Genomic DNA, 57,671 nt, shown 5'->3' with positions numbered 1-57,671 from the left:
CGTACCCCCGGGAACCCGCAGGCGCGGTGGGATCGGGGCATGGGCCCGGCGGCTGACCGGAGGACGTGGCGAGCAGGCGGCGGAACCAGCAGGGGCATACGAGGACGAGCCCGCCGAGGTCGCCACGGAGCACCCGGTCGTCGCACCGGCCGCCCCGGAGACCTGGCCGGATCCGGCCACGCTGCTGCTCACGGCCCTCGGGCCCGGCCCGCGGCTGTGGGAGCGCGGCCCCGGTCACCCGGAGGCGCTGGCCGTGCGCCTCGGCACGGCCGACCGGGCGGCACCGGACGGCTCGGGCCTGCTGCCCGCCGTGCCCGTGACCACCGGGCTGCGCGAGGTCGGCGCCCTGGGCCTCGCCGGGCCGCGGGCGCGGCTGTCCGGGCTGGCCCGTGCGGTCCTGGCCCAGCTCACCACGCTGCACTCCCCCGACTCGCTGGAGATCGTGCTGATCGCCGCGGACCGCTCCCGCTCCTTGGAGGAGCGCACCGCCGAGTGGTCCTGGCTGGGCTGGCTGCCGCACGTCCGGCCGGGGCACGGGCAGGACTGCCGGCTGCTCCTCGCGTACGACCGCGAACAGGCGGCGGCCCGCACCGACGAACTCACCCGCCGTCTGGAGGACCAGCTGGCGGACCTGGCCCCGGGCACCGGCCCGGCGGGCACCCCGGCGGGCGGCGGCCCGCAGCCTCTCGGCACCACCCCCGCCACGGATCCGTCCCTCCCCTCCCCCCGCCGCCCCTCCTGGGCCCGGGACGACGACGCCGGGGCGGCCGGTTTCCCCGGCCCGTTCACGGTCGTGATCGTCGACGGCGACCCCGGCGGCGCCGACCTGCGCGGAGCCGTCGCGCGGCTGGCGCTGGAGGGCCCCCGGGCCGGGATACACGTGGTCTGTCTGGCCGAGACGGCCGCCGCCTCCCCGGCGTCGCCGGTGACGGAGACGTACGAGGCGGCCTGCGCGGTGGCCCCGACCTTCCGGCAGTGCGGCGCGGTCGCGCTGCTCAGTGGGGACGTGGCGACGGCCCTGCGGCTGCTGCGCGTGGCCCGCACCGGCGGTGACGACTCTCCGGCCGGACCGGTCGGGCACGGCACCGTCGCCACCGTCGACGCCGTCTCCGCGGCCTGGGCCGAGCGGTTCGCGCGGGCGCTGGCGCCGCTGCGGACGGACGGCCCGGCGAGCGAGGGCCAGCCGCGCGTCTCCGCACCGCTGCCGCAGGCCGCCCGTCTGCTGGACGAGCTGGGTCTGGCCCGGGCCACCCCGGCGTCCCTGATGGCCCGCTGGGCGGACGCGGCCGACGACGCCGACGCGCTGGGCGGCCGGGTGCGCGCGGTGCTGGGCGCCGGGCCGCGCGGCCCGGTCTGCGCGGACCTCGCCGCCCAGGGCCCGCATCTGCTGATCGAGGGCCCGCCGGGCAGCGGCCGTACGGAGTTGCTGCGGGCGGTCGTCGCGTCGCTGGCCGCCGCCGAGCGGCCGGACCGGCTCGGCATCGTGCTGGTCGACGGCCGGGGCGGCCCGGGCGCGGGCGGCGGGCACGGCGAGGGCCTGCGGGTGTGTACGGACGTACCGCATGTGACGACGCTGCTGATGGCCCATGACCCGGTCCGGATGCGGGAGTTCGCGCAGTCCCTGAGCGCCGAGCTGAAGCGGCGCGCCGAGCTGCTGGGGCGGTCCGACTTCGCCGAGTGGCACACCGGGCGGGAGCTGTCGGGCCGTATGGTCGCCCAGCGCACGGCGACGGCGCGGGGCGGCGACCGGGCCGAGACCGCGGACCGGGCGGGAGCCGGGGACCGGGCAGGGGCAGGGGCCGGGGACCGGGCGGGGGCCGGGGACATCGACTCCCCGTCGAGCTCGACGATGCGGCTGCGGCCGGGTGCGGCCCGGCGGCGGGCGGAGGCGGCCGCGCCGCCGCTCCCCCGGCTGGTCGTGGTCGTCGACGACCTGGACGCGCTGGTCTCCCCGGCGCTCGGCTCGACCGGGCGGCCCGCGGCCGGGTCGGTGATGCGCGCGCTGGAGGCCGTGGCCCGGGAGGGCGAGCGGCTCGGCGTCCATCTGGTGGCCGCCACCGGCCCGTGCACCCGTACGGCGGAGACGGAACCGGCGCGCCGGGCCACCCTGCGTGTCACCCTCGACGCGCCCGCTCCGGGCCCCGAAGAGCCCGCACCCGGCCGGGGGCGGCTGACCGGCCCGGACGGGCGGATCACCCCGTTCCAGGGCGGCCGGGTCACCGGCCGGATCCCCCGCACGGCGACGCTGCGCCCCACGGTCGTGCCCCTGGAATGGCACCGCATGGGTGACCCTCCGGCCCGCCGTCCGGTGCGGGAGCTCGGAAACGGCCCCACCGACCTGGCACTGTTGGCCAGCGCGCTGGAAAGGGCGGCGCGGGAGGTCGAGGCGGCGAAGGTGCCGTCACTTCTGTGACCGAGGACGGCCGTCGGCCCCACCTGGCGTCATGGGGCCGAGTCCCTGGTCACGAGGGAGTCACGATCCCCCGCTTGACAGCCGACGCCATCTTGCCGCCCCCGCACACCCGGGCGTAGACCAGATCGCACGGGAGCGCGCTCGACGTTCGACGAGGAACGAAGAACGGGGCAGTCATGCGCATGACGAGCAGCACCATCCGGACACGCTGGTCGCCCAGGCCGGACACGGCGACCCCCCAGCACCGCAGAGCCGCCAAGGCGGCCGCCGCACTCGCCGCGGGAGCCCTCGCGCTCTCGCTGTCCGCCTGCGGAAGCAGCGACGAGGGCAGCGGTGGGAGCACGGGCGACACCGACGACACCACCAGCAACGTCACCCTTCCGAAGCTGGACGGGACGAGCCTTGAGGTCGCCGCCGTATGGACCGGCACCGAACAGGCCAACTTCAAGAAGGTCCTGCAAGAGTTCGAGAAGCGCACGGGCGCCAAGGTCACGTTCGTGCCCGCACAGGACCCGATCATCAACTTCATCGGCTCGAAGGTGGCCGGCGGGCAGCCGCCGGACATCGCGATGCTGCCGCAGCCCGGCGCCATCAAGCAGGCCGTCGACAAGGGCTGGGCCAAGCCGCTGGGCTCCGAGGCCGTCAAGGAGCTCGGCGAGAACTACTCGCAGGGCTGGCAAGACATCGGCAAGGTGGGCGGCAAGCCCTACGGCGTCTACTACAAGGCCGCCAACAAGTCCCTGATCTGGTACAACAACCAGGTCTTCGAGAACGCCGGGGCGAGTGAGCCCGAGACCTGGCCGGATCTGCTCAACACCGCGCAGACGGTCTTCGACTCCGGCGTCACCCCGTTCTCCGTCGGCGGCGCCGAGGGCTGGACGCTGACCGACTGGTTCGAGAACGTGTACCTCTCCCAGGCCGGGCCGGAGAAGTACGACCAGCTGGCCAAGCACGAGATCAAGTGGACGGACCCGTCCGTGAAGGACGCGCTCACCACCCTCGCGCAGGTCTGGGGCAAGCCCGACTGGATCGCGGGCGGGGCGAACGGGGCGTTGCAGACCGACTTCCCGGCGTCCGTCACCCAGGTGTTCACCGGCGGGGACCAGCCCAAGGCCGCCATGGTGGCCGCGGGCGACTTCGCGCAGGTCAACATCCCGTCCAGTATGAAGATCGGCACGGACGCGAAGGTGTTCCCGTTCCCGGCGGTCGGTGACAACGGGCCGGTGGTCTCGGGCGGCGACGCGGCGGTGATCCTCCAGGACTCCAAGGGCTCACAGGCCCTGGCCACCTGGCTCGCCTCCCCGGACGCGGCGTCGATCCAGGCCAAGCTGGGCGGCTACCTCTCACCGAACAAGAACGTGCCGAACTCCGACTATCCGAACGCGGTGCAGCAGAAGATCGCCAAGGCGCTCATCGACGCCGGTGACGACTTCCGCTTCGACATGTCCGACCAGGCCCCGCAGGCCTTCGGCGGAACGCCCGGCAAGGGCGAGTGGAAGATCCTCCAGGACTTCCTGAAGAACCCGAAGGACATCGCGGGGACCCAGGCGAAGCTGGAGGCCGAAGCGGCCGCGGCCTACGGGAACTGACGTCATGACGTCGGTCCCGGCGGCAGGGGGCACCAAGCCCCCTGCCGCTCCCAAGTCGCGCAAGAGTGTGACCGGCACCCGCAGGACCGTCGCGGCGCTGTTCCTGCTGCCCGCGCTCGTCCTGCTCGGCGCGCTCGTGGTGTATCCGATCGGGTACTCGGTCGTGCGCAGCTTCTACGACCAGTCCGGCGACGGATTCGCCGGAATAGACAACTACAAGGCCCTCTTCACCGATGAGGGCATCCGCACCGCGCTGAAGAACAACATCATCTGGGTGGTGTTCGCGCCGACGATCGCGACGGCGCTCGGCCTGATCTTCGCGGTGCTGACCGAACGGGTGCGCTGGGGTACGGCGTTCAAGCTGGTCGTCTTCATGCCGATGGCGATCTCGATGCTGGCGGCGGGCATCATCTTCCGCCTGGTGTACGACCAGGACCCGGACAAGGGTGTCGCGAACGCGGTGTGGGTGGGCGTGCACGACACGTTCGCCCAGGCGTCGGCGTTCCCGAAGGCCCACCCGGGCCGGCAGTCACCGCTGGAACCGGCCGGCGGGGGCGCGTTCATCACCACCTCGCCCGTCCGCACGGGCGAGGCGGTCTCGCTGCCCCTGGTCGGGGTGGCGCCCGACCAGATGCCCGACGGGGCGAAGGCCGCGGTGGCGCCGAAGCCCGAGCCGGACAAGGTCACCGGCACGACCTGGCAGGACTTCACCCGCGGCAAGGGCGTCGGCACGCTCAACACCGTCGACGCGTCCGAGCTGGGCTACGCCGGGATGAGGGTCGAGGCCGTGAAGGACGGGAAGGTGGTGGCGTCGGCGACGGCCGCCGACGACGGAACCTTCACGCTTCCGGCCGCGGCCGACGGGGCCCAACTCAGGCTCCCGGCATCCAACTTCAAGGAGCCCTACAACGGCCTGGACTGGCTCGGCCCGTCCCTGGTCACCCCGGCCATCATCGGCTCGTACATCTGGATGTGGGCCGGTTTCGCGATGGTGCTGATCGCGGCCGGACTCGCCAGTGTGCCCCGGGAGCTGATGGAGGCGGCCCGGGTCGACGGCGCGAGCGAGTGGCAGGTGTTCAGACGCATCACGGTGCCGCTGCTGGCACCGGTCCTGGCGGTCGTCGCCGTCACCCTGATGATCAATGTGCTGAAGATCTTCGACCTGGTCTTCATCATCGCTCCGGGCTCCTCCCAGGACGACGCGAACGTGCTCGCCCTGGAGCTGTACCGCAAGGGCTTCTCCGAGGACCAGCCGGGCATCGCCAGCGCCATCTCGGTGTTCCTGCTGCTCCTGGTGATCCCGGTGATGTGGTTCAACGTGCGACGGCTGCGGCGGGAGGTGCGGCGATGAAGGCCAAGGAGCCGAGGAAGGCCAAGGAGTCGCTGGGCTCGCGGCTCACCGAGGCGGTCGGCGGCGGGGTGCTGCGGGTCTTCCTCATCATCGTCGGGCTGTTCTGGCTGGTGCCGACGATCGGGCTGCTGCTGTCCAGTCTCCGGGCGCCGGAGGACATCGCGGCCAGCGGCTGGTGGAAGGTGTTCACCGAGCCCTCACAGATCACCTTCGACAGCTACCGGAAGCTGCTGGAGAACGACGACATCACCAGCAGCCTGCTGAACACGGTGTGGATCACCGTCCCGGCGACCCTGCTGGTGGTGATCATCGGCTCGCTGGCCGGCTACGCCTTCGCCTGGATGGAGTTCCCGGGCCGGGACTGGTGGTTCCTGGGCGTGGTCGGCCTGTTGGTCGTCCCCGTGCAGGTGGCGCTGATCCCGATCGCCGAACTCTTCGGCAACATCGGCATCTTCGGCTCGGTACTCGGCGTGGTGCTCTTCCACGTCGGTTTCGGTCTGCCGTTCGCGGTGTTCCTGCTGCGGAACTTCTTCGCGGAGATCCCGCGCGAGCTGCTGGAGGCGGCGCGCCTGGACGGGGCGGGTGAACTGCGCCTGTTCTTCCGTGTCGTGATGCCGCTGGGCGGCCCGGCCATCGCCGCGCTGGGCATCTTCCAGTTCCTGTGGGTGTGGAACGACATGCTGGTCGCGCTGATCTTCTCGGACTCCGGGAGCCAGCCGATCACGGTCGCCCTGCAGACCCAGGTACGGCAGTTCGGCAACAACATCGACGTGCTGGCACCCGGCGCGTTCATCTCGATGGTGGTCCCGCTGGCCGTCTTCTTCGCGTTCCAGCGGCAGTTCGTGTCCGGCGTGATGGCGGGCGCGGTCAAGTAACGCCACTGATACGGCAGTTGGAGGGGCGGGCCGGGGTCGGTCCGCCCCTTCGGTATTCCCCCGGATGCCGTAGCAACCGTAACCAAGTCGGCCCAGCGGCCGTTCCCGGGCCGAACGCCCGCGCCGACCGATGGATGGCCTCTTGCCCAGGTTCAGTGTCATTGTCCCCGCGTACCAGGTTCAGGCGTACCTGCACGAGTGCCTCGAATCGGTGCTCTCCCAGTCCTGTCCCGATCTGGAACTGATCGTCGTCGACGACTGCTCACCGGACGCGTGCGGCGCGATCATCGACGAGTTCGCCGCCCGCGACCCGCGCGTGCGCCCCGTCCATCTGCCGGAGAACGTGGGCCTCGGCCGCGCGAGAAACGCCGGGGTGGCACACGCGAGTGGCGACTACCTGCTGTTCCTCGACAGCGACGACACCCTGACGCCCCACGCGCTGCGCTCGATCGCGGACCGGCTGAAGGAGACCGGCGAGCCGGACGTGCTGGTGTTCGACTACGCGCGCACCTACTGGACGGGCGAGGCGATCCGCAACCAGGCGGCCCCGCAACTGACCGAGCAGGGCCCGGCACCGTTCCGGCTGGAGGACCGGCCGGGGCTGCTGCGGCTGCTGATGGTCGCCTGGAACAAGGCCTACCGGCGGGAGTTCATCGAGCGGGAGGAGTTCTCCTTCCCGCCCGGCGTCTACGAGGACACGCCGTGGACCTACCCGGTGCTGATGACCGCCGACTCGATCGCGACCCTCGACCGGGTCTGCGTGCACTACCGGCAGCGGCGGCAGGGCAGCATCCTGCGCACCACCAGCGAGCGGCACTTCGACGTCTTCGAGCAGTACGAGCGGGTCTTCGCGTATCTCGACGAGCGGCCCGAACTGGCGCGGTGGCGGCCGGTGTTGTTCCGCCGTATGGTGCACCACCTGGCGATCGTGTACTCCCGGCGGGACCGGCTGCCCCGGGGCTCGCGCGCCGACTTCCTGCGCCGGGCCCGCGCCCACTACCGCCGCTACCGCACCCCCGGTATGCCCGTCCCTCCCCCACTCTCGACTTCGCTCGAACGGGGGCGCCCCCACCGCTGCCGGATCCACCACGTCCTGATCCGCTTCGGCCTGCACCGCACCTACCGCACCCTCCAACTGGCCTGGGCCGGCCGGCGCGGGGCCGCCCGGGCGACGGGGAAGCTGCTGCGGGGCCTGCGGTCGGCCGCCCTCAGGACCCACTACCGGGTCCAGCGCTGCCTGCCGCTGCGCGCCGACCGTGCCGCGTTCACCGCCTACGACGGCCGCGGCCACGGCTGCAACCCGGGCGCGCTGGAGGCCGCGTTCCGGGAGCTCGCGCCGCACATCCGCACGGCGTGGATCGCCCGCCGCGAGCACCACCACACCATCCCGCCCGGCCCGCGCCGCCTCGTCCCCGGGACGGCCGCCTACTGGACGGCGCTCGCCCGCTCCCGCTATCTGGTCAGCAACACCGGCTTCGACGACCGCCTGGCCAAGCGCCGGGGCCAGGTCCTGATCCAGACCGGGCACGGCACCCCCCTCGGCCATCTCGGCCTCGACCTCCAGGAACGCCCCGCGGCGGCCCGCGGCCGGGACTTCGCACGGCTGCTGAAGGACGTCGAGCGGTGGGACTACGTGCTGTCCGCCAACCGCCACACCACGCTCACCCACGAGCGCGTCCACCCCGGCCGCTACACCACGCTGGAGTACGGCTACCCCCGCAACGACGTCTTCCGGACGGCGACCCCGGCGGACGTGGCCCGGCTGCGCGCCTCGCTCGGCATTCCGCGGGGCGCGGTGGTGATCCTGTACGCGCCGACCCACCGCGACTACCGCCGCTCCCAGCGCCACACCCTCGACCTCCAGCGGATCGTGCGCCGCCTCGGCCCGCGCTACGTCGTCCTGGCCCGCGCCCACCACGCCTACGACGCCCCGCTGACCAGCACCTGCGGCCGGGTCGTCGACGTCTCCGGGCACCCGAGCGTGGAGTCGCTCTGCCTGGCCTCGGACGCCCTGGTCACGGACTACTCGTCGCTGATGTTCGACTACGCCAACCTGGACCGGCCGATCGTGATCCACGCCGACGACTGGGAGGCGTACGACGCGGCCCGTGGCACCTATTTCGACCTGCGCGATGTCCCGCCGGGTGCGGTCGCTCGCGGGGAGGACGAGCTGATCGACATCTTCGCCACGGGCCACTGGCGCGGCTCCCGCTCGGCCCAGCTGCGGGCGGCGTTCCGCGAGCGGTTCTGCGCCTACGACGACGGCCACGCCGCCGAGCGGGTGGTGCGCCGGGTCGTCCTCGGGGAGTCGGAGCTGCCGCCGGTGGTGCCGCTCGGCGAGCGCCGCCCGGTGCCGTCGGCGGCGGCCTCGCTGACGCGCGAGCCGCTCACCACGGTGCCGCTGCCGGCCGGTCCGCACACCGTCACCGACAGCCTCTGACCACGGTGCCCGGGAGTCCGCATGCCCTCCAGCCCGTCGCGGCCGACACCGTCCCGGCCGCCCTCCTGGCGCCCGTCCGGGCGGCCGGGGCGCCCGCGCGCCGGGTGAGACGGCCCGTCACCACCCCCTCGTGAAACCGCCTCGTGAAGACCGCCCCGGGCAGAGCGCCCTCGACAGAAAGAGCAGAATGCCCCGCTTCAGCATCGTCGTCCCGTCCCATGGTGTCGCGGGCCGGCTGTCCTTGGCGCTGGACTCCGTCCTCGCCCAGTCGTTCGGCGACTTCGAGCTGATCCCGGTGTGCGACGCACCCGACGCACCCGCGGCGGACGTCGTCGCCGGGTACGCCGAGCGGGACTCCCGGGTGACGCCGGTGCATTCGCCGCCGTCGGCCGGCCTGGCCGGGGCGCGCAACGCCGGGCTGAAGGCGGCGGTCGGCGGCCACGTGCTGTTCCTGGACGGCGACGACACCCTGGTTCCGGGGGCGCTGGCGGCCCTGGACGCCCGGCTGGGCGCGGTCGGCGCCGTCGACGTCCTGTACTTCGAGCACGAGCGCACCCCCTGGTGGGAGGGCGAGCCGACCAACCCGGCGGCACCCCTGCTCGCCCGTGCCCCGAAGGGCGCCTTCTCCCCCGGCCGGGCCCCGTGGCTCACGGGCGTGACGCTCCCGGCGTGGAGCGCGGTCTACCGCCGGGCCTTCCTCACCGAGGAGCATCTCGCCTTCCCCGGGGACCACTTCACCGACGTCGGCTTCGGCGGTCTGGTCACCTTGCGGGCGGAGCGGGTGGCGGCCCTGCGCGCGATCGTCGTCCGGCACCTGCTGCGCCGGCAGGGCAACCGGCTGGGCCTGCCCGGCGAGCACCACACCGAGCTGCTGGACCAGACCGAGCTGGTGCTGACCCGGGCCGCTGAGCGGGACCTGCCGGCGGACCGGCGGAAGCCGCTGTTCGAGCAGCTCTTCGCCGCCGTACTGAAGACGGCCGCCCACCCCCGGCGGCTGACGTCCGGACGCCGCGACTTCTTCCGGCGGGCCAGCGCGCTCTACCGGCGCCACCGCCCCGCCGGCTACCGGGCGCCCGGCGGCAGCGTCGGCGTCCAGCACCGGCTGCTGGCCTCCGGGTCGTACGCGGCGTTCCGCTCGCTGCGCGCCGCCCACCGGACGGCGGCGCGGGCCGCCGCGCTGCTGCCCCGCCCGCGGGGGCTGCGCACCCGGCTGCGCTACGCGGCCGCCCTGCGTCTCCCGCTCGACCGCAACCTCGTCGTGTACTGCGCGTACTGGGGCCGCGGCTACGCCTGCAACCCGGCCGCGATCCACGCCAAGGCCCGCCTCCTCGCGCCGCAGTTGCGCGGGGTGTTCCTGGTGGAGCCGGACGCGGTGGGCAGCGTGCCGCCGGGCGTCGAGCACGCGGTGATCGGCAGCCGGAAGTACTGGAAGGTGCTGGCCCGGGCGAAGTACCTGGTCAACAACGCCAACTTCGCGGACGCCGTGGTCAAACGGCCCGGCAGCGTGCACCTCCAGACCCAGCACGGCACCCCGCTGAAGACGATGGGCGCCGACCAGGCGACGTACCCCGTGGTGGCCGCGGCGACCGGCAGCTTCGCCAGGCTGCTGGCCCGGGTGGACCGCTGGGACTACAACCTGACCTCCAACCGGCACTCCACCGAGATGTGGGAGCGGGCGTTCCCCAGCGCGCACGAGACCCTTGAGTACGGCTATCCGCGCAACGACGTCTACTGCACGGCGTCCGCCGACGACGTCGCCCGCGTCCGCAAGGAACTGGGCGTCCCCGACGGCAAGAAGGCCCTGCTGTACGCCCCCACGCACCGCGACTACGCCACCGGCTTCGCCACCGGCCTGGACCTGGCGGAGTTCTGCGAGGCGATCGGCGACGAGTACGTGGTGCTGCTGCGCGCCCACTACTTCTACGACCAGGGCGCCCACCGAGGCGGCGGGCGGATCATCGACGTCACCGGGCACCGCTCGTCGGAGGACGTCTGCCTGGCCGCGGACGCGCTGATCACGGACTACTCGTCGATCATGTTCGACTACGCCAACCTGGACCGGCCGATCGTGGTGTACGCCGACGACTGGGAGGTCTACCGGGAGACCCGGGGCGTCTACTTCGACCTGATGGAGCTGCCGCCGGGCCGGGTCGCCCGGACACCGGAGGAGCTGGCGGCCGTCTTCCGCGACGGCACCTGGGCGGACGGGACCGCCACGTCGCTGCGGGCCGCGTTCCGGGAGCGGTTCTGCCAGTTCGACGACGGCCGGGCCGCCGAGCGCGTCGTACGCCGGGTGCTGCTGGGTGAGCCGCCCGAGTCGATCCCGCCCGTGATCCCGCTCGCGGAGCGCGTCCCGGCCCCCGCCGCCACCCTCGTAAGGAGCTGACCGAAGAAGTGCCCCGCTTCAGCATCATCGTCCCCGTCTACAAGGTGCAGGGCTTCCTGCGCGAGTGCCTCGACTCGGTGCTCGGCCAGTCCCACGGCGACTTCGAGGTGATCGCCGTGGACGACCGCTCGCCCGACGGCAGCGGCGCGATCCTCGACGAGTACGCCGCCCGCGACGACCGGGTGCGGGTCCTGCACCTGCCGGAGAACGTGGGCCTCGGCCGGGCTCGCAACGCCGGTCTCGCGCAGGCGGCCGGCGACTACGTCCTGTTCCTGGACAGCGACGACCACTACACACCCGGTCTGCTGGCCGCCGTCGCCGCCCGCCTGGCGATGACCGGCGACCCGGACATCCTGGTCTTCGACCATGTCCGCACCCACTGGTGGGGCCGGGGCGGGCGCAGCGAGGCGGCGGACCTGCTGGCCGCGGCGGGCCTGGAGACGTTCGACGTCCGGGAGAGCCCGCAGTATCTGAAGCTGTTCCTGGTCGCCTGGAACAAGGCCTACCGGCGGGAGTTCCTCCAGGAACACGACCTCCGGTACGCGCCGGGGCTGTATGAGGACGCGCCGGTCACCTACCGATCGATGGTGCTGGCCGACCGCATCGCCTGCCTGGACCGGATCGGTGTGGAGTACCGGCAGCGCCGGCAGGGCGCCATCACCAAGACGCCCGGGCGCCGGCACTTCGACATCTTCCCGCAGTACGAGGGGCTGTTCGCGTTTCTGGAGCAGCGCCCCGACCTCGACTGGGCGCGGCCGCCGCTGCTGGAGCGGGCGCTGGACCACATGCTGTTCGTGCTGGCCCGCGAGGACCGGGTCCGGCCCGCCGACCGGGGCGACTTCTACCGCGAGATCCGCTCCTTCCACCGCCGTCACCTCCCCGAGGGCGGTTTCCCGCTGCCGGACGGCTGGCGCGGCGCGGAGATGCGGCTGCTCGCCTCGGTGCCCTACGCGTCGTACGCGGCGGCGCGCGGGCTGCGGGACCTGCGCGCCACGGCCCTGGGCGGACAGCGCAGGGTGGCGAAGAGGGCGTCGGAGACGGCCCTGCGCGGCTGGTACGGGGCCCAGTCGAAGCGCCCGCTGGATCCGCACCTCGCGGTCTACTCGGCGACGCATCACCGGGGGGTGAGCGGTGATCCGGCCGCGATCCACGCCAAGGCACGCGAGATCGCCCCGCACATCCGGGGCGTGTGGGTGGTCCGTCAGGACGCGGTGGACACGCTGCCGCCCGGCGTCGACCATGTGACGCCGGGCTCGCGGCGCTACCACGAGGTCATGGCCCGGGCCACGTACTGGGTGAACAACGTCAACTGGCCCGGCACCCTGGCCAAGCGGCCGGGCAGCGTGCACATCCACACCCACCAGGGCACCCCGCTGAAGTACATGGGCGCCGACCTGCTGTCCAAGCCGGGCGCCCGGCACGGCTTCGACGTGCCGCGGATGCTGCGCCGCGCCGACCGCTGGGACTACAGCCTGGTCGCGGGGCGGCACGCGGAGCGGGTGTGGGAGCGGGCGTACCCGTGCCACTTCACCTCGCTGCGCACCGGCAGTCCACGCAACGACGTGCTGGTCGGGGCCGGTCCGGAGCGGGCCCCGGAGGTGCGCGAGCGGCTCGGTGTGCCGGCCGGCGACACGGTCGTGCTGTACGCGCCGACCCGGCGCGACTACCGGCGGGGCGGCCATGTCGACCGCTTCGACCTGGCCCGCTTCGCCGCCGACCTGGGGCCCGGGCACACGCTGGTCGTGCGGCTGCATCCCTCCCTGGCCGGGGGCATCGCGAGGGGGCTCGGCCTGTCCGACCTGCACCGGCGGGGCGTGCTGGTGGACGCGACCGACGAACCGCACGTCGAGGACGTGCTGCTCGCCTCCGACGTGCTGGTCACCGACTACTCCGCCCTGATGTTCGACTACGCGCTGCTGGACCGGCCGATCGTCGTCCACGCCGACGACTGGGGGGCGTTCGCGGCGAGCCGGGGCGCCTACTTCGACATCACGGCCGACGCTCCGGGCCATGTGTCGCGCTCGTACCGGGAGCTGGCCTGGCTGTTCGCCTCCGGCACCTGGCAGGACGCCGAGGCGGCTCGGCTGCGGGCGGGCTTCCGGGAGCGGTACTGCGAGTTCGAGGACGGGCGGGCCGCCGAGCGGGTCGTCCGGCTGCTGATGCTGGGCGAGCGGGGCGGGGCGCTGCTGCCCGCGGCCCGCCGGACCGAGGGTGTCCGCACCCGTTCCGGGGCGCTGATCGAGAGATGAGAACTCCCGCGACCCCCGAGGCCGCCCCCTCCCTGCCCGGTCAGCGGGCCCTCTCGGCCCGTCCACCGACGGTCGGCGAGCCGCGGCGGAAGGTGCGCCTGTGGCACGCCGCCCTGGTCGCCGTGCCCACCACGGCGCTGTTCGTGCTGGGCTACCGGCGCCGCTGGATCTGCGACGACGGGCTGATCTATCTGCGCCCGGTCCGGCAGATCCTGGCGGGCAACGGGCCCGTGTTCAACGTCGGGGAGCGGGCGGAGAGCTCGACCGGCACCCTGTGGCAGTGGCTGCTCGCCCTCACCACCTGGGTCACCGGCGAGGACCCGGCGTTCCTCGCGGTCGGGCTCGGTCTGCTGCTGAGCACCGCCGGATTCGCGTTCGCCCTGCTCGCCACCTGCCGGTTGCACCGGGGCGCCGGGCCGCTGCTCCCGGCGGGTGTGTTCGTGCTGCTGGCGGTGCCGCCGTTCTGGTCGTACATGACCTCGGGTCTGGAGAGCGGTCTGGGCGCCTTCTGGACCGGCCTGTCGTGGTGGCTGCTGACGCGGACCCGGCGCGGCCAGGAGGCCCGCCTGACGTGCGCGGCCGCCTTCGTGTTCGGGCTGGGCCCGCTGGTCCGGCCCGATCTGGCGGTGGTCACGGTGTGCTTCCTGGCGGCCCAGTGGTGGGTGCTGCGTCCCTCCCGGCGGGGCACGGCGGCGTTGCTGGCCTCGGCGGGTGCGGTGCCGCTGGCGTACGAGGTGTTCCGCGCCGGGTACTACGGGATCCTGGTGCCGCTGCCCGCCATCGCCAAGGAGGCGAGCGCCAGCGACTGGAGCCGGGGCGCCGGGTATGTGCAGGAGACGCTCGGGCCGTACTGGCTGTGGCCGGTGGTGCCGGTGCTCGCGGCGCTGACCGTCCTGCTGGTACGGCGCGCCCGCCGGGACCGGCGCGGGGGCGCCCCGGGGCGGGCCTCGCTCGCGGTGCTGCTGGCGCCGCTCGCGGCCGGTCTGCTGCTGGCCGGGTATGTCGTGCGCGTAGGCGGCGACTACATGCACGCCCGCATGATCCTGCCCGCCCTTCTGCTGCTGCTCCTGCCGGTGCTGGTCGTGCCCGCGACCAGGGTCACCGGCGTGGCGGGGGTGCTGCTGGTGGTGTGGCTGTGCGCGGCGGTCAGCCCGCTGCGGGCGCCGTTCGACGTGCGCAGCACACCCGGGTCGTTCAATGTGCGCAGTTCCGACGTGGAGGGCCTCGGCGACCACAACCCGGTGCGCACCGGCACCTGGGTGGCCAACTGGCCCGCGCTGCCGGAGGGGCGCGCCATGCTGGCCCGGGCCGAGCGCGCGCCGGGGCCGACGCTGCTGTACTTCGACGCCGCGCGGCGACTGCACGCCACGCCGATGCGGGCGGACTCCCCGTACCACGTGGTGATCGTGGGGCGTCACCTCGGCGTGACGGGGGCCGCGGCGCCACTGGACGCCTATGTCAACGACGCCTGGGGGCTGGCCAGTCCGATCGGCGCGCATCTGGCGCTGGAGCGGTGGAGCTGGCCCGGGCACGAGAAGTTCCTGCGCAACCACTGGGTCTTCGCCGAGTGGGCGGCCGAGCAGCCGCCGCGGCGCGACCTGCTGCGCGCCGGGGCCTCGCGGGAGACGGTCGAGGCGGCCCGGGCCGCGCTGGGCTGCGGTGACCTCGCGGAGCTGAGGAAGTCGGTGCGCGCCCCGCTCACCGCCGAGCGGTTCTGGCGCAACCTCACCGGGTCGGTGGAGCGGACCCGGTTCCGGTTCGCCCGCTGGCCGGCGGCGGCGCAGCGGGCGCTGTGCGACCGACCGGCAGGTGGCGGTAGCGGCCTCACCCGATGAAGTGATCCGGGGTCAGGGCAGGCGTAGGGCGGGAACATTCGGCGCATGCCCCAGACCCCTTCCCTCCTCCTGTGAGCGCCCCGGTCCTGGTCCGGCGGGCGGTGCGCGGCGCGACGGCGCTGCGCGGCGGCCGTGCCGGGAGACTCACCCCGTACCGGTTCTACGGCGCCCTGTTCTGGCTGGTGATGACGCTGGCGTACTGGCGGGTCCCGCTGTGCTGTGACGCCGGGCAGCACGCGGCGGTCGTCGAGCGACTCACGGACGATCTGCTGCACCCGGCCCACTCCATGGCGGACCTGCCGGGCGAGGGCAGCCCGTACTACGGGCCGTACGCCGTCGCCCAGGGCGTGCTGGCGCGGCTGACGGGGCTGTCGGGCTGGGAGGTCGTGAAGCTCGCCGGGCCGGTGCATCTGCTGGTGCTGCTGACGGGGATCGGCCGGTTCGTCAGGACCCTCACGCCGCGCCCCTGGGCGCCGGTGTGGGCCCTGCTGTTCATGACGCTGCTGTGGGGCACCGCGCGGATCCTGTGGAGCGGCTACCTCGGGCTGATGCCGATGACGACGAACCTGGGCTACCCGTCCGCCCTCGCCATCGGGCTGACGTTCTGGGCGTGGGCCTGGACGGGCACCCGCGCGCGGGACGACGCCCCCGCGGTGCGGTTCGTCGGCCCGAGCGGGCTCGGCGGCTGGTGGGGGTACGCCGGGATCGGCGCGCTGTACGGGCTGATCCTGCTCACCCACCCCATCACGGCCGCCTCGGCGCTCACCGGGGCGGTGGCGATCGTGGCGGCCCGGCAGCGCGGCCGGCGCCGGGCGGTCGTGGCGCGCTGGGCGCTCGCCGGGGCGGTCTGCGCCGCGATCGCCCTGAGCTGGCCGTACTACGACGTCCTGACGCTGGTGGACGACACCGGCATGGACGCGATGCACCGGCAGCTGTACGAGGGGATGCTCGCCAACTCCTGGCTCGCGCTGCTGGGGCTGCCCGCGCTGTGGGTCCGGGCGCGCGGGCCCGGGCGTGATCCGCTGGTGTGGATGTTCGTGCTGGGGTGCGTACTGGTGGCGTACGGCTGGGTGAGCGGGCACTACACGTACGCCAGGGCGCTGTGGGCCGTGCTGGTGCCGTTGCAGTTCGCCCTGGCGGTGGAACTGGCGGCGCCCCGGCCCTGGCGGTGGGCCCGGCGGGTGCTGGGCGGGGCGGCCGTGGCCGGGGTGTGCGTCGGGTTCGTCACCGTGCACGCCGGGGCGGTGGTGCCGCGCTCGGTCGACCCGGTGGGGTTCGCCCAGCCGACGCGCTGGCCGTCGTACGACTGGGCCGCGCGGCACATCGGGTCCGGCGAGGTGGTGATCACCGACGGGTACTTCGCCAGTCACTCGATCGCCGGGTACGGGCCGAACCTCGCCGCGCCCATCTGGCCCGACCCCGCGCTGGACGAGTCGGAGCGGGAGCGCCGGGCGGCCGATGTCCGCGCCTATCTCGCCCCCGGTTCGACCCGCGCCGAGCGGTTCGCCGTCGTCCGCCGCTATCACGTGCGCTGGCTGCTGCTGACGCGCTGGCACCCGGTGCCCGAGGAGGCGGTGGTGGTGGCGTGGAGCAGACGGACGGGGGAGGTGCTGGCGCGGGTCGGGGGGTGAGCCTCGTCGGACTTCGGGGTCACTCGATGGCTCTCGGGATCACGCGATGGCCATCGGGGTTGCTCGATGGCTCTCGGGATCACTCGATGACGAGGTCGACCTCGATGTTGCCGCGGGTGGCGTTGGAGTACGGGCAGACCTGGTGGGCCTGCTCGACGAGCTTGCGGCCGGTCGCCTCGTCCACGCTGTCGGGCAGCTCCACGCGGAGGGTGACGGCGAGCCCGAAGCCCTCGCCCTGCTTGCCTATGGAGACCTCGGCGGTGACGGCGGCGTCGCTGACGTCGACCTTGGCGGCGCGGCCGACGAGGCCGAGGGCGCTGCCGAAGCAGGCGGCGTAGCCGGCGGCGAAGAGCTGCTCAGGGTTGGTGCCCTGGCCGTTGCCGCCCATCGCCTGGGGCACGCCCAGGGCGAGATCCAGCACGCCGTCGGAGCTGACGGCCCGGCCGTCGCGGCCGTGGGTGGCGGTGGCGACAGCGGTGTAGAGCGCGTCCATGGAAAACCTTCCCTCTCACGTCAACGTTCGGCGGCCCGGTCCCGGGCCGCCTGACACCCAGAATTAGAGCACACAATTGAGTTGTGTGCAATTAAATGACGGGTACGAGCTATCCTGGACGCATGAACACGCCCGACGACGACTGGCTCCGCCTCGACCAGCAGATCTGCTTCTCCCTGCACGCGGCCTCCCGCGCCTTCAACGGCGTCTACCGCGGGATCCTCAAGGACCTCGGGCTCACGTATCCGCAGTACCTGGTGATGCTGGTGCTGTGGGAGCACGACGAGCTGCCCGTGAAGAAGCTCGGCGAGCACCTGCGTCTCGACTCGGGCACGCTGTCGCCACTGCTCAAGCGGCTGGAGGCGGCCGGTCTGGTACGCCGCGAGCGCAGCGCCCGCGACGAGCGGTCGGTGGAGGTGCGACTGACCGAGGAGGGCGTCGCGCTGCGTGGGCGGGCGCTTGAGGTGCCGCGCCGGATCGCGTCCTCGACCGGCTTCCGCCCCGACGAGATCCGCACCCTGCGCGCCCGTCTCGACGAGCTGACCACCGCGCTGGACGCGGCGGCGGCGCTCGCGGAGACGGGGGGCGGCCCGCCCACCGCCACCGAGCGGCCTTAGGGGTCCTTTCACCATGAGCGTCCGACCCGGACGGGCATAGTGAAAGGACCCCTTGGCGGCAGCGGGCGCTACGGCGCCGGACGGGGTGAGAGCCGGGCGCCGAGGGCCGGGGTGCCGGCCGAGACGACGGGCGGCAGGGCGTCGACCGGTCGGCGAGGGGCGTCCCCGGGGCGGCGGCGGACGTAGAGACGCAGGAGTACGTCGTCGCGGACGCGTTCCTTCCGGACGTGCTCCTCGCGGACGGTGAAACACTCCGCCAGCACGGCGAGTTTGGTGCGCTCGACCGGGTCGGGCGGTGCGTGGCGCGGGTCGAGGGCGGATCGCGCGGCGACGACCCAGACGCGGTCCACCGAGGCGAGCCGCCGCCGTAGCTCCCCGGGGTCCGCCTCCAGCCCCCACAGCGTCCCGGAGCGCGGCGCGGACTCCCGCAGCGCGATGTCCCGGACCTGCTGGAACCCCTTCGGGTAGGCCAGCGCGGCGAGCCTGCCGACCGACGGCACGAACAGCACGGGGTCGCCGGGGCGCATCTGACGGAGAGCGAGCGCGGACACCATGGCGAGGTTGTCGGGCCGGTGAGCGGCGGAACGGTCCTGCCGGTGCACGGGAAGCTGGCTCACGAAGGTGCCGGCGACGGCGAGCACGCCGGTGACACCGAGCAGAACCCGCACCTGACGCCCACCGACCCGCACCCGCCGTCCGTCGAACCGCGTTCGCCGCGCAGGAACCTGCGTCCGCCGCCCGTCGAACCGCGTTGGCCGCGCACGGACCTGCGTCCGTCGCCCGCCGAACCGAGCCTGACGGCCGCCGACCCGCGTCAGCCACCCGACGAACCCCACACGCCGCGCGCCGCGCCACACCCGCCACGCGTGAAACCACCCTCGCCCCCCACCGACCCGCACGCGCCGCCCGCAGAGCCGCACCCGCCCCTCACCGACCCACACCCGCCCCACCGCCCGCCCGACACGTCCCGCCCCGGTCGCGACCAGCAGGGACGCGCCCGCCAGGGCGTAGAGCACGTAGCGGTCGTGGTAGAGCGGACGGACCTGGGACACGGTCATCAGGATGCCCGGCGGCACCAGCAGCAGCGGCAGCGCGACCACGGCCGTCCGCCGGTCCCGCAGCCCCACCGCCATCAGCAGCAGCGCCGTCCAGAACACCGGCCCCGTCGGGCCGGGCGAGAAGTTCCGGGCCAGTCGCTCGACGCGGTCCCAGCCCGGCGGCTCCAGCCACGCCACCTGAGCGGCCTGCCCCTGCGACACCCACACCAGCGGCAGCACGAGCAGCGCCACGGCGCCCGCCGCACGACCCCAGCCCGCCCACACCCTCCTCGGCACCCGCAGCAGGGCCAGCGTCACCGCGTGCGCGGCCAGCACCGGCACCGCCAGCTCGTGCAGCACGCAGGTCGGCGCGAGGACCGTCCCGTACGGCCACCAGGCCCGGGTGCTCCCCGCGTCCACGGCCCGCACCAGCAGCAGCGTCGCCCCCGCCACCCCCGCCGCGACGAGCGCGTACGACCGCCCCTCCTGGGCGTAGTGGCCGGTCATCGGGGTGATCGCGTAGAGGACCCCGGCGCCGAGGCCGACCCGGGGCCCGGCCAGCCGGACGCCCAGGGCCGCGACCAGCCCGGCGGCCGCCGTCGCCGCGCACACCGACGGCAGGCGCAGCACGACCTCGCCCGGGTGGACGGTGAGGACGGCGTGCATGAACAGGTAGTACAGGCCGTGCACGGCGTCCACGTCGTGCAGCAGCCGCCAGATCTGCGGGACCGTGCGCCGCGCGACCTGGAAGGTGACGCTCTCGTCGCCCCACATCCCGCCGCGGTCCAGCCCCCACATCCCGACCGCGAGCATCACCACCATGGGCACGGCCACCGGCGTCACCCCCACGCCGAACCCGCCGCTCCCCCTCGACCGTCCGCTCTTCACGGCCCGATTCTGTGCCGAATATGAGGTATTGCGGCTGTTTGATGGTGTGTTAGCACTTTCATGTCATTCGCCCGGCTTACCATCCGCCGTGATGAATGCCGACAGTGAGACCGCCAGGGCCACCGCGGGGCATGCCGCGGGGCACGACGTGGGGCCGCCCGCCGAGGTCGCCGTCGTGGTGATCGGTTACGACGACGCCGCACATGTGACGGACGCCGTGCGCTCGGCGCTCGCCCAGGGCGCGGCCGTGCGCGAGGTCGTGGCCGTCGACGACTGCTCCAGGGACGGCAGTGCAGGCCTGCTGGAACGGCTGTCCGCCGCGGAGCCACGCCTGAAGGTGATCCGCCGCCGGGCCAACAGCGGCGGCTGCGGCACCCCGCGCAACACCGGCCTCGACGCGGTGACCTCGCCGTACGTGATGTTCCTGGACAGCGACGACGTCCTGCCGCCCGGCTCGGTCGACGCGCTGCTGGCGGCGGCGGAGGGTGCGCACGCGGAGGTGGTGAGCGGCCTGTGCGTGCGCCGGGAGCTGCCCTCGGGGCGCGAAGTCCCCTGGCAGCCGCGCCTGTACGCCATGCACGCCGTGGTGCCACGCCCCGCACGGCGCCCGCGCCTGGTCCACGACACGCTCTGCGTCAACAAGCTCTACCGCACCGCCTTCCTGCGCGCGCACGGCATCCGCTTCCCCGAGGGCCGCTTCCCGTACGAGGACGTCGTCTTCACCGCGCGCGTCCTGGCCGCCGCACCGCGCATCGCCCTGATCCCGGACCGGGTGTACGTCTGGCACGTGCGCCGGTCGCAGGCGCGGCTGTCGATCTCCCTGGACCGTTCCGGCGTAGAGAACTGGCGGTCCCGGACACAGGCGTGCCGCCAGGCGTACGAAGTGCTGCTGGGCGCCGGGCAGAAGGAACTCGCGCGCACCGCGCGCGCCAAGTTCCTCGACCACGACCTGCGGATGTACGTGCGTGAACTGGGGTTGCGCGACACCGCCTACCAGCGTGCGTGGTGGGAGCTCACGCGGGCGCACCTCGCGGAGTACGACGCCGACGACTGGGCGCGCAGCCCGGCCGCTCCCGGCCGGCTGATCGGGCGGTTCGTCCTGGCCTCCCCGGAGCCCCGCGACCTGCCCCGGCTGCGGGAACTGGCGGCCCGCCCCGCCCGGCTGTACCCGCCGTACGCCCGCGCCGAGGACGGCACGCCCGTCTGGTCGGACGCGGTCCCGCAGGTATCCCTGGAGCCGCTGCGGGCCCGGCCGGTGCGGGCCCTGCCCCTCGCCGTGGACGCGGAACTGCGCCCGGGCGCGCGGGGCACCCGGCTGCGGCTGCGCCTGCACGAGCTGTACGGGCGGGTGGCGCAGTCGGGGCCGGAGACGGTGGACGTGGAGTGGCGGCACCGGGACGACGGGGACGTGGTCGTCGGGGGCCCGAGGCTGACGCTCGCGCCCTGCGCGGGGGCGCCAGGAACCGGCGAAACCGCCGGTTCCCCCGAGGCCTGGTCGGCGGAGGCGGCCGTCGATCTCCTCGCACCTGCCGCGCACGGCGTCGGCACCTGGGACCTGCGCCTGCGCATCCGCTTCCGGGACGGCGCGAGCCGGGACGTCACGGCGCACGCCCTGACAGGCGCCGGTCTGCTGCGCCGCCGCGCCGTCCCGAGCGCCCGGCACGGCGTGGTACTCGTACAGCCGTACGCCACTCACTCCGGCGCGCTGGCCCTGCGGGTGGCGCCCGGCGTACGCGGGGTGCTCTCGGTCGTACGCGCACGACTGCGCCGCCTGCTTCACTGAGAGCACCAGTCCGCGACGGAGCAGCGCACCGCACCACCACCACGGGCGAACTGACGAGGGGACGGCCGCACATGACCTGGTTGATCACCGGCGGCGCCGGCTACATCGGCGCGCACGTCGTACGGGCGATGACCGCGGCGGGCGAACAGACGGTCGTGTACGACGACCTGTCCACCGGCATCGCCGAGCGCGTGCCCGACGGGGTGGCGCTGGTGGTGGGCTCGACCCTGGACGCCGAGCGGGTCGCCCGCACCCTCGCCGACCACGAGGTCACCGGCGTCGTCCATCTCGCGGCGAAGAAGCAGGTGGGCGAGTCCGTGGAGCGGCCGTTGCACTACTACCGGGAGAACGTCGAGGGCCTGCGCACCCTGCTGGACGCCGTGACGGCGGCGCAGGTGGCGTCGTTCGTCTTCTCCTCCTCGGCGGCGGTGTACGGCATGCCCGACGTGGACCTGGTCACGGAGGAGACGCCCTGCCTGCCCATGTCGCCGTACGGCGAGACCAAGCTGGCCGGTGAGTGGCTGGTCCGCGCGACGGGCCGGGCCACCGGGCTGTCGACGGCGTCCCTGCGCTACTTCAACGTGGCGGGCGCGGCGGCTCCGGAGCTCGCGGACACCGGCGTCCTCAACCTCGTACCCATGGTGTTCGAAAAGCTCACGCAGGACGCGCCGCCGCGCGTCTTCGGCGACGACTACCCGACCCCGGACGGCACCTGCGTCCGCGACTACATCCACGTCGTGGACCTGGCCGAGGCCCATGTCGCGGCGGCCCGGGCCCTGCGCTCCTCCCCCGGCCGCGACCTCACGCTGAACATCGGCCGGGGCGAGGGCGTCTCCGTCCGGGAGATGATCGACCGCATCAACGCGGTCACCGGTCACGCCCGTCCGCCCGCGGTCGCACCCCGCCGCCCGGGCGACCCGGCCCGGGTCGTCGCCTCCGCCGACCGCGCGGCGGCGGAACTGGGCTGGAAGGCCCGGCTCGACGTCCAGGACATGATCACGTCCGCCTGGGAGGGGTGGCTGCGCCTGCACCCGGAGGCGAGGCGGGGCTGAACACCGGGGCGGGCCTGACCGTCACGCCCGGCCCGTGGCACCCCTCACGCCCGGCCCGTGGCACCCCTCACGCCCGGCCCGCGGCTCCCCTCACGCCCGGCCCGCCGCGCTCGCACCCCTCACAGCGCCCGCAGCGCCTCGGACGTGGCGCGCGCCAGCGACCCCAGGTACCCCTTCGGCAGCCTGGGGTTGCGGATCACCACCGAGCGCCAGTACAGCGGGCCGGAGATCAGGTCGAGCGCGAGGTCGTGGTCGATGCCCTCGCGCAGCTCGCCCCGGCGTTCCGCCGCCGTCACGATGCCGGTCGCCACGCCGTCCTGCCCCTCGCGCAGGGCCTTCTGCATGGCCTCGGCGATCTCGGGGTTGCGAGCCGCCTCGGCCTGGAGGTCGGGGATGACCTGCGAGGCGACGGGGTGGCGCAGCGCGCGGGACGTCACCTCGTAGAGGAGGCGCAGGTCACCTTCGAGGGAGCCGGTGTCCGGCGCGGGCAGGCCCTGCACGGCGAGCGCCGAGACGATGTCGAGCACCAGGTGCAGCTTCGAGCGCCAGCGGCGGTAGACCGCCGTCTTCCCGACCCCGGCCCGGCGCGCGATCCCCTCGATGGACATCCGCGCGTACCCGACGGCCGCGAGCTCCTCGAAGACGGCCGCCCGGATCGCCTCCGTCACGTCCTGACGCAGTACGGCCGCCCCCGCGGGGGCCCGGCGGCGCGGGGGCTGCTGGGGCTCGTCGGGCTTCGTCGTCATGCCGACAGCATAGGGCGTCACGACGAAACGGTTGCGTTCCGACGTTCGACCGTCGTACGCTCCCGTTACGACGATACGGTCCCGTCCCGACGTAAGAATCCGTGAAGAGTCCGGTAAAAGCCCCCCTCCTTCCCTGCTCTTCGCGGCGTCCTGGTCCCACACCCCCCGAGCGAAAGCAGCGGATGTGAGCACGGTCCTCCACACACCGCCCCAGCCCCCGGCCCCGGCCGACGACCTCACGGCCCTCGCCGCCCGCCACGACCTCTCGGTCAGCGGCGCCCGGCCCTCGCTGCCCGAGTACGTCCGCGGACTGTGGGCCCGCCGCCACTTCATCACCGCGTTCGCCACCGCCAAGCTCACCGCCCAGTACAGCCAGGCGAAGCTGGGCCAGGTCTGGCAGGTGATGACCCCGCTGCTCAACGCGGCGGTCTACTACTTCATCTTCGGCGTGCTGCTCGGCACCAAGCACGGCGTGCCCGACTACATCCCGTTCCTGGTCACGGGCGTGTTCATCTGGACGTTCACACAGAGCTCGATCATGGCGGGCACCCGCGCCATCTCCGGCAACCTCGGCCTGGTGCGCGCCCTGCACTTCCCGCGCGCCGCGCTGCCGATCTCCTTCTGCCTCCAGCAGCTCCAGCAGCTGCTGTTCTCGATGGGCGCGCTGGTCGTCATCCTGCTCTGCTTCGGCGTACCGGTCGGCGTGTCCTGGCTGCTGGCGCTGCCGGCCCTGGCGCTGCAGTTCACCTTCAACGCCGGCGTCTCGATGATCATGGCCAGGTGGGGGGCCAAGACCCCTGACATCGCGCAGTTGATGCCGTTCGTGCTGCGCACCTGGATGTACGTCTCCGGTGTCATGTGGAGCATCGACAAGCTCGCGCAGAACGACAGCCTGCCCCACGCGGTGAAAGTAGCGCTGGCGGCCAACCCGGCCGCCGTCTACATCGACCTGATGCGCTTCGCCCTGATCGACAGCTTCCACGCGAGCCAGCTCCCCGCCCATGTGTGGGCGCTCGCCGTCGGCTGGGCGCTGGTCGCCGGCATCGGCGGCTTCATCTACTTCTGGAAGGCTGAGGAGACGTACGGCCGTGGCTGAGCACCCGAACGAGCAGGTCCCCACCGTCGTCGCCGACCGCGTCGACATCGTCTACCGCGTCAACGGCACCGGCGCCGGACGCGGCTCCGCGACCGCCGCCCTCAACCGCATCGTGCGCCGCAGGCAGACCGAGAAGGCATCGGGCGTGCGCCGGGTGCACGCGGTGAAGAACGTGTCCTTCGTCGCCTACCGGGGCGAGGCCATCGGCCTGATCGGCACCAACGGCTCCGGCAAGTCGACCCTGCTGAAGGCCGTGGCGGGGCTCCTCCCCGTGGAGAACGGCCGCATCTACACCGACGGCCAGCCCTCCCTGCTCGGCGTCAACGCCGCTCTGATGAACGACCTGACCGGCGAGCGCAACGTGCACCTCGGTGGCCTGGCCATGGGCATGTCCCGCGAACAGATCCGGGACCGCTACCAGGAGATCGTCGACTTCTCCGGCATCAACGACAAGGGCGACTTCATCACCCTGCCGATGCGGACGTACTCCTCCGGTATGGCGGCGCGTCTGCGGTTCTCCATCGCCGCCGCGAAGGACCACGACGTCCTGCTGATCGACGAGGCGCTGGCCACCGGCGACCGCTCCTTCCAGAAGCGCTCCGAGGCGCGCATCCGCGAGCTGCGCAAGCACGCGGGCACGGTGTTCCTGGTCAGCCACAACAACAAGTCGATCCGCGACACCTGCGACCGGGTGCTGTGGCTGGAGCGCGGGGAGCTGCGCATGGACGGGCCGACGGAGGACGTCCTGAAGGAGTACGAGGCGTTCACCGGCGACAAGGCGCCCAAGGCCAAGGCCGCTGCCCGCGCCTGAAGGTCGCCGTTCCCTCGTGAGGCCCACCCGATCGGCCCTTTTGTCTCATTGATGGCAGCATGACCGCATACCGTCGGCTGTGAGAGGGGGTCCCGTGATGGCCGAGCTCAGTGTCGTCGTCCATGGGCCGAACGTTCAGGACCATCTGACGGAACTCCTCGACTCCCTCGCCGCCCACTGCCTCCCGGACGCCGAGGTGATCGTGGCGGCGGTCGGCGACTGGGCCCGGGAGACGGCCGAGCGGCACGCCCCCGACATCCAGGTCGTGCCGCTGCCGGACGGCACGGGCGACGCCGCGGCCCGGGCGGCGGGCGCGGCCCGGGCCTCCGGCCGCTGGCTGCACTTCGTACGCGCCAAGGACGGCCTGCCCCCCGGCACCCCGCGCACGGTCGCCGAGCGGGTCGCCGAACTCCCCGACGAGGTCGACGTCCTCCTCCTGGACCACGTCCGCAGCACCTGGCACACCTCCGGCATGCCCTCCCCGGACGGGCCGCTCCTCGCCCGGGCGGGCCGCGCCGACGTCGCCCTCGACGACAGCGCCCCGCTGCTGCGCCTGACCCCGCTGCTCGCCACCCGCGTCCTGCGCGCGGACTTCTGGCGGGCCCACGCCTCGCGGATCGGCATCGACGACGAGCCGTACGCCGCCCGGGCCGCCCTGCTGCTCGCCGACCGCGTCGCCTGCCTGCCGCACGTCGCCTACGAGGACCGCCGGCTGCGCCCCGCGAGCCTGCCCCCGGTCACCCCCGAGCAGCGCTACGGCCTCGTCGAGCGCTACGAGTCGCTCCTCGACCTCGCCCGCGACCGGCGCGCCGCGCACACCGTGCTCTACGACCTCATGGTCCGCGACTGCCTGCGCACCTTCGCGCGCGGCGGCATGCCGGAGGACGTCGCGCGGGAGTTCTTCCGCCGGGCGTCCCTGGCCGCCCTGCGCCGCCGCCCCGAGAACCACCGCCGCCCGGCCGGGCTGGAGGGCGTCCGCCACTCCCTGCTGGAGGAGGGCGCGTACACGAAGTACCGCGCCTTCCAGGCCGTCAACCGCACCCGCCGCAGCGCCAAGTCGGCCCTGCGCACCCGCAAGCGCCAGGCCGGGGCGAAGCTCCGCGACCACCAGTACCGCAGGGCGCTGGCCCGCCCGGTCAACCCCCACCTCGCGGTGTTCGCGGCGTACTGGAACCGCGGCGTCGCCTGCAATCCCGCCGCGATCGCCGCCAAGCTCGCCGAACTGGCCCCGCAGATCCACGCGGTGTGGGTGGTCACCGAGGAGAACGCGGCCCTGCTGCCGCCCGGCACCGACCACGTGGTGCCCGGCAGCCGCCGCTACTGGGAAATGCTGGCCACCGCCAAGTACCTCGTCAACAACGTCAACTTCCCGAACGCGGTGGTCAAACGCCCGGACGCGATCCACCTCCAGACCCACCACGGCACGCCCCTGAAGCGCATGGGCATCGACCAGCTGGCGTTCCCGGCCGCCGCGCAGGGCCTGGACTTCCGGGCGCTGCTGGAGCGCGTCGACAAGTGGGACTTCAGCGTCTCCGCCAACAGCCACACCACCCGTATGTGGGAGCGGGCCTACCCGTCGCGCTATGTCTCCCTGGACCACGGCTATCCGCGCAACGACGTGTACTACACGGCCGGCGCCGATGTCGTGCGCGCCGTCCGCGACCGGCTCGGCATCGCCCCGGGCCGCCGCGCCGTCCTCTACGCGCCCACCCACCGCGACTACGAGGCCGGCTGGACCCCGCGCCTGGACCTCGCCGCCCTCGCCGACCGCCTGGGCGACGACACGGTCCTGCTCGTGCGCGGCCACTACTTCTACGGCGGCGCCGCCTCGCCACTGACCAACCTGCGCCGCACCGGCCGGATCATCGACGTCTCCTCCTACGACCCGGTCGAGGAACTGTGCCTGGCGTCCGACGTCCTGGTCACGGACTACTCCTCGATCATGTTCGACTACGCCAACCTCGACCGGCCGATCGTGATCCACGCCGACGACTGGGAGACGTACCGCACCACCCGCGGCGTCTACTTCGACCTCATGGACCAGGCCCCGGGCCCGGTCGCCCGCACCCAGCGGGAGCTGACGGAGATCCTCACCAGCGAGGCCTGGCGCGACGAGGGCGCGGCGAAGACCCGGGCCGTCTTCCGGCGCCGGTTCTGCGAGTACGACGACGGACGCGCCGCCGAACGCGTCGTCCGCCGGGTCTTCCTCGGCCAGGACGGACCGAACCTGCCGCCCGTGCTGCCGATCGAGGAACGCACTCCGGCCCCCACCCCCCAGGAGGCGACCGCATGAGCACCCCCGACGTCACCGTGACGGTCATCGTCTACAACGACGCCGAACGCCTCCCCCGCGCGGTGGAGTCGGTGCGCCGCCAGACCCACGCCAACCTCGAGATCATCATCAGCGACGACCACTCCACGGACGCGACCCCGGCGGTGGCGCAGCGGCTCGCCGCCCAGGACCCGCGCATCCGCCATCTGCGCCTGGAGCGCAACAGCGGCGGTTGCAGCGCCCCGCGCAACCGCGCCCTGCGGATCGCGCGGGCGCCGTTCCTGATGTTCCTCGACAGCGACGACGAACTGCCCCACAACGCCGTGGAACTGCTGCTCGCCGCGCACCGCGAACGCGAGATCGACTTCGCGATGGGCGCGGTGCAGCGGGTCCGCGTGGACAACGGCCGTCGCTCGACGTGGATGCCGCACCTGGTCGCCGAGCGCCGCACCCTCGACGGCATCGAGGCCGACCCACGGCTGCTCTTCGAGCACCTGTCGACCAGCAAGATGTACGCCCGTGCCTTCCTCGACCGGCACGACCTGCGCTTCCCCGAGGGCATCCACTACGAGGACCAGCTGTTCTCGGCGCAGGCGTACTGCCTGGCCAAGACCTTCACGATCGTCCCGGAGCCGGTCTACCGCTGGTACGTGGCGCCCTTCGCGGCCTCCGAGACGGCCTCGATATCCAACCAGCGGCACAAGCTCGCCAACGTCCGCGACCGCGTCCATGTGCAGCGCCTCATCGACGCGTTCCTGGCCGAGAACGGGCACGAGTCGCTGCGCGAGGACAAGGACCACAAGTTCCTCAAGCACGACTTCCGGATGTACGCCGGTGATCTGCCCTACCGCGACGACGCCTGGCTGACGTCGTTCGCGGACCTCGTCACCCCCTACCTCGACACGCTGACGCCGGGTGCGTTCGCGCGTCTCCCGCGTGCCGAACGCGTCGTCGTCCAGCTGGTACGCGACCGCCGCCTGCCGGAGGCCCGCCTGGCCGCCCGGGGTCTCGGCCACGGAGTGGGCCCGAGACGCGTGACCACCGACGCGGACGGCCGAACCTACTGGGGGGAGCGCATCCCCGAGTCCGAATGGGCACGCCGTGAACTGGACGTCTCCGACCTGGATCTGGAGACCCGCCCCTTCCCGAGCGCCCAGTTCCGCCACGAGATCACCGAGATCACCCGGGGCCCGGGCGCCTCGATCGACCTCGCCGTCCGCACCTACGACCCGGCGCTGCGCCTCCCCGTCGGCCCGCAACGGGCGACGCTCCTCATCGCCCCGGGCGGCCGCCGCCTGCGCGTCCACTTCCGTCTCTCCCCGGTGCGCCCCGGCCTCTTCGAGGGCCACGCCCACCTGGACCTCGGGGCGGCCTCACTCCCCGTCCAGGGCTTCGCGGGCATCCGCCACCCCCTGCTGCGCCTCCAGCACCAGGGCCTCTCCCACACGGGCCTGCTCCTGGCCCCCCTGACGTTCCCGCCGCTGACCACCCGCGTCCCCTCCCACCGTCTGACGGTGGAACCGGAGGGCCACGCCCCGGGCCGCCTCCAGGTCCGCTGGGAACCGGTGGGGATCACGGCACGGGTGATCCGCCCGACGGTGCGCAAACTGGCCCGGCCGAAGGTGAAGAAGGCCCTGCGTCTGGCCGCGAGCGCACTCAAATAGTCCTGGGCCTCGGTGCCCAGGGCTTCTGGCGCCCGGGGCCTCCGGGTGACCAGGTTCTCTGGTGCCCACGAACAGGTGCCCCGGGCCGCTCGGCCCGGGGCACCTGTCACGTCGTACGCCCCGCCGCTACGAGTGCGTGCGCAGCAGTGTCCTCATCGTGCGCATCGCCACCGACAGGTTGGCGAGGTCGAACGACTCGGAGCCCTGGATCTCCTCCAGCGTGGCGCGGGCCCGGCCGAGGATCGCCGCGTTCTTCTGCTCCCACGCCTTGTAGCGCTGCTCGGGCGTCGAGGTGCCGTTGCCCACCGCCAGGACGTCGGCGGTCACCGCCGCGTGCGCCGCGTACAGGTCCTCGCGGATCGCCGCACGGGCCATGGACTGCCAGCGGTCGGCGCGGGGCAGCTCGGAGATGCGGTCCATGAGCTGGGTGATGCGCAGCCGGTCGGCGAGGTCGTAGTAGACCTCGGCGACGTCCAGCGGCTCCCGGTCCATGCGGTCGGCGATGGAGACGATGTCGAGCGTCGGGAAGGCCGAGGAGAAGCCCGCCACCCGCGTGGCGAGTTCGTCCGGGACGCCGACGCCCGTCAGTTCGTCGTAGATCTTCCCGTACCACTCCAGGTCGGCGCCGCGCAGCAGCTTCGGCAGCTGCGACCAGACCTGCTCGACGCGGTCGGCGAAGAAGTCGACGGTGTCGGCCAGTTGCAGCGGCTGCGGCCGGTTGTTGAGCAGCCAGCGCGTGCCGCGCTCCACCAGGCGGCGGGCGTGCAGCCGGATACGGGTCTGGACCTCCGCCTCGACCTTGTTGTCGAGTGCCTCCACCCCGTCCCACACCGGGGACTGGCGGAAGATCGCCCGCGCGGCGGTCTGCGCCCGCACGATCTCCTCCAGCGACGCGCCGGTCTCCTCGCGCAGCCGGTGCAGATACGTCGTACCGCCCGTGTTCACCGTGTCGTTGACCAGCACGGTCGTGGTGATCTCACGGCGCAGCGGGTGGCTGACGAGGTGCTCGGGGAACTGCTCGCGCAGCTCGGTCGGGAAGTAGGCGTGCAGCAGGGTGCTCAGGTACGGGTCGTCCGGCAGCGAGGTGTGCAGCAACTCCTCGGCCACCGTGATCTTCGTGTACGCCAGCAGTACGGCCGTCTCCGGGCCGGTCAGGCCCTGGCCCTGGGCGAGCCGCTCGCGGATCTGCCGGTCGGTGGGCAGGAACTCCAGCGCCCGGTCGAGGTGACCCTCCCTGACCAGGTGCTTCATGAAGCGCTGCTGGGCGTGGAGCATGGCGCCGGACTGGGCGAGGGCGTTGGCGATCGCCGTGTTCTGCGCGTAGTTGTTGCGCAGCACCAGGCGGCCGACCTCGTCGGTCATCTCGGCGAGCAGCTTGTTGCGCTGCTTGACGGTCATGTCGCCGTCCCTGACCAGGCCGTTGAGCAGGATCTTGATGTTCACCTCGTGGTCGGAGGTGTCCACGCCGGCGCTGTTGTCGATGGCGTCGGTGTTGATCCGGCCGCCGTGCAGCGCGAACTCGATCCGGCCGAGCTGGGTCAGGCCGAGGTTGCCGCCCTCGCCGACGACGGAGACGCGCAGATCCGCGCCGTCGACCCGGATGGCGTCGTTGGCCTTGTCGCCGACGTCCGCGTTGGACTCGGTGGAGGACTTGACGTAGGTGCCGATGCCGCCGTTCCACAGCAGGTCCACCGGGGCGCGCAGGATGGCCTTCATCAGGTCGGCCGGGGTCAGCTTGGTGACCTTGGCCTCGATACCGAGGGCCTCTCGGATGTGCGCGTTGACCGGGATCGCCTTGGCCGTGCGGGGGAAGATGCCGCCGCCGGCCGACAGCAGCTCCGTGTTGTAGTCCTCCCAGCTGGAGCGGGGCAGCTCGAACAGGCGGCGGCGCTCGGCGTAGGAGGTGGCGGCGTCCGGGTTCGGGTCGATGAAGATGTGCCGGTGGTCGAAGGCGGCCACCAGGCGGATGTGCTCGGAGAGCAGCATGCCGTTGCCGAACACGTCACCGGACATGTCGCCGATGCCGACGACCGTGAAGTCCTCGCTCTGGGTGTCGACGCCCATGTCGCGGAAGTGCCGCTTGACGGACTCCCAGGCGCCGCGGGCGGTGATGCCCATGCCCTTGTGGTCGTAACCGGCGGAGCCGCCGGAGGCGAAGGCGTCACCGAGCCAGAAGTTGTAGCTGTCGGCGACCTCGTTGGCAATGTCGGAGAAGGTCGCGGTGCCCTTGTCGGCGGCGACCACGAGGTAGGTGTCGTCCTCGTCGTGCCGGACGACGTCCGCCGGGGGCACGACCTCGCCGGCGACCATGTTGTCGGTGATGTCGAGCAGCGCCGAGATGAACGTCCGGTAGCTGGCGATGCCCTCGGCCATCCAGGCGTCACGGTCCACGCTCGGGTCCGGCAGCTGCTTGGCGACGAAGCCGCCCTTGGCGCCCACCGGCACGATGACGGTGTTCTTCACCATCTGCGCCTTGACCAGGCCGAGGATCTCGGTGCGGAAGTCCTCACGCCGGTCGGACCAGCGCAAGCCACCGCGCGCGACCTTGCCGAAGCGCAGGTGCACACCCTCGACGCGCGGCGAGTACACCCAGATCTCGAACGCCGGGCGGGGTGCCGGCAGGTCGGGGATGGCCTGCGGGTCGAACTTCATGGAGACGTAGTCGTGCGGCTTGCCGCCCGCGGCCTCCTGGAAGAAGTTGGTCCGCAGCGTCGCCTTGATGACCGTCAGGAAGGACCTGAGGATCCGGTCCTCGTCGAGCGAGGCCACCTGGTCGAGGGCCGCGTCGACCTCCTCCAGCAGCGCGTCCACGATCTCGTGTCCCGCGCGCTGCCGGTCGGGCGACATCCGCGCCTCGAACAGGGAGACGAGCAGACGGGTGGTGTGGACGTTGTTGCGGAGGGTGTCCTCCATGTAGTCCTGGCTGAACGTCGACGCGGCCTGGCGCAGGTACTTGGCGTACGCCCGCAGGACCACCGCCTGGCGCCAGGTGAGCCCGGCGCTCAGCACCAGGGCGTTGAAGCCGTCGTTCTCCGCCTTGCCGGTCCAGGTGGCGGAGAAGGCGTCCTGGAAGCGCTCGCGGGCGTCGTCGCCGAAGTGGTCCCCGCCGTTGGCGCGGGGCATGCGCAGACCGAAGTCGTAGATCCAGGCCACACCGCGGTCCGCGCAGCGCAGCTCGTACGGCCGCTCGTCGACCACCTCGACACCGAGCCGGTTGAGGACCGGCAGGACGGCCGAGAGGGAGATCGCGTCGCCCGTGCGGTAGATCTTGAAGCGGCGCTCCTCCGGGGCGGCGCCCACCGGCTCGTAGAGGCTGAGCGCGAAGTCGTTGTCCGCCTCGCTGTACAGCTGCTCCAGGTGGACGAGGTCGGCGACCGCGGCGCGCGGGTTGTGGTCGGCCTTGTAGCCCTCGGGGAAGGCGTGCGCGTAGCGGCGCATCGCCTCGGCCGCGTGCTCCTCGCCGAGCTCGGCGTTGAGCGCCTCGGCGAAGGCGTCCTCCCAGGAGCGGGCGGCCTCCACCAGCCGGGCCTCGATGCGCTCCTTGTCGGAGTCGGACAGCTCCGGCAGTTCGGTGCCCTGTGGGACCCGGACCACGAAGTGCAGACGGGACAGGATCGACTCGGTGTTCCAGGCCGTGAAGTCGACGCTGATGCCGCCCAGCTCCTCCTTCAGGATCTCGATGATCCGCAGGCGGACGGCGGTGGTGTAGCGGTCGCGCGGGAGGTAGACGAGGGCGGAGTAGTAGCGCCCGTACTCGTCCTGGCGCAGGTAGAGCCTGAGGCGCCTGCGCTCCTGGAGGTAGAGCACCGAGGTGACGATGGCCCGCAGCTCGTCGGCCGGGGTCTGGAAGAGCTCGTCGCGCGGGTACGTCTCCAGGATCTGCGTCAGGTCGCGGCCGTCGTGGCTGTTGGGCGAGAACCCGGCACGCTCCAGGACCTCCTCGACCTTGCGCCGGATGACCGGGACCCGGCGCACGGACTCGGTGTAGGCGGCGGAGGAGAACAGTCCGAGGAACCGGCGCTCGCCGATCACGTTGCCGTCGGCGTCGAACTTCTTGACGCCGATGTAGTCCAGGTACGACGGCCGGTGCACGGTGGACCGGCTGTTCGCCTTGGTCAGCACGAGCAGCTTGTGCTCGCGCGCCTTGGCCCGGGCGTCGGCGGGCAGCCGCTCGAACGACGGGCTGACCGGGTGGCTCTCCTCCCCGGCGTGCTGCGGGTCCGCGCGCAGTATGCCGAGCCCGGTGCCGGGCACGGCGGCCAGCGAGTCGTCGGCGCGCAGCTGGTACTCGCGGTAGCCGAGGAAGGTGAAGTGGTCGTCGGCGAGCCAGCGCAGCAGCTCACGGGCCTCCTCGACCTGGGGGCCGGGCAGGTCGTCGGGGATCGGCTCGTCCGGCAGCCCCTCCGCCAGCCGGATCGCCGCCTCGCGCATCTTGCCCCAGTCCTCGACGGCCTCGCGGGCGTCGGACAGCACACGCAGCAGATCGGCGGTGATCTGCTTCAGATCGGCCCGGTCGGTCTCGCGGTCGATCTCGACGTGGATCCAGGACTCGACGTGCGCGTCGTGGGGGAGGTCGCCGGTGGGCCGGGTCGACAGGACCTCGATGAGCTTGCCGGTGACATCGCGCCGCACCACGAACTGGGGGTGGATGACGACGTGGATCCCGCGCCCCTGGCGCGTCAGCTCATTGGTGACGGAGTCGACGAGGAAGGGCATGTCGTCGGTGACGACCTCGACCACGGAGTGGCTGCAGGTCCAGCCGTTCTCCTCGACCGTGGGGGTGTGCACCCGGACGTTCGCCGTGCCCTGGGGGCGGTTCTCGGCCAGCCGGTAGTGCGATACGGCGGCTCCGAAGACGTCGACCGGGTCGCGGTCGGTGAGGTCCTCCGGGGCCGTGTGCAGGTAGTAACGCTGGAGGAACGTGAGGAGGGTCTCGCGGTCCGGGGCCTTCTGGGCGTCTGGGGTCTCCTCGCCCGTCGACCCGGTCGGTAGGTGCCCCCCGACCGGGCTGTTCTCAGCAACCCGGGCGGCCCTCTCGAGCAACTCGGCCTTGGCTTCGTCCAGCTTGGTCTGCATTGTCCTCTGGCTCCTGTCGCGCGCCGTTGCGTGACGTAGAAGGAAGTACGGCCTCTGCGCTTGCGGCCTCACGTCGTGACACGGGGTATCCGGTCTGTTCCGACGCTATGCCGCAAGGTGAGACGAGCGGGGATGTCTGAGCCAATCTTGAGCTGCTCCACCGGTGTGACGCTGCTCTCTGCGACGCCCGAAGCCAGGTGATGCTCGGGGTCCCGGCAGTCCTCGACGCCACGTCCCGCCCGCGAAGACCAGCGACCGCCGCCCGGTCACGGATGTCGTCCGTGCTCTCCGGGCGCAGGGCAGGGACGACGACGTCCCCGCGAGCTATCGCGCTGATCACGCCACCAAGGCTATCGCTCCTCACAGGGGCTCCGTCATGAGCCGTATGTGTACAAAACCAGCCCTCGAAGTTTGACGTTCTGCACAGTGTCGCTACGCGTTTCGGTCAGGACACCCGTCAGGCGGCGAGCCGCTCCGCCTCGGCAACCGCTTCCTCAAGCGTGTCCACGACAGGAACGCCGACGGCCTCCAGGCTCACTCTGCTGTGCGACCCGCCGGTGTACAGCACGGCCCGGGCCCCCACGTGCAGCGCGGCGACCGCGTCGTCCGCCGCGTCACCGATCACCACGGTCCGCTCCGGCGCCACACTGCTCAGCGACGCCAGGTGCCGCACCATGTGCTCGGCCTTGCTGCCCCCCGACGGCCCGGTCCGCCCGTCCACCCGTATGAAGTGGGGCTCGATGCCGAACCCGCGCACCAGCGGAACCAGCTCCTCGTGCACGTACATGCTCAGGATCGACTGGCTGCGCCCCGCCGAGCGCCAGTCGGCCAGCAGCTCCACGGCCCCCGCGGTCAGACCGCACGCCGTCCGGTGCTCGGCGTAGTACCGGTGGAAGATGTCGTCCATGGCCTCCCACTCGGCCTCGGTCGGCAGCCGCCCCATCAGCCGCTCGTAGAACTTCGGCACCGGTACGCAGTACAGCTCCCGGTACCTCTCCAGCGTCAGCGGCTCCAGCCCCAGCTCGGCGAAGGCCGCGTTCGTCGCCCCGATGATCGCGTCGATGTCGTGGAACAGCGTCCCGTTCCAGTCCCAGACAATGTGCGCGCCCGTCTTCGTCCCCATGCCCAAAAACGTACCCGCCCGCACTGACAATCAAGAGAACAGCACCTCAACGCGCCCCCTGCGGGCGGTTCAGCTCGGTGGCGGGTTCAGCTTCCGTGGCGGGTTCAGCTCGGTGGCCGGTTCAGCTTCCGTGGCCGGTTCAGCCTCGGTGGCCGGTTCAGCTTCCGTGGCCGGTTCAGCCTCGGTGGCCGGTTCAGCTTCCGTGGCCCACCAGGTTCGCGATCTCCTGGGTGGCGAACCACAGCAGCTCGTGGTCCTCGGCGCCGTCCACGACGGCCAGGGCGTCGTCGTCCCCACGCTCCGCCGCCGGCAGCGCCTTGGCGGCCGCCGCCACCCCGGCCTGCGCGTCCGTCGCGTCGACGTGCACGGACGCGGCCTTGCCCAACGGCACCGGGCCCGCGACCCGCACCTCCCCCGGCTCCGCCGGGTCGTGGTCCGCGCTCGCGGCCCGGTCGGGGACGTCGACGGCGATCACGATCCGGCGCCGCGGGGCCTCGGGCTCGGCCGCCAGCAGACGCAGCGAGGCCAGCGCGGCCCGGCCGAGCGCCGCGTACTCCAGTTCCTCGATGTCGTCGGAGGCGTACCACTCGCGCAGCCCCGGCGTCACGGCGTAGGCGACGAACGCTCCGGCTCCCAGCTCACCCGTCTTGTACGCCTCGGCGAGACCGGGGAGGGTCAGGGGCACGTAGACACGCATGGCTGGCCGCTTTCGTGGTCGTGGTCAGGGGAGGGCACCTGGGGAGCTCCGGAGAGCTCCCGGAGGGCCTTCAGGATACGTGCGTGGCGTCCCCTTTCGAGTTCCGCCCCGGGGCACCGGACGCGTCCACCTCCGGCCAGGAATTCACCCGGCGCACCCCCCTGATCCCGGGCTCCACACCCCCGATATCACCCGGATAGGTGAACATTCCGGCGCCCGCGACCCGGGTCCCGCTTCCTTGCCGCGGTCCCCGTCGGCCCCGTACAAGATCACCGACCGAAGTTACTCCCCGGTATCCACCGGGCTCCGAAACGGGGACCCCATGCACAAGGTCATGACCCGGACCCAACACCGCCCACCCACCTACCCTCCAGGACTCGCCCCCGGCGGCGGCACAGCGCCCCGCACCCTCACACCGGCCCACGCGGCCTCGCCGACCCCAGGCGCCGCAACACCCCGCGTCCCCGCTGACGCCACCGCCGGGCGCGCCCGGGCGAACACCTCACCCCGCTCCCCCGGCGGCACCGCGCCCGACGCCTGGAGCCGCAGCGCTCCGTACGGCTCCGCGAGCACGACGCCCCACACCGCCGCCGGAGCCGGATCCGGCTCCGGCTCAGGATCCGCGCCTCCCGCTTCCGTCCCCACCCCCACCTCCGCCGCACCCCCGAGGTCCCCCGGCAGCGGGCGTTCCCGGCCTTCGGCCGCCGGCGGTCGTCCACCGGCCTCCGCTCGCGGCAGGGGCCCTCGCAGCCGCCCGGCGGACACTCGTCCGCCCACCCCCGCCCCGACCCGCGCAGCCACCCGCAGGGCCCCTGAGACGTCCGCCCCCGGGGCCCCGCGCGCGGGCGTCGCCACCCCCGTCGCCCCCACCGCCCCTGCCGCCCCCACCACCCCTGCCGCCACGACGGCCACCTCCGCCGAACCCACCCCACGCGTCCCGGACCAAGCGTCCCGGCACGCGGCAGTCCCCCAGCCCCTGCCCACCGACGTGTTCGCCGACCTCCTGGTCGCCGTGCTGAGCGGTCACCGCCCCGTCCACTCGATGCTCCGGCACACCCGCGGCCGGGCCTACGACGAACTGGCCTGGCTGGCCGAACGCGGCCCCCTGCGCACCCGCGGCATCCGCCCCGTCGTGCGCGACATCGGCTACTTCGAACCCCGCCCGGGCGCCATCGAGGCCTTCGCACGCGTCGGCGCCGGTGACCGGCTGCGCGCCATGGCCTTCCGCCTGGAACTAGGCCAGGACCTGCGCTGGCGCTGCACGGCGGTGGAACTCGGCCCCCGCCCACCCCGCCCGCGGTCCGACTGAGGCGCACAGAACGGTCCGACCAAGGCGCACAGAAACCGAGGGGCCGGACACCCTCAGGTGTCCGGCCCCTCAAGCCACTACGCCGCCTCGGCGACCGTCACTTCTTGCGACGCCCCCGGCCCCGCGACTGCTTGCGCCGCTCCGCACGCGTCAGGCCGTCGGCCTCGGAGCGCACCGGCTCGCCGTCCTCGGTGAAGTCGCCCTCGATGGTGCCGCCCTCGCCGTCGACCGTCGGCGCGGAGAAGTGCAGGTTGCGCCGCTGCGGGACGTCGAGCCCCTTGGCGCGGATCTCCGGCCGGGAGCCCGCCTGCGCCGGCACCGCGTCCTGCTTCTCGAGGTCGGCCACCGGCTTGGCGTCCTCGACCGGGACCTCCTCGACCTGCTGCTCGACCTGGACCTCCAGGTTGAACAGGTAGCCGACGGACTCCTCCTTGATGCCCTCCATCATGGCGGTGAACATGTCGAAGCCCTCGCGCTGGTACTCGACCAGCGGGTCCTTCTGCGCCATGGCGCGCAGGCCGATGCCCTCCTGGAGGTAGTCCATCTCGTAGAGGTGCTCGCGCCACTTGCGGTCCAGCACCGACAGCACGACCCGGCGCTCCAGCTCACGCATGATCTCGGAGCCGAGCTGCGTCTCACGCGCCTGGTACTGGTCGTGGATGTCGTCCTTGATGGAGTCGCCGATGAACTCGGCGGTCAGTCCGGCCCGGTCGCCGGCCGCCTCCTCCAGCTCCTCGATCGAGACGTTGCACGGGTAGAGCTGCTTGAAGGCGCCCCACAGCCGGTCGAGGTCCCAGTCCTCGGGGAAGCCCTCTGCGGTCTCGGCCTGGACGTAGGCGTCGATGGTGTCGTCCATGAAGTGCTGCACCTGCTCGTGCAGGTCCTCGCCCTCCAGGACGCGGCGCCGCTCGCCGTAGATGACCTCGCGCTGGCGGTTGAGGACCTCGTCGTACTTCAGGACGTTCTTGCGCGTCTCGAAGTTCTGCTGCTCGACCTGCGACTGGGCGGAGGCGATCGCGCGCGTGACCATCTTGTTCTCGATCGGCACGTCGTCCGGGACGTTCGCCATCGACATCACGCGCTCGACCATCTGGGCCTTGAACAGCCGCATCAGGTCGTCACCGAGGGAGAGGTAGAAGCGGGACTCGCCCGGGTCGCCCTGTCGGCCGGAACGACCGCGCAGCTGGTTGTCGATGCGCCGCGACTCGTGCCGCTCGGTGCCCAGCACATAGAGCCCGCCGAGCTTCTCGACCTCGTCCTTCTCGTTCTGGACGGCCTTCTCGGCCCGCTCGAGCGCCTCGGGCAGGGCGTGCGCCCACTCCTCGATGTGCTCCTCGGGGTCGAGGCCGCGCTGGCGCAGCTCCGCCTCGGCGAGGTCCTCGGGGTTGCCGCCGAGCTTGATGTCCGTACCACGGCCGGCCATGTTGGTCGCCACCGTGACGGCGCCCTTGCGGCCGGCCTGGGCGACGATCGTCGCCTCCCGGTCGTGCTGCTTGGCGTTGAGCACCTCGTGCTGGATGCCGCGCTTGCTGAGCTGCTGCGAGAGGTACTCGGACTTCTCGACGGAGGTCGTGCCGACGAGGATCGGCTGGCCCTTGCGGTGCTTCTCCTCGATGTCGTCGACGACCGCCTCGAACTTGGCGACCTCGGTCCGGTAAATCAGGTCCGACTGGTCCTTGCGGACCATCGGCCGGTTCGTCGGGATGGGCACCACGCCGAGCTTGTAGATCTGGTGGAACTCGGCGGCCTCGGTCATGGCCGTACCGGTCATGCCGCACAGACCGGGCTGTTCCTTGTCGTTGTGGTCGTGGCGCTTGTAGAGGCGGAAGAAGTTCTGGAGGGTGATCGTGGCGAGCGTCTGGTTCTCGTCCTTGATCGGCACCGCTTCCTTGGCCTCGATCGCCTGGTGCATGCCCTCGTTGTAACGGCGGCCCGCGAGGATACGTCCGGTGTGCTCGTCGACGATCATGACCTCGTCGTCGATGATGACGTAGTCCTTGTCCTTCTTGAAGAGCTCCTTGGCCTTGATGGCGTTGTTCAGGTAGCCCACCAGAGGGGTGTTCACCGACTCGTAGAGGTTGTCGATGCCCAGCCAGTCCTCGACCTTGGCGACGCCGGACTCGTGGATGGCGACCGTGCGCTTCTTCTCGTCGACGTCGTAGTCGCCGGTCTCCTCGAGGCCCTTGAGCGGCTGACCGGCCTCGCCGCGCTTGAGGCGCTTGACCAGCTTGGCGAAGTCCCCGTACCACTTGGTGGCCTGGTCGGCCGGGCCGGAGATGATCAGCGGCGTACGGGCCTCGTCGATGAGGATGGAGTCGACCTCGTCGACGATGGCGAAGTTGTGGCCGCGCTGGACGAGCTCGTCCTGGGACCACGCCATGTTGTCGCGCAGGTAGTCGAAGCCGAACTCGTTGTTCGTGCCGTACGTGATGTCGCAGGCGTACTGCTCGCGGCGCTGAGCCGGCGTCATGTTGGCGAGGATGCAGCCGACCTCGAGGCCCAGGAACCGGTGGACGCGGCCCATCATCTCGGAGTCGCGCTCGGCCAGGTAGTCGTTGACCGTGATGATGTGGACGCCCTTGCCGGACAGGGCGTTCAGATACGCCGGCAGGGTGCCGACGAGGGTCTTGCCCTCGCCCGTCTTCATCTCGGCCACGTAGCCCATGTGCAGGGCCGCGCCACCCATCATCTGCACGTCGTAGTGACGCTGGCCGAGGACGCGCTTGGCGGCCTCGCGGACGGTGGCGAAGGCCTCGGGCAGCAGGTCGTCCAGGGTCTCGCCGTCGGCGTAGCGCTGCTTGTACTCATCGGTGAGGGCGCGCAGCTCGGCGTCGGAGAGGTCGACGAAGTCCTCTTCGATGGAGTTGACCTGGTCCGCGATGCGGTGCAGCTTGCGCAGGATCTTGCCTTCGCCTGCACGCATGATCTTCGAGAGGACGGACACGGGGGTTGGTCTCCTTGCCGGTCGGGCCTGGGACGGTCGGTTACCACTTGACTTACTGAGCAACGGCCATCGTATGCGAGGACCCCACCGCGCCGGGAGGGCCTGCCGTGACGGCACCGTCCGCTGCTTCCATTCTGATTCACGTCTGCTTCAAAGGGGACAACGTGCGGCCCCCTCGGATAGTGCCGCACCCCTCCACCGAATTGCACACCGTGTGACCACTCCTTCACCGAGGGCAAACCCATGGCGTCGTGACCTGCCTCCGCGCAGAATCGGCCGATGGACCCCGTCACCCTCACCACGGACCGCCTCCTGCTGCGCACGGTCGGCGCCCAGGACACCGACGCGGTGTACGACGCCTGCCAGGACCTCGACATCCAGCGCTGGACCACGATCCCCTCGCCCTATCTGGGCGAGCACGCCCGGAGCTTCACGGAACAACTGGTCCCGGACGGCTGGGCGGACGGCTCCATGTTCACCTTCGGCGTCTTCCTGCACTCCGGAGAACTCGCGGGCATGATCAGCATCACCCTGCGCGCCCTCGGCATGGGCGAGCTCGGCTTCTGGGCCGTGAAGGAGCACCGCGCCAACGGCTACATCACCGAGGCCGCCCTCACCACCTGCCGCTGGGCCTTCACCCAGGCCGCTCTCGACCGCGTCGAATGGCGTGCGGAGGTGGGGAACCGGGCGTCCCGTGCGGTGGCTCAGCGAGCGGGCTTCACGATCGAGGGCACGCTGCGATCCGCGATGAACAACAACGGAGTGCGCCGGGACATCTGGGTGGGCTCCCTGCTCCCCTCGGACCTGGGCCTCCCCTCGACGGCGCCGTACCTCCCGGCGCGCTGACCGGCCCGGCCCTGGGCACAACCGCGGCCGCAGCCAGAACCGCGGCCCCGCACAGACCCGCTCGCCTGGGCAGAACCGCAGGTCGCACCGCATTGTCAGACCCACCCCCTAGTCTGCGGCCATGACCACCCCGCGCCCCATCGCAGACCTCTCCGCCGACGAGGCCCGCAGAATCGCGCTCCGCGCCCAAGGGTTCCTCGGCGCGCCCGACCGTCGCTCCGGCGTCCGCGGCGTCCTCCGCCACCTGGGCGCGATACAGCTCGACACCATCTCGGTGCTGGCCCGCTCCCACGAGCTCGTTCCGTACGCCCGCCTCGGCGCGGTCGGCCGCAAGACGGTCGACGACGCCTACTGGAAGGACACGCACTCCTTCGAGTACTGGTCCCACGCCGCCTGCATCCTCCCCATCGAGGATTGGCCCCACTTCGCCTTCCGCCGCCGCGCCTACCGCAACCGCCCGCACTGGAACCACGACCTGCCCGACGGCACCTACGACCAGGTCATCAAACAGCTCCGCACCGAAGGCCCCCTCACCGCGACGGAGTTGGGCGGCGCGAAGAAGACGAGCGACTGGTGGGACTGGTCCGGCTCCAAGGTCGCCGTCGAACGCGCCCTGATGTACGGCGAGGTGGTCTGTGTGGAGCGCCGCGGCTGGAAGCGCGTCTACGACCTCGCCGAGCGCGCCGTTCCGCAGGAGCTGCTGCACGACGAGCTGGACGACACCGAGTGCCTGCGCCGTCTGGTCGGGCTGGCGGGCCGTGCCCTAGGGGTCGGCACACGCGCGGACATCGCCGACTACCACCGGCTCAAGGGCGAGCAGTTCGACGCGGTGATCGCGGAATCGGGCCTGGTCCCGGTCTCGGTGGAGGGCTGGGGCAAACCGGCCTGGGCCGACCCGGCTGCCCTGGAGACGCCGCCGCGCGGCCGTCACCGCACCACACTCCTGTCGCCTTTCGACTCCCTGATCTGGGAGCGGGCGCGCACGGAGCGGATCTTCGGCTTCACCCACCGCCTGGAGGCCTACGTCCCCAAACCGAAGCGGGTGTACGGCTACTTCGCGATGCCGGTGCTGGCCGGCGGGCGTCTCGTCGGCCGCGTGGATCCAGCCCGCGAGGGCCGCACGCTGGTGGCCAAGCAGGTCTCCCTCGACGGCCCGAAGGCCGTACCGGCGATCGTTCAGGCCCTGGCGGAGGCGGCGACCTGGGTGGACTGCACGAACGTCCGCGTGGAGCGGGTCGACGCACCTGACCTGCGCGAGCCCCTGGCGAGGGAACTCACCCGCATTCTCGACTGAGGAGGCCAGGGCCCCGGGTCCCTGACGTAGGGGCCCCGGTCCCTAGCGGATCTCGAGGATCTTCTCCCGCATCGCGTACACCACCGCTTCCATCCTGGAGTGCAGCTGCAGCTTCTCCAGGATGTTGCGGACGTGGTTCTTCACGGTGTTCTCGGAGATGAACAACTCCTTGGCGATGTCTCGGTTGTTCATTCCCGTGGCGACCAGCTTCAGGACTTCCAGTTCGCGGTCGGTCAGACGCGGCGCGGGCACCAGCCGGCGTTCGTCCGTGCGCTGGATCATCGACTTGAACTCCGTGAGGAGTTTCGACGCCATGGACGGGCTGATCTGCGACTGCCCGTCGGCCACCGCGCGAATGGCGGTGGCCACCTCGTCCGTGGAGATCTCCTTGAGGAGATAGCCGGTCGCCCCCGCCTTGATGGCGTCGTAGAGATCGGCTTCCTCGTCGCTGATCGTCAGCATGATGATCTTGGCGCTGGGTGCCACCTCCTTGATGGAGGTGCAGGCCTCGATCCCGCCCCGCTTGGGCATCCGCACGTCCATCAGGACGATGTCGGGCAGCAGGTCGGCGGCCTTCTCGACGGCCTCGGCGCCGTCGCCCGCCTCCCCGATGACCTGGATGTCCTCCTCGGCCGCGAGCACGATCTCCAGGCCACGGCGGAACAGGGCGTGGTCGTCCACCACGAGGACTCTGATCGGTTCCTTGCGTGGAGTCCCCGAGTCCGGGCCCATGCCGACGACGCCGTCGTGGGCATCCTCGTCACGCATCGGTCCGAAGCTGTCCGCCATCGTTCCTCCCCCTGAAGGCTGTGGCCTTGAGGTCCTGAGCCATCGCCAACCCAGAGCAACGACCCACCGGTTGGGCCGTGGCCTCCATGATTTCATGCCCGGACGGCGCCGGGGTGCCGGAGCGGGGCGCGAAGTGGTCGCACGGGGGTGCCCCTGGGGGCGCACACGCGCTCCAGGGGCACCTGTTCCGCTGTCACCGGCAGGGTCAGCCGCCGAGCGCACCGCCCGCGTCCGGGGAGTGCGCCTGGGTGACCATCGTGTCCGTGCTGAGGTGGATCACGCCGTAGTCGTAGGCGTGCCGTCGGTAGACGACACTCGGTTCCTTGGTCTCGGAGTCGACGAACAGGTAGAAGTCGTGCCCGACCAGCTCCATCTCGTAGAGAGCCTGGTCGAGGGTCATGGGTGCCGCGACGTGGGTCTTCTCGCGGACGACGATGGGGCCGTCACCCTGCACTTCCAGCGAGCCGATCTTCTTCGTGGGTACGGCCTCGGGCTCCTCCTCGGGAGCCGGCACGAGTCCGTTTCCATTGAGTGTCGCCACGCCCGGGACGTGGTCGGCGACCTCGGCGGCCGGGATCCGGCGCGCACCACGGCGCGAATACCGCTTGTCGTGCTGCCTGCGCAGCCGGGCTTCCAGCTTTTCCGCCGCCAGGTCGAGCGCCGCGTACGGATCGCTCGCCGCTGCCTCCGCCCGGATCACCGGGCCGCGGGAGCGGAGCGTGATCTCCACTCGGTCGCAACGGTCGGCCTGCCGGGGGTTGGGCTCCTTGGACACCTCGACGTCGAGGCTGATCACCTTGCCATCGAGCTTCTGGATCTTCTCCAGCTTCAGCTTCTCGGCCACGTGCTTCCGGAACCGCTCGGGCACCTCGGTCTTGCGGCCCTTGACGACGATGTCCACGCAGAACTCCGTTCCCGGATCGCTCCGCTTCGGTGCGGAGCGTCTCCCTTTTGCACCAGGCTCCGGTGAGTCCCGGAACCTCGGACTCGGTGACTTCCACCTCCTCCCCCGCGAGCGAGATCTCCACTCCACCGTCGCGAGTGATGATGAAAAACCCGCAGCACGGCATTCGGTTTTGAGAGGTGTGGCCTGCGGCTTTCCTCTCAACCGAACATATCTCGCCCGGACGGATGTCGTCACCCTCTACTGCGGCGTACCTCCGTTCAGGTGAAAAGGCCCTCTCGTTACCTGCAACGACACAAGATCTCAGTCAGTTCCGGTTTATTTCGAAAGAGTCCGGTGATGCCGCGACGACTGCCGCGCACACCAGGTCAACGACTCCGCCGGCGTCACCCACACCCGCGTTTACCTGCCGGTCGGGCCACCGACCCGTCCTCTCCCGCCTTGATCCGACGTTCTGTTCTTCTCTGCTTTCCCACGTCTCTCCCTCGTACACGGTCGAAGTCCACGCAGCGTTCGGAATCGGCCCCGGCACCCCGCCCTGCCCACCGGACGGGTCCCCGGATCGGCCCTCGGGCAGGCCTTCAGGAGCGGACGAAACCGCCCGCACGGCTCGCGCGGCCTCCGACAGGGAGGCACCCGTGGTCATCACGTCGTCGACCAGGACGACCCGGCCCCCGAAGAGCAACCGCGCTCCCGCGGGAGCCACCAGCAGAGCCCCCGCGAGATTGTCCAGCCGCTGCCGGGAGTTGAGCCCCGACTGGTCGGCCACGGCCCGCCGCTGCCGCAGCACCCCGGCCACCCGCGCCGCGACTCCCCTCCGCCGCAGCTCACCCGCCGCCGCGAATGCGATCCGCCGCGCCGGATCATGTCCCCGGGCCCGCACGGAACGCCGCCCGGACGGCACCGGCACGAGCAGCACCGGCGCCCTGCCGCCCCGGGGCCACGCCGCCCCGGCCCCCGCCGGAGCCACAGCACGCCTCAGCCCCGCCCGCACGGCGCCCGCCAGTGCCACCCCGAGCGGTCCGGCCAGTGCCAGGGCGCCCCGCTCCTTGTGGGCCAGCAGCGTCGCCCGGACCTCGTCCGCGTACCGGGCGGCCGCGTGCACCACGGGCAACCCGGGCGGCTCCGGCACCGGCCGCACCCGCTGCGCCTCGGCTCCGCCCAGCACCGCACGGCACCGCGCGCACAGCACCGTACGAGCCACTCCGCAGCCCCCGCACTCGCCCGGCAGCACCAGGTCGGTGAGGTCCTGCCACCACCCCCGCATGACGTCCACTGTGCCGACACGGCCCGGGCCCCGCCACCCCTGTGGATAACGGCGCCCCTGTGGACAAAGAACCGGCAAGCCACCTCGCGGGAGACCAGGCGGCAGCCCCCTGCCTGGCCCCCTGTCCGGGCCCCCTCTGTCCCGGCCCCCCTGTCCGGCCCCCGGAACCCCAAAAGCCGCCCCTCCCGAGTCGACCCCGGCAGGAGCGGCCATCCGCCCCGGCGCCCCGGCCCCCTCCGCGACCGGGAACGCTCACCTCACCCCGGATACACCGGAGCCGTCCCCTCCGTGACCTTCTTCCACTGCTCGCCCGTGGGCAGCCGCACGATGCCGTCCACCGAGTACGCCACCAACGGCAGCTGGTCGTCCTCGGACGCCGTGACCTCCTTGACGCCCGTCAGAGCCGCGGGCGCCGGCACGTCCGGCGTGGAGCCGTCGACCTGGACGTACCGCATCTGCTCGACGCCCCCGTGCTCGCGCCCGACCACCACGAGCCGGCTGTCCCCGGCCCACGACATGGTCGTGACCTGCTCCAACTCCGGCGTCGCGGAGCGCAGTTCCACCACGCTCACGGCCGGCTTGCCACCCGGCTCGCCGTCCCGCTCGATCAGCCCGATGAGAAGGGTCTTCTTGCCGCCCTTCTCCACGACGAGCGCGATGCGCACCCCGTCCGCGGCCACCCGCACAGACTGGATCCGTCCGTCCAGGTGCGGCATCCGCACCTGAACCGGATCGCCCTTGCCCTCCTCGAAGAAGAGCAGCCGCGGACGGCCGGGGTCGCGGTCGGCGACCCACAGGCCGTCGTCCGCGTCCCAGCTGGGGGTCGTCAACCGGTCCTTCTCGGCCGGGCCCCGGCTGCGCAGCAGCGGCTCGCCCAGCGAACCGCCCGAGACCAGCGACCCCACGTACAGCGACCGGCCGTCGAGGCTGACGCCGGCCGCGGTGCGCTCGTCACGCGAGACGGCCGCCGACCGCAGCGCGGTGTCGCCCTCGCCGAGCGCCCCCGGCGCCGCGTCCGCGTCGGTGCCGCTGTTGCCCGTGGGGATCCGCACGAGTCGGTGCTTGCCGTCCACGAAGTACAGGTAGTCGGGGTGGCGCGCCGAGCTCCGGGAGGCCGCCGCGTCGGCCGAGCCCCGCGTGAGCGAGCACAGCTCCGACCCGCCGGCCCGCAGCCCGACCTCGTCCACGGCGGGGCTGAGGTTGCGCAGCGTGAACAGGATCTGCGCGGCCATCTCCTGGCACCGGTTGGTGCCGACGCGGGCCGCCTTGTCGTTGAGCGGGATGGTCAGCTTGTTCCGGTCGTCGGGCGTCAGCGCGCCGGCGCCCTTCGCCAGCGCCGTACCGGTGGGGAAGCTCGATCTGACCACGGGTCCGAGCCATCGCGTGGGCCCGTGCAGCAGGGAGTTCACCATCTGGGTCATCGGATCCACGCGGCGGCGCACATAGACGGGGTCGGCGACCGCCGTGGGCTGGGACTTCGACCCGGCCGCCTCGGTGTTCGAGGCGAAGTAGTACTTGCTGACGGACATGTAGTTGCGCAGGAAGTCCGACTCACCGATGACGACGCCCTGCGGCAGCGCGTCGATCCGCCACTGCCGCTTGCTGTCCTGCGTCAGGTGCACGCTCCTGCCGTACGCCCCGGTCGCCGGCGCGTAGGCCTGCTGCGCGTCGACGGTGGCGACCTTGTCGCCGGTCAGCATGTACGAGATCTTGCCGGTGTCCTCCCCGCCACCGCCCGCCTCCGGTTTGGCTCCGGGCCCGTCGGTCAGCACCGTGACGGACGCCTCGGGCCGCCACGCCTTCGCGGCTTCGCCGGTCAGGTACTGGCGCGCGGTCTTGTAGTGCGGGTCGTCGCTGGTGAGCGCCTCCAGGAAGCCCTGCACGATCTCCGAGGGCGGCGCGTCCTCCCCCGGCGGCACGGCGAAGACCCGCACCTGGGTCTCCTGGCGCGGGGTGGACTCCACGCCCCGCAGATCCCCGCTGTCCGGCATCGAGGCGCACCCCGCCAGCACCAGGACGCCACCGGCGGCGTACGCCATCACGCGCGCGTGCCTGCGCCGGCCGCGCCCCTCGCGGTCAGCGCCCACGAGATGCCTCCCCTTGCCTGTCCACGTCCCCCGGCTCGCTCTCCCGGCCGTCGTTCTCGTCCCGCGGCCCGTTCACCACCGGACCCCGCCCGGCGTCACCCTCGTCGCGTCCGGGCCGCTCCTGGCCGCCCGCGCGGGCGGCGGACTGGCCGGTGCCCGCCGGCGGGTCCTGCCGCCGTGTGCCCGAGGCGGGCCGGGGCACGACACGCGAACCGTTGCCGGGCAGCGCCGTCGGGTCCACGGTGGGGGCCACACGGGGCGGTATCGGGTCCCGCTTCGCCCCCTGCGGCACCGGCCCGCTCACCGGCTGGGCCGGCACGGTCGCCCGCTTCTCGCCATCCCCGCCGCCGCAGGGCAGCCCGGCGTCGTCGAGACCCCGGTTGCGCCGTGAGTCCTTGGGCTCCAGCGGTATCGGGGAGCCCCGCAGCGGCTCGTCGGCGGTCCTGGGCAGCGTCAGCCGGAACTGCGAACCACCGCCCGCCTCGCCCCACGCCTGCAACCAGCCGCCGTGCAGCCGCGCGTCCTCCAGGGCGATGGACAGCCCCAGGCCCGTACCGCCCGTGGTACGCGCGCGTGCCGGATCGGCCCGCCAGAAGCGGCTGAACACCCGGGTCGCCTCGCCCGGCTTGAGCCCGACCCCGTAGTCCCGCACCGCCACGGCCACCGCCCCGCCCGCCGCGGCGAGCTTGACGACGACGTCCTGGCCCTCGCCGTGCTCGACGGCGTTGACGACGAGGTTGCGCAGCACCCGCTCCACGCGCCGGGCGTCGGCCTCGGCGACCACGGGCTGCTGGTCGCCCAGGATCCGGATCCGCGTGCCCTTGCGCTCCGCGAGCGGCTCGGCCCCGCTGACCACCCGCCGGACGACGTCCCTGAGGTCTATCGGCTCCGCCTCCAGCGCGGCGGCCCCGGCGTCGAACCGGCTGATCTCCAGCAGGTCCGCGAGCAGCGACTCGAACCGGTCCAGCTGATCGGCGAGCAGCTCCGCCGACCGCGCGGTCACCGGGTCGAAGTCCACCCGCGCCTCATGGATGACGTCCGCGGCCATCCGTACGGTCGTCAGCGGCGTACGCAGCTCGTGCGACACGTCCGACACGAACCGGCGCTGCATACGCGACAGGTCCTCCAGCTGGCTGATCTTCAGCTGGAGGTTCTGCGCCATCTTGTTGAAGGCCTCACCGAGCCGCGCGATGTCATCCTCACCGGTGACCTTCATACGCTCCTGGAGCCGCCCGGCCGACAGCCGCTCGGCGATGCCCGCCGCCATCCGCACCGGCGTCACGACCTGCCGCACCACCAGCCACGCGATGGCCCCGAGCAGCACGACCACGAACAGCCCGGCCGTCGCCAGCGTGCCCTTGACCAGGCTCAGCGACTTCTCCTCCTGGGTCAGCGGGAAGAGGTAGTAGAGCTGGTACGGGTCGCCGTTGGGGTCGTTGACCTGCTTGCCGATGACCAGGCCCGGCTGGGAGTCCTTGGCCGGGTTGTTGTACGTGATGCGGGTGTAGCTCTGCGCGGCCGTCGTGCTGCTGCCGATCCGCTCGCGCAGGTCGGCGGGGACGCTCCTGCTCCAGTCCACCTCGCCGGAGGCACGCTGCCCGCGGCCACCGCCGGCGTCGGCGTCGGACGCCGGGAGCGTCACCACGTCGAAGGCGCCCTGACCGCCGCTGGACAGCGAGGAGACCAGGTCGCTCATCCACGGAGTGACGTTCTGCGCGGGGCGCCCGTCCGAGGTGGCGGCGTCGTCCCCGGTGCCGCTCGCCGCCTCGTCGGCCCGCTGCTTGGCCACCGCGAAACCGCCCGTGGCCTGGCTCTGGGACGCCTTCACCTTGGCGTCCAGCAGGCCGTTGCGCACCTGCCCGATGACAACGAAGCCCAGCAGCAGCACCACACCCAGCGACATCAGCAGCGTCGTGACGACGACCTTGAGCTGGATGTTGCGCCGCCACAGCCGCATGACGGGCAGCAGCGGCCGGCGCACCCACCGCATGAACAGGCGGATGACCGGGCTGCCCTGGACCCCGCCGCGCAGCAGTCCGCTCTCCAGGAACCGCGCCCAGCGGGAGCCGGAACCTTCCTTCCGCCCGACAGGCCGCTCCGGGCGGGCCCCGGACCGGCCGGGCGCCGAAGCGGCACTGTCGCCGGTCATGTCAGCTCGGCCCTGCCTTGTAACCGACACCACGGACGGTCACCACGATCTCCGGCTTCTCCGGGTCCTTCTCGACCTTGGAGCGCAGCCGCTGCACATGGACGTTGACCAGCCGCGTGTCCGCCGCGTGCCGGTAACCCCAGACCTGCTCCAGCAGCACCTCGCGGGTGAACACCTGCCACGGCTTGCGCGCGAGCGCGACCAGCAGGTCGAACTCCAGCGGCGTCAGCGCGATCGACTGCCCGTCCCGCTTCACGGAGTGCCCCGCCACGTCGATGACCAGGTCACCGATGGCGAGCTGCTCCGGAGCGGGCTCCTCCGACCTCCTGAGCCGCGCCCGGATCCGGGCCACCAGCTCCTTCGGCTTGAACGGCTTCACGATGTAGTCGTCGGCGCCCGACTCCAGGCCCACGACGACGTCGACCGTGTCGCTCTTCGCGGTCAGCATCACGATCGGCACGCCCGACTCCGCCCTGATCAGACGGCACACCTCGATGCCGTCCCGGCCGGGCAGCATGAGGTCGAGCAGCACCAGATCCGGCTTGGCCTCGCGGAACGCGGCCAGCGCCTTGTCACCGTCGGCCACGAACGACGGCTCGAAACCCTCACCACGCAGCACAATGCCGAGCATCTCGGCCAGTGCGGTGTCGTCGTCGACGACCAGGACTCGTCCCTTCATAAACGACATCATCCCATTCTCATAACAGTGGCGAAGGCAGTGGTGAGGTAGGTCACCGGCCAGTGACCATAGTCGCAGCAAGCGCTACTGTCTGCCCTCGCCCGCCCGCGGACGATCTACGGCAGGGCCGCGAGGCCGGGTTTCCGCGGCCCGGCCCCCGCCCCGCACGCCCCGAGTCGCGGCCGCCCGGCTCAGCCCGCCGCAACGGAGTGTGACCGCGCACACACCTCGGCCAGCGCCTCGGCCGTCACCGGCGAGACAACACCCTCCTCCGTGACGATCGCCGTCACCAGCTCGGCCGGCGTCACGTCGAACGCCGGGTTGTACGCCTGCGTCCCCAGCGGTGCCACCGGGATCCCACCGCCCGCCTCCGTACCGAGCATCGGCACCTGCGGCGCCGTCACCTCGGTCACCTCGTGCCCGGGCCGCTGCTCCACCTCGACGGACGCCCCGTCCGCCGTGTCCAGATCCACCGTCGTCACCGGCGCCACCACGATGAACGGCACATGGTGGTACCGCGCCAGCACCGCCAGCGGATAGCTCCCGACCTTGTTCGCCACCGAACCATCCGCCGTGATCCGGTCCGCCCCGATCAGCACCGCGTCCACCTCCCCGGCGGCGAAGAGCGACCCCGCCGCGTTGTCGGTGAGCAGCGTGTACGCCATCCCGCTGCGCGCCGCCTCGTACGCCGTCAGACGGGCGCCCTGCAACAGCGGACGCGTCTCGTCCACCCACAGCCGCCGCAGCCGCCCCGTCCGGTGCGCCGCGAGCGCCACCGCGAACGCCGTGCCCTCCCCGCCCGACACCAGCGAACCGGTGTTGCAGTGGGTGAGGATCCGGTGCCCACCGCCGGGCAGCAGCTCGTCCAGCAGCGCCAGCCCGTGCTCGGCCATCCGCCCACTGGCCTCGGCGTCCTCCCGGTGCAGCTGCCGCGCCGCGGCCAGCGCCGCAGCGGCCGCCTGCCGCACGTCGCCGCCCTTGGCGAGCGCGGCCTCGTACGCCGAGTGCGCCCTGCGTACCCCCACGGCCAGGTTCACCGCGGTCGGCCGGGCACCCGCCAGCGAGGCCGCCGCCTCGTCCACGTCGAAGCCCCGCACGGCGGCGAGCGCGACACCGTACGCCCCCGCGATGCCGAGCAGCGGCGCCCCGCGCACGGCCAGCGAGCGGATCGCCTCCACGAGCGCGGGCGCGTCCGTACAGACCAGTTCCACCTCCTCGGCAGGCAGCCTCGTCTGGTCCAGCAGGACCAGAACCGGGCCTTCCGGTGGCTCTTCCCAGCGGATCGCCGGGATCTCGGTCGGCCGCTTGTCATCGCCGCTGTGCGCGTACTGATCAGCCATGCCGTCAGTCTGCCCCCAATCGCGCGGACAATTGAAGGTACGCAGCCCATACCGCGGCCGGTCACTCCAAGACCACCCCATGGCACGATGGCTGCCAACCTGCCGCCGCGACCGCGGACGGGCACCGTGAAGGAGCGACGATGAACGACACTCCGGGCTGGGCCTCGCCCGGATCCGCCCCGTCCGACGGCCGGAAGCCGGACCAGTCCGGCCCTGCCGGGCCCACCGACCGCCCCGCACAGCCCGCGGACCAGCCGGCCCAGCCCGGCCAGGCCCCGCAGGGTCCGGGCCCGCAGTGGTCCAAGGACCAGCCGCCACCGGCCCAGTGGTCCGCCCCCAGCGGCCCCTCCGTCCCCGGCCAGGCACCCCCGCCCCCGCCCCCCGGCCCGGGCTGGGGCAACCAGCCCCCCGGCGGATACGGCCCCGGCGGCTACGGACCCGCAGGCCCCGGCGGCTACGGCACCCCCGGGCGCCCCGGCGGCTGGGGAGGCGGCTGGGGCGGCCCCCCGCCCGCCGCCAAGCCCGGCGTCATCCCGCTCCGCCCGCTCGGCGTGGGCGAGATCCTCGACGGCGCCGTCTCCACCATGCGCACCTACTGGCGCACGGTCCTCGGCATCTCTCTGACCGTCGCCGTCCTCACCGAGGTCATCGTCGTCCTCCTCCAGGGCCTCGTCCTGGAAGACTCCAGCACCGAGGCCCTCAACGACCCCAGCGCCACCGTCGGTGAGCTGAGCCGCGCCATGGGCGACGCCATGCTCAACTCCTCCGTCGTCTTCGTGATCTCCCTGGTCGGCACCGTCATCGCGACCGCCCTGCTCACGACCGTCACCAGCCGCGCCGTACTCGGCAAGTCGGTGACCATCGGCGAGGCCTGGCGGGACGCCCGCCCTCAGGTCCTCAAACTGTTCGGCCTGATCTGCGTACTGCTGCTCATCACCGTCGGCGTCGTCACCGTCGGAGCCCTGCCCGGCCTTCTCGTCACCCTCGCCGGGAGCAGCGGCCCCGGCATCGCCCTCACCGTCCTCGGCATCATCGGCGCCGGCATCGTCGCCCTGTGGCTGGCCGTCCGCTTCTCCCTGGCCTCTCCCGCCCTCATGCTGGAGAAGCAGGGCATCAAGAAGGCCATGAGCCGCTCCGCGAAGCTCGTCCAGGGCACCTGGTGGCGGATCTTCGGCATCCAGCTGCTCGCCACGCTCATCGCGAGCGTCGTCGCCTCGATCATCGTCATCCCCTTCACCCTCCTCGCCGCGGCCCTCAGCGGCGACGGCCTCACCGGCTGGCTCAACACCGGTGTCGGCAGCCTCGGCTGGTCGTTCCTCATCATCAGCGGCATCGGCTCGGTGATCGGCTCCATGATCACGTTCCCGATCACGGCCGGCGTCACCGTGCTCCTCTACATCGACCAGCGCATCCGCCGCGAGGCCCTCGACCTCGAACTGGCCCGCGCCGCCGGTGTCCAGGGCTACAGCCCCACCGCCCCCGGCACCACCCCGGGGAGCTGATGCGGTGAGCCGGGCGGGGGAACTTCTCACAACGGCGCTGCCACGCGCCGGAATACGGACGCTGCTGAGCGCCGGCGACACCTCCCTGCTGTCGTCGGCACGCTCCGCCGACGACCCGCCCCTCACCGTCCCACGCGACCCCGCGCGCGAGGCGGCCCGGCGCGAACTGTCCAAGCGGATGTACCACGAGAACGACCCCAGCCTGGTCCAGCGCGCCCTCGACGCCTTCTGGGAATGGCTCGGCAAACTCCTCAACGCCGCCTCGACCGCCACCCCAGGCGGCACCCTCGGCCTGATCGTCATCATCCTGGCCGTCATCGCGGTCCTGGCCGCCCTGTGGTGGCGCCTGGGCACCCCCCGCCGCCAACCCACCTCCTCCGCGACCCTCTTCGACGACCGCCCCCGCAGCGCCGCCGAGCACCGCGCCGCCGCCGAGGCACACGCCGCCCAGGGCCACTGGAACCAGGCCGTCCAGGAACGCATGCGCGCCGTCGTCCGCGCCCTGGAAGAACGCGCCCTCCTCGACATCCGCCCCGGCCGCACCGCCGACGAGGCCGCGGCCGAAGCCGGACGCGCCCTGCCCGCACACACCGACCGACTGCGCACCGCCGCCCGCGACTTCGACGACGTGACGTACGGCGGCCGCTCGGCGACCGAAGAGTCGTACCAGCGCATCGCGGAACTCGACCGCGACCTGGAACGCACCAAGCCCCAGCTCGCGACGAGCAGCGCCACCACGGCCCCCAACACCCGCCAGGGAGCCGCCGAATGACCACCGAGGCCACCCTCACGTCCACCTCGGCCTCGCCCACCGCCCGCCAGGTGTGGACCCGCGCCCGCGGCATCGCGCTCGCCCTCGTGGTGCTCCTCGCGGGAGCCGTCGCCATCGCCGTCGTCCGCTCCGACGCCCGCCACGGCGAACTCGACCCGCGCTCCGCCGACCCCGGCGGCAGCCGCGCCGTCGCCGAACTCCTCGCCGACCGCGGCGTGAACACCCGCGTCGTCACCACCCTGGACGAAGCAGCCACCGCCGCCGGCCCGGACACCACCCTCCTGGTCGCCCTCCCCGACCTGCTGACCCCCACTCAGCAGACCCGCCTGCACCAGGCGTTCGCCGACTCCGGCGGCCGCACCGTCCTGGTCGCCTCCGGCAGCGCCTCCATCGAACGGCTCGCCCCCGGCGTCACCGCCGACCCCGCCACCAGCCTCGACTCGACGCTCGCCCCCGACTGCGCCCTGCCCGCCGCCCGCCGCGCAGGCACCGCCGACACCGGAGGCGTCCGCTACACCACCACCCACCTCGGCGCCGACGCCTGCTACCCCAGCGAACGCCTGGCCACGCTGCTCCGCCTCCCGGACGAGAAGGGCAACGGCGACACCATCGCCCTCGGCGCGCCCGACATCCTCCTCAACAACCGCCTCGACGAACAGGGCAACGCCTCGCTCGCCCTCCAACTCCTCGGCTCGCGCCCCCATCTGGTCTGGTACCTCCCCTCGCTCTCCGACACGCCGGCCAACGGCACCGACGACGAACGCAGCTTCTTCGACCTGCTCCCCTCGGGCTGGCTCTGGGGCACCCTGCAACTCTTCATCGCCGCAGCCCTGGCCGCCCTGTGGAGGGCACGCCAACTGGGCCCCCTCGTGCCCGAAAAACTCCCCGTCGCGATCCGCGCCTCCGAAACCGCCGAAGGCCGCGCCCGCCTCTACCGCAAGACCGACGCCCGCGACCGCGCGGCCGACGCTCTTCGCTCCACCACCCGCACCCGCCTCGCCCCCCTCGTCGGCGTCCCCGTCACCCAGGCGCACACGCCCGAGGCCCTGCTCCCCGCCCTGTCCGCCCACCTCCACGGCAACGGCCAGGACCAGCACACCCTCCTCTTCGGACCCCCGCCCAGCGACGACGCAGCACTCATCGCACTCGCCGACCGACTCGACGCCCTCGAAAGAGAGGTACGCCGTCCATGATGGACCCGACCACTGACAACGCCGGGAAGACCGGGGACCCGGGCACCGCCCGCGACGCCCTGGAGGCCCTGCGCGCCGAGATCGCCAAGGCCGTGGTCGGCCAGGACCCCGCCGTCACCGGTCTCGTCGTCGCCCTGCTCTGCCGCGGCCACGTCCTCCTCGAAGGCGTCCCCGGCGTCGCCAAGACCCTCCTGGTCCGCGCCCTCGCCTCGGCCCTCGAACTCGACACCAAGCGCGTCCAGTTCACCCCCGACCTCATGCCGAGCGACGTGACCGGCTCCCTGGTCTACGACACCCGCAGCGCCGAGTTCTCCTTCCAGCCCGGCCCGGTCTTCACCAACCTCCTCCTCGCCGACGAGATCAACCGCACGCCCCCCAAAACCCAGTCGTCCCTCCTGGAAGCCATGGAGGAACGCCAGGTCACCGTCGACGGCACCCCCCGCCCCCTCCCCGACCCCTTCCTGGTCGCAGCGACCCAGAACCCGGTCGAGTACGAGGGCACCTACCCCCTCCCGGAAGCCCAGCTGGACCGCTTCCTCCTCAAACTCACCATCCCCCTCCCCTCCCGCCAGGACGAGATCGACGTCCTCACCCGCCACGCCGAGGGCTTCAACCCCCGCGATCTGCACGCCGCCGGCGTACGCCCCGTGGCGGGCCCGGCCGACCTGGAGGCAGCCCGCGCCGCGGTCGCCAAGACGACCATCTCCCCGGAGATCACCGCCTACGTCGTCGACATCTGCCGCTCCACCCGCGAGTCGCCGTCCCTCACCCTCGGCGTCTCCCCCCGAGGCGCCACGGCCCTCCTGGCCACCGCCCGCGCCTGGGCCTGGCTGACGGGACGCGACTACGTCATCCCCGACGACGTGAAGGCCCTTGCCCTCCCCACGCTCCGCCACCGTGTGCAACTCCGCCCGGAGGCCGAGATGGAAGGCGTGACGGCCGACTCCGTCATCAACGCGATCCTCGCCCACGTCCCCGTCCCCCGCTGATGGCACTCACCGGACGCGCCGCCCTCCTCGCGGCCCTGGGCTCCCTCCCCGTCGGCATCTGGGAGCCCAGCTGGACGGGCATCCTCGCGGTCAACGCCCCCCTGGCCGTGGCCTGCGCCTGCGACTTCGCCCTGGCCGCCCCCGTACGCCCCCTCGGCCTGACCCGCTCCGGCGACACCTCCGCACGCCTCGGCGAGACGGCGGACGTCACCCTCACCCTCACCAACCCGTCCCGCCGCCCCCTGCGCGCCCGCCTCCGCGACGCCTGGCCGCCCAGCAGCTGGCAGCCCGGCACGGAAACGACCGCCTCCCGCCACCGCCTCACGGTCCCCCCGGGCGAACGCCGCCGCATCACGACCCGCCTGCGACCCACCCGACGAGGCGACCGCCACGCCGACCGCATCACCATCCGCTCGTACGGCCCCCTCGGCCTGTTCGCCCGCCAGGGCACCCACCGGGCTCCTTGGACGGTGCGCGTCCTGCCCCCGTTCACCAGCCGAAAGCACCTGCCCTCGAAGCTGGCCCGCCTGCGCGAACTGGACGGCCGCACGAGCGTCCTCACCCGCGGCGAGGGCACGGAGTTCGACAGCCTGCGCGAGTACGTTCCCGGCGACGACACCCGCTCCATCGACTGGCGCGCCACAGCCCGGCAGACCACGGTCGCCGTACGCACCTGGCGCCCCGAGCGCGACCGCCACATCCTCCTGGTCCTCGACACCGGCCGCACCTCGGCCGGCCGCGTGGGCGACGCACCGCGCCTCGACGCCTCGATGGACGCGGCCCTCCTCCTCGCAGCCCTCGCCTCCCGCGCCGGCGACCGCGTGGACCTCCTCGCCTACGACCGGAAGGTCCGCGCCCTCGTCCAGGGCCGCAGCGCAGGCGACGTCCTGCCCGCCCTGGTCAACGCGATGGCCACGCTCGAACCTGAGCTCCTCGAAACGGACGCACGAGGGCTGGCGGCCACCGCTCTGCGTACGTCCCCACGCCGTTCCCTGATCGTCCTGCTCACCACCCTGGACGCGGCTCCCATCGAGGAGGGCCTGCTCCCTGTCCTGTCCCAGCTCACCCAGCGCCACACGGTATTGCTGGCGTCGGTGGCCGACCCGCACATCACCGACATGGCGACGTCTCGTGGCCATGTCGACGCCGTCTACGAGGCCGCAGCGGCCGCCCAGGCCCAGTCGGAACGCGACCGCACCGCTGAGCAACTGCGCCGCCATGGCGTCACGGTCGTGGATGCCACACCGGACGACCTCGCGCCGGCACTCGCGGACGCGTATCTGGCACTGAAGTCCGCAGGGCGTCTATAAAACAGGAAAGGCCCCCGAAAGGGGGCCCAAACGCAGAAAACCCCCGCATCCGAAGATGCGGGGGCTTTCCCAAGAATTGTTCGGCGGCGTCCTACTCTCCCACAGGGTCCCCCCTGCAGTACCATCGGCGCTGTAAGGCTTAGCTTCCGGGTTCGGAATGTAACCGGGCGTTT

Annotated in this window: 37 protein-coding genes, 1 rRNA gene and 1 pseudogene (1 of these 39 running past the window's edge); 24 read left to right on the top strand and 15 right to left on the bottom strand. The window is 72.4% G+C overall.

Annotated features, from left to right (window positions below; genetic code table 11):
• From ACFZDE_RS05075 to ACFZDE_RS05035, 9 genes are all read left to right on the top strand, one after another.
• Positions 1-2,413, top strand: partial view of an FHA domain-containing protein gene (locus ACFZDE_RS05075; protein ID WP_391197564.1) — the 3' portion only. 1,883 nt of this gene lie to the left of the window's left edge; only the last 2,413 of its 4,296 coding nucleotides appear in the window; the start codon falls outside the window, past its left edge; the stop codon is at positions 2,411-2,413.
• Positions 2,414-2,589: 176 nt separating this feature from the next.
• Entirely contained in the window at positions 2,590-4,002 is a 1,413-nt protein-coding gene (locus ACFZDE_RS05070) for an extracellular solute-binding protein (RefSeq protein WP_391003007.1), read from the top strand.
• Positions 4,003-4,006: 4 nt separating this feature from the next.
• Positions 4,007-5,353 (top strand): ABC transporter permease subunit, encoded by a 1,347-nt coding sequence (locus ACFZDE_RS05065; RefSeq protein WP_391197562.1) that lies wholly within the window; start codon positions 4,007-4,009, stop codon positions 5,351-5,353.
• Positions 5,350-6,228: an ABC transporter permease subunit gene (locus ACFZDE_RS05060; RefSeq protein ID WP_391003003.1), complete on the top strand. Its 879-nt coding sequence runs from the start codon at positions 5,350-5,352 to the stop codon at positions 6,226-6,228. The genes ACFZDE_RS05065 and ACFZDE_RS05060 overlap by 4 nt, the downstream gene beginning before the upstream one ends.
• Before the next feature lie 142 nt (positions 6,229-6,370).
• Complete coding sequence (locus ACFZDE_RS05055; RefSeq protein ID WP_391197560.1) at positions 6,371-8,668, top strand: CDP-glycerol glycerophosphotransferase family protein; 2,298 nt, start codon at positions 6,371-6,373, stop codon at positions 8,666-8,668.
• 187 nt (positions 8,669-8,855) lie between these two features.
• Positions 8,856-11,054, top strand: a complete 2,199-nt coding sequence (locus ACFZDE_RS05050) for a CDP-glycerol glycerophosphotransferase family protein (protein ID WP_391197559.1) — start codon at positions 8,856-8,858, stop codon at positions 11,052-11,054.
• Between the two features lie 8 nt (positions 11,055-11,062).
• A complete protein-coding gene (locus ACFZDE_RS05045; RefSeq protein ID WP_391197557.1) occupies positions 11,063-13,303 on the top strand; it encodes a CDP-glycerol glycerophosphotransferase family protein in 2,241 nt (746 codons plus the stop codon).
• Positions 13,300-15,138: a hypothetical protein gene (locus tag ACFZDE_RS05040; protein ID WP_391197555.1), complete on the top strand. Its 1,839-nt coding sequence runs from the start codon at positions 13,300-13,302 to the stop codon at positions 15,136-15,138. Before ACFZDE_RS05045 ends, ACFZDE_RS05040 begins: the two co-directional genes overlap by 4 nt.
• 71 nt (positions 15,139-15,209) lie before the next feature.
• Complete coding sequence (locus tag ACFZDE_RS05035; RefSeq protein ID WP_391197553.1) at positions 15,210-16,769, top strand: hypothetical protein; 1,560 nt, start codon at positions 15,210-15,212, stop codon at positions 16,767-16,769.
• Positions 16,770-16,848: 79 nt separating this feature from the next.
• On the opposite strand, the gene ACFZDE_RS05030 is transcribed toward ACFZDE_RS05035, so the two are convergent.
• Positions 16,849-17,262 carry an organic hydroperoxide resistance protein gene (locus tag ACFZDE_RS05030; protein WP_033308229.1) on the bottom strand — a complete coding sequence of 138 codons (414 nt, stop codon included), beginning with the start codon at positions 17,260-17,262 and terminating at the stop codon, positions 16,849-16,851.
• Between the two features lie 95 nt (positions 17,263-17,357).
• Between ACFZDE_RS05030 and ACFZDE_RS05025 the strand changes: the two genes are divergently transcribed.
• Entirely contained in the window at positions 17,358-17,879 is a 522-nt protein-coding gene (locus tag ACFZDE_RS05025; protein ID WP_391197551.1) for a MarR family transcriptional regulator, read from the top strand.
• A 68-nt stretch (positions 17,880-17,947) separates the two neighbouring features.
• Here the strand turns inward: ACFZDE_RS05025 and ACFZDE_RS05020 are convergent, their stop codons facing one another.
• Positions 17,948-19,738, bottom strand: coding sequence for a hypothetical protein (locus ACFZDE_RS05020; protein WP_391198879.1), 1,791 nt, complete (start codon positions 19,736-19,738; stop codon positions 17,948-17,950).
• 157 nt (positions 19,739-19,895) lie between these two features.
• Here ACFZDE_RS05020 and ACFZDE_RS05015 point away from each other — a divergent pair, with 157 nt between their 5' ends.
• Together ACFZDE_RS05015 and galE are read left to right on the top strand one after the other, a co-directional pair.
• On the top strand, positions 19,896-21,587 hold the full coding sequence (locus ACFZDE_RS05015; RefSeq protein ID WP_391197548.1) for a glycosyltransferase: 1,692 nt from the start codon (positions 19,896-19,898) through the stop codon (positions 21,585-21,587).
• Between the two features lie 71 nt (positions 21,588-21,658).
• The gene (gene galE / locus ACFZDE_RS05010) at positions 21,659-22,639 is read left to right on the top strand and encodes a UDP-glucose 4-epimerase GalE (RefSeq protein WP_391197545.1); all 981 of its coding nucleotides are present in this window, start codon (positions 21,659-21,661) and stop codon (positions 22,637-22,639) included.
• 119 nt (positions 22,640-22,758) lie between these two features.
• Here the strand turns inward: galE and ACFZDE_RS05005 are convergent, their stop codons facing one another.
• Positions 22,759-23,385, bottom strand: coding sequence for a TetR/AcrR family transcriptional regulator C-terminal ligand-binding domain-containing protein (locus ACFZDE_RS05005; RefSeq protein WP_391002986.1), 627 nt, complete (start codon positions 23,383-23,385; stop codon positions 22,759-22,761).
• A 184-nt stretch (positions 23,386-23,569) separates the two neighbouring features.
• Between ACFZDE_RS05005 and ACFZDE_RS05000 the strand changes: the two genes are divergently transcribed.
• The 4 genes from ACFZDE_RS05000 (at position 23,570) to ACFZDE_RS04985 (ending at position 29,228) form a co-directional block, all read left to right on the top strand.
• Positions 23,570-24,481 (top strand): ABC transporter permease, encoded by a 912-nt coding sequence (locus ACFZDE_RS05000; RefSeq protein ID WP_391197543.1) that lies wholly within the window; start codon positions 23,570-23,572, stop codon positions 24,479-24,481.
• The gene (locus ACFZDE_RS04995) at positions 24,474-25,292 is read left to right on the top strand and encodes an ATP-binding cassette domain-containing protein (RefSeq protein WP_391002982.1); all 819 of its coding nucleotides are present in this window, start codon (positions 24,474-24,476) and stop codon (positions 25,290-25,292) included. The genes ACFZDE_RS05000 and ACFZDE_RS04995 overlap by 8 nt, the downstream gene beginning before the upstream one ends.
• Positions 25,293-25,389: 97 nt before the next feature.
• Entirely contained in the window at positions 25,390-27,585 is a 2,196-nt protein-coding gene (locus ACFZDE_RS04990) for a CDP-glycerol glycerophosphotransferase family protein (protein ID WP_391197540.1), read from the top strand.
• Positions 27,582-29,228, top strand: a complete 1,647-nt coding sequence (locus tag ACFZDE_RS04985) for a glycosyltransferase (RefSeq protein WP_391197537.1) — start codon at positions 27,582-27,584, stop codon at positions 29,226-29,228. Before ACFZDE_RS04990 ends, ACFZDE_RS04985 begins: the two co-directional genes overlap by 4 nt.
• Positions 29,229-29,354: 126 nt before the next feature.
• On the opposite strand, the gene ACFZDE_RS04980 is transcribed toward ACFZDE_RS04985, so the two are convergent.
• From ACFZDE_RS04980 to ACFZDE_RS04970, 3 genes are all read right to left on the bottom strand, one after another.
• On the bottom strand, positions 29,355-34,304 hold the full coding sequence (locus ACFZDE_RS04980; RefSeq protein ID WP_391197534.1) for an NAD-glutamate dehydrogenase domain-containing protein: 4,950 nt from the start codon (positions 34,302-34,304) through the stop codon (positions 29,355-29,357).
• 457 nt (positions 34,305-34,761) lie between these two features.
• The gene (locus tag ACFZDE_RS04975; protein ID WP_391197533.1) at positions 34,762-35,427 is read right to left on the bottom strand and encodes an HAD family hydrolase; all 666 of its coding nucleotides are present in this window, start codon (positions 35,425-35,427) and stop codon (positions 34,762-34,764) included.
• Between the two features lie 193 nt (positions 35,428-35,620).
• Positions 35,621-36,124, bottom strand: coding sequence for a DUF6912 family protein (locus ACFZDE_RS04970; protein ID WP_391197531.1), 504 nt, complete (start codon positions 36,122-36,124; stop codon positions 35,621-35,623).
• A gap of 658 nt (positions 36,125-36,782) precedes the next feature.
• Here ACFZDE_RS04970 and ACFZDE_RS04965 point away from each other — a divergent pair.
• Positions 36,783-37,433, top strand: a pseudogene (locus ACFZDE_RS04965) (Rv3235 family protein); the annotation flags it as partial.
• A 97-nt stretch (positions 37,434-37,530) separates the two neighbouring features.
• Here ACFZDE_RS04965 and secA read toward each other — a convergent pair.
• Complete coding sequence (secA, locus tag ACFZDE_RS04960) at positions 37,531-40,377, bottom strand: preprotein translocase subunit SecA (protein WP_391002968.1); 2,847 nt, start codon at positions 40,375-40,377, stop codon at positions 37,531-37,533.
• Positions 40,378-40,656: 279 nt separating this feature from the next.
• Here secA and ACFZDE_RS04955 point away from each other — a divergent pair, with 279 nt between their 5' ends.
• Positions 40,657-41,223, top strand: coding sequence for a GNAT family N-acetyltransferase (locus ACFZDE_RS04955; RefSeq protein WP_391197528.1), 567 nt, complete (start codon positions 40,657-40,659; stop codon positions 41,221-41,223).
• Between the two features lie 121 nt (positions 41,224-41,344).
• The gene (locus ACFZDE_RS04950; RefSeq protein ID WP_391197526.1) at positions 41,345-42,517 is read left to right on the top strand and encodes a DNA glycosylase AlkZ-like family protein; all 1,173 of its coding nucleotides are present in this window, start codon (positions 41,345-41,347) and stop codon (positions 42,515-42,517) included.
• A gap of 42 nt (positions 42,518-42,559) precedes the next feature.
• Here ACFZDE_RS04950 and ACFZDE_RS04945 read toward each other — a convergent pair whose 3' ends face one another.
• From ACFZDE_RS04945 to mtnA, 7 genes are all read right to left on the bottom strand, one after another.
• Positions 42,560-43,306 carry a response regulator gene (locus ACFZDE_RS04945; protein ID WP_391197523.1) on the bottom strand — a complete coding sequence of 249 codons (747 nt, stop codon included), beginning with the start codon at positions 43,304-43,306 and terminating at the stop codon, positions 42,560-42,562.
• A 205-nt stretch (positions 43,307-43,511) separates the two neighbouring features.
• Positions 43,512-44,207: a ribosome hibernation-promoting factor, HPF/YfiA family gene (hpf, locus tag ACFZDE_RS04940; protein ID WP_030837593.1), complete on the bottom strand. Its 696-nt coding sequence runs from the start codon at positions 44,205-44,207 to the stop codon at positions 43,512-43,514.
• Between the two features lie 310 nt (positions 44,208-44,517).
• The gene (locus ACFZDE_RS04935) at positions 44,518-45,477 is read right to left on the bottom strand and encodes a ComF family protein (RefSeq protein WP_391197520.1); all 960 of its coding nucleotides are present in this window, start codon (positions 45,475-45,477) and stop codon (positions 44,518-44,520) included.
• Between the two features lie 257 nt (positions 45,478-45,734).
• A complete protein-coding gene (locus ACFZDE_RS04930; protein WP_391002957.1) occupies positions 45,735-47,564 on the bottom strand; it encodes an LpqB family beta-propeller domain-containing protein in 1,830 nt (609 codons plus the stop codon).
• Entirely contained in the window at positions 47,554-49,713 is a 2,160-nt protein-coding gene (gene mtrB, locus ACFZDE_RS04925; protein ID WP_391197517.1) for an MtrAB system histidine kinase MtrB, read from the bottom strand. The genes ACFZDE_RS04930 and mtrB overlap by 11 nt, the downstream gene beginning before the upstream one ends.
• A gap of 1 nt (position 49,714) precedes the next feature.
• A complete protein-coding gene (gene mtrA / locus ACFZDE_RS04920; protein WP_009188938.1) occupies positions 49,715-50,404 on the bottom strand; it encodes a two-component system response regulator MtrA in 690 nt (229 codons plus the stop codon).
• 179 nt (positions 50,405-50,583) lie between these two features.
• Positions 50,584-51,732: an S-methyl-5-thioribose-1-phosphate isomerase gene (mtnA, locus tag ACFZDE_RS04915; protein WP_391197515.1), complete on the bottom strand. Its 1,149-nt coding sequence runs from the start codon at positions 51,730-51,732 to the stop codon at positions 50,584-50,586.
• Positions 51,733-51,872: 140 nt separating this feature from the next.
• On the opposite strand from mtnA, the gene ACFZDE_RS04910 reads away from it, so the two are divergent.
• The 5 genes from ACFZDE_RS04910 to ACFZDE_RS04890 are packed head-to-tail and all read left to right on the top strand — an operon-like array spanning position 51,873 to position 57,498.
• Positions 51,873-53,234: a glycerophosphoryl diester phosphodiesterase membrane domain-containing protein gene (locus ACFZDE_RS04910; protein WP_391197513.1), complete on the top strand. Its 1,362-nt coding sequence runs from the start codon at positions 51,873-51,875 to the stop codon at positions 53,232-53,234.
• Between the two features lie 4 nt (positions 53,235-53,238).
• Positions 53,239-54,006 carry a DUF4129 domain-containing protein gene (locus ACFZDE_RS04905; protein ID WP_391197510.1) on the top strand — a complete coding sequence of 256 codons (768 nt, stop codon included), beginning with the start codon at positions 53,239-53,241 and terminating at the stop codon, positions 54,004-54,006.
• A complete protein-coding gene (locus ACFZDE_RS04900) occupies positions 54,003-55,199 on the top strand; it encodes a DUF4350 domain-containing protein (protein WP_391197507.1) in 1,197 nt (398 codons plus the stop codon). The genes ACFZDE_RS04905 and ACFZDE_RS04900 overlap by 4 nt, the downstream gene beginning before the upstream one ends.
• Entirely contained in the window at positions 55,199-56,188 is a 990-nt protein-coding gene (locus tag ACFZDE_RS04895; protein WP_391198877.1) for an AAA family ATPase, read from the top strand. Before ACFZDE_RS04900 ends, ACFZDE_RS04895 begins: the two co-directional genes overlap by 1 nt.
• Positions 56,188-57,498, top strand: a complete 1,311-nt coding sequence (locus tag ACFZDE_RS04890) for a DUF58 domain-containing protein (RefSeq protein WP_391197505.1) — start codon at positions 56,188-56,190, stop codon at positions 57,496-57,498. Before ACFZDE_RS04895 ends, ACFZDE_RS04890 begins: the two co-directional genes overlap by 1 nt.
• A gap of 78 nt (positions 57,499-57,576) precedes the next feature.
• On the opposite strand, the gene rrf is transcribed toward ACFZDE_RS04890, so the two are convergent.
• Positions 57,577-57,671 (bottom strand): 5S ribosomal RNA (rrf, locus tag ACFZDE_RS04885); the annotation flags it as partial.

Source organism: Streptomyces sp. NPDC007929 (genome assembly GCF_042959065.1).
Classification (GTDB): Bacteria; Actinomycetota; Actinomycetes; order Streptomycetales; family Streptomycetaceae; genus Streptomyces.
The sequence above is the reverse complement of the archived record's forward strand: the minus strand, read 5'-3'. Positions and strand labels throughout refer to the sequence as shown.

Bases quoted from the DNA above. Each gene is read 5' to 3' on its own strand.
- ACFZDE_RS04945 (WP_391197523.1), bottom strand. From the start codon at position 43,306: ATGGCGGACAGCTTCGGACCGATGCGTGACGAGGATGCCCACGACGGC.
- ACFZDE_RS05005 (WP_391002986.1), bottom strand. From the start codon at position 23,385: ATGACGACGAAGCCCGACGAGCCCCAGCAGCCCCCGCGCCGCCGGGCC.
- ACFZDE_RS04910 (WP_391197513.1), top strand. From the start codon at position 51,873: ATGAACGACACTCCGGGCTGGGCCTCGCCCGGATCCGCCCCGTCCGAC.
- ACFZDE_RS04980 (WP_391197534.1), bottom strand. From the start codon at position 34,304: ATGCAGACCAAGCTGGACGAAGCCAAGGCCGAGTTGCTCGAGAGGGCC.
- ACFZDE_RS04890 (WP_391197505.1), top strand. From the start codon at position 56,188: ATGGCACTCACCGGACGCGCCGCCCTCCTCGCGGCCCTGGGCTCCCTC.
- ACFZDE_RS05065 (WP_391197562.1), top strand. From the start codon at position 4,007: ATGACGTCGGTCCCGGCGGCAGGGGGCACCAAGCCCCCTGCCGCTCCC.
- ACFZDE_RS04900 (WP_391197507.1), top strand. From the start codon at position 54,003: ATGACCACCGAGGCCACCCTCACGTCCACCTCGGCCTCGCCCACCGCC.
- ACFZDE_RS04990 (WP_391197540.1), top strand. From the start codon at position 25,390: ATGGCCGAGCTCAGTGTCGTCGTCCATGGGCCGAACGTTCAGGACCAT.
- mtrA (WP_009188938.1), bottom strand. From the start codon at position 50,404: ATGATGTCGTTTATGAAGGGACGAGTCCTGGTCGTCGACGACGACACC.
- mtnA (WP_391197515.1), bottom strand. From the start codon at position 51,732: ATGGCTGATCAGTACGCGCACAGCGGCGATGACAAGCGGCCGACCGAG.
- ACFZDE_RS05020 (WP_391198879.1), bottom strand. From the start codon at position 19,738: ATGGTGGTGATGCTCGCGGTCGGGATGTGGGGGCTGGACCGCGGCGGG.
- ACFZDE_RS04985 (WP_391197537.1), top strand. From the start codon at position 27,582: ATGAGCACCCCCGACGTCACCGTGACGGTCATCGTCTACAACGACGCC.
- ACFZDE_RS04935 (WP_391197520.1), bottom strand. From the start codon at position 45,477: ATGCGGGGGTGGTGGCAGGACCTCACCGACCTGGTGCTGCCGGGCGAG.
- ACFZDE_RS05050 (WP_391197559.1), top strand. From the start codon at position 8,856: ATGCCCCGCTTCAGCATCGTCGTCCCGTCCCATGGTGTCGCGGGCCGG.
- mtrB (WP_391197517.1), bottom strand. From the start codon at position 49,713: ATGACCGGCGACAGTGCCGCTTCGGCGCCCGGCCGGTCCGGGGCCCGC.
- ACFZDE_RS04950 (WP_391197526.1), top strand. From the start codon at position 41,345: ATGACCACCCCGCGCCCCATCGCAGACCTCTCCGCCGACGAGGCCCGC.
- ACFZDE_RS05070 (WP_391003007.1), top strand. From the start codon at position 2,590: ATGCGCATGACGAGCAGCACCATCCGGACACGCTGGTCGCCCAGGCCG.
- ACFZDE_RS04975 (WP_391197533.1), bottom strand. From the start codon at position 35,427: ATGGGGACGAAGACGGGCGCGCACATTGTCTGGGACTGGAACGGGACG.
- ACFZDE_RS04970 (WP_391197531.1), bottom strand. From the start codon at position 36,124: ATGCGTGTCTACGTGCCCCTGACCCTCCCCGGTCTCGCCGAGGCGTAC.
- galE (WP_391197545.1), top strand. From the start codon at position 21,659: ATGACCTGGTTGATCACCGGCGGCGCCGGCTACATCGGCGCGCACGTC.
- ACFZDE_RS05060 (WP_391003003.1), top strand. From the start codon at position 5,350: ATGAAGGCCAAGGAGCCGAGGAAGGCCAAGGAGTCGCTGGGCTCGCGG.
- ACFZDE_RS04895 (WP_391198877.1), top strand. From the start codon at position 55,199: ATGGACCCGACCACTGACAACGCCGGGAAGACCGGGGACCCGGGCACC.
- ACFZDE_RS05040 (WP_391197555.1), top strand. From the start codon at position 13,300: ATGAGAACTCCCGCGACCCCCGAGGCCGCCCCCTCCCTGCCCGGTCAG.
- ACFZDE_RS05030 (WP_033308229.1), bottom strand. From the start codon at position 17,262: ATGGACGCGCTCTACACCGCTGTCGCCACCGCCACCCACGGCCGCGAC.
- ACFZDE_RS05015 (WP_391197548.1), top strand. From the start codon at position 19,896: ATGAATGCCGACAGTGAGACCGCCAGGGCCACCGCGGGGCATGCCGCG.
- ACFZDE_RS04955 (WP_391197528.1), top strand. From the start codon at position 40,657: ATGGACCCCGTCACCCTCACCACGGACCGCCTCCTGCTGCGCACGGTC.
- ACFZDE_RS05025 (WP_391197551.1), top strand. From the start codon at position 17,358: ATGACGGGTACGAGCTATCCTGGACGCATGAACACGCCCGACGACGAC.